This is a genomic window from Ruminococcus sp., assembly GCF_024691275.1.
Taxonomy (GTDB): domain Bacteria; phylum Bacillota; class Clostridia; order Oscillospirales; family Ruminococcaceae; genus Ruminococcus.
In genome coordinates this window covers 1-43,046 of the sequence record NZ_JAILNU010000077.1, presented here as the reverse complement: position 1 = coordinate 43,046, position 43,046 = coordinate 1, and the positions used below count along the sequence as shown (strand labels likewise).

Here is a 43,046-nt window from a genome sequence, read left to right as displayed (position 1 = left end):
CTAATCCTGTTCAATAACGCTTGCGTTATTACTTTGTGTTTTTTAAAGTCTTTTCTTGACTTTCCTCTTTATTCTCTAAAAAGGAATCTCAAGGGTCGTTACTTTTCTTATTCGCATTGTTCAATTTTCAAGATGCTGTATCACTCTCTCTCAGAGAGCTTAATTATTATATCACTTTCTCTTCGCTTTGTCAAGTACTTTTTCAAAATTTCTTTCGGAAATTTTTTCCTTCATACTCAACCGCTTTAGAGCAGCCTATATATTATATCACTTCCCTTTCGGTTTGTCAAGTACTTTTTCCATTTTCTTTTCAGAATTTTTTTCGTCGTATTGACTCTCCGTGTCGGTCAGTGTTTATATTATAGCACCCATTTTGCGATTTGTCAAATCAAACTTATATTACAATCCAGCAGTATTTTTGTGCGAAATAACGGACATTATTCTTATTTCTCTAAAAGAACGCTCAGCAGCAAGAATCATCAACAAAATATCATTTCATCTAATCGGATTTATGTTCAAATTTACTTTGTGTATTTTATTTATCATATCTTTCAGAGTTCTTCCAACGCATATTCAGTACATTTCCATATAAATTCTTTCCTCATGATGACAAAAATACCGCATTTATCACGGCAACATTTTTTACAGTTTAAATCCCCAAATTTTATTTCTTTTTGTATTGATTTTTTATTTCACTTGTGATATACTATTATATAGTTTTTAAGAGCAATTAAAAATACTCTGGGGGGAGGTAATTTGATTGCTGATATTTATTTATACATTGTTGACCATCGGCATTTTGCAGATGATCGTTAACATCTGGAAATATGTCGGCTTTTTACGCTCGTTGAGAGATGTTCTTTCAGCAGGCCGCGGCAGGATACGATTCTGGAAGAATATCGCCCTGGTGCTTCTCATGTTTTTCCTTATCGCATATCTTTTCATCACTTTTAAGATGAAGCCTGATCTTATGATCGCAGCCCTTCTTTTCAGCGGAAGCATTTTTGCTGCTATCATGATAACTATTATGTTCGTTCTTATGAACCGCACCAAGGCTCGTAGCATTGACATTGCCGAGCTCCTTATCGGCGTAATTGATGCCCGTGACCCTAACCTTAACGGTCACAGCCGTCATGTTCAGCATCTGACTATGCTTATCTATGAGCATTTGCCTTACCACGAAAAGCATGAGATCAATTTGATTAGTCTCGAATACGCCGCTCTTATGCATGATGTCGGCAAACTCGGTGTTCCTGAACGAATTCTGAACAAACCAGGAAGACTCGACTCAGATGAATGGGGCATCATGAAAAAGCACCCGCAGATCGGCGTTAATATCCTCGAACCTCTTAACTCTTTCAGCGATATCGTTCCATGGATATTATATCACCACGAAAGGATCGACGGCAGCGGCTACTATGGCCTGAAAGGCTCGAAGATTCCTCTTGCTTCGCGTATTATCGCTGTTGCCGACACTTACTCCGCTATCACAATGAAGCGCTCATACAGTGAAGCAGGCTCCCATGAAGAAGCTATTAGAATTATCCGCGATGTTTCCGGAACTCAGCTCGATAGTGAGATCGTTGATATTTTCTGCCATATTCCGGAGAAGCTCATCTTTGATTGTTACCCCGAACAAGTAAAATTCTGATAAGAAAAGCCACAGAGCAGTTTCGTTTTGCTCTATGGCTTTTTTTCTGTTACATAAAAAGACGTTCCAGCCGACTGCTGAAACGTCTTTTGTTTTTATCAATCTTTTTTAAGCAGATTCTTATATGTTTCTATATACAGATCAGCTGATGACGACCAGCTGTGATCGCACTCCATAGCGCGCTCCACAAGTTCTTCCCATTCGCTTCTGTTCTCGTAGTCCCTGCGCGCACGGTTAACAGCATCCAGCATATCATTTGCATTATACGTCTTGAATGTGAAGCCGTTTCCGTTTTCGCCGCCATTATCGCGGACAGAGTCTCGCAGTCCGCCTGTTTCACGCACTATAGGAACTGTTCCGTATCTCATTGCTATCATCTGAGCAAGTCCGCACGGTTCGCTCTGTGACGGCATGAGGAACATATCCGATCCTGCATATATCCTGTGTGAGAGCTCCGGCTCAAAGCCTACGGTAACCGATACTTTGTCAGGATATCTTCTTGCCATTTCAATGAAGAAATCCTCATATATCTTCTCACCGCTGCCCAACACAGCAAACTTTATCCCGCTGCGCACCATTTCCTCAAAAACGCACCTTATAAGATCAATGCCCTTATGTCTTACAAAACGTGTAACGATACCTATGATCGGTTCGTCACCCGCTGCAAGTCCCAGCTCCATAAGCAGAGCCTCCTTGCATTTCTCTTTTCCTGCGAGCTTCTTTGCAGAATAGTTCGCTGCAATGTACTTGTCCTTCTCGGGGTCATAGAGCTTTGTATCTATGCCATTCATGATGCCGCGAAGCTTATACTGCCTCGTGACGAGTATCCTGTCAAGTCCGTGAGCATACCACGGGTCGAGTATTTCCCACGCATAGCTCGGACTTACGGTCGTTATCATATCACAGCACTCTATAGCGCCCTTCATCATGTTTACGTGTCCGTCATAGTCGAGCAGTCCTGCATTATACATCGGAATGCCCATGATCTCATCGAGCACTTCCTTGCCGTACTTGCCCTGATACTCTATGTTGTGGATAGTGTAAACAGTCTTGATTCCGTCATATCCCTGCTGATACTTGTAGTATACGTTATAGTATACTGGTATCAGCGCAGTCTGCCAGTCGTTGCAGTTGATAATATCGGGCGTAAAATCAATATACTTGAGCATTTCGAGAACAGCCCTGTCAAAGAAAACAAATCTTTCACAGTCGTCATAGAAACCATACAGCCCGTCCCTTGAATAGTAATATTCATTATCAATGAAATAATAGGTTATGCCGTCCTTAATAGCCATAAAGATACCGCAGTACTGCTTGCGCCAAGAAACGTCAACAGTTATATTGGTCACAAAGGCCATTTTTTCGCGGAATTCAGGCTTTATTGACTTGTACAGCGGAATGACTACCCTACAGTCATGACGCTTTGACTTTATCGCTCTCGGGAGCGAACCTACTACATCTGCGAGTCCGCCTGAAGCTGCAAATGGTACAGCTTCGCTGGCAGCAAATAGTATTTTCATATTTTATCACCGCCGTCAGATCTTACCGCCTTTTGCTATATACAGCGGATATGTCTCGGAGCCTGTAAGCACCTTTTCATTGCTTATTTCTACATTCTTATCGGTAATGACAGAGGAAATGCTGCAGCCTTCGCCGACTTTGGTTCCCTGAAGCAGAACACAGTCCTTAACGACCGAATCCTTTCCGACCTTGACACCTCTGAACAGGATAGAATTTATGACTGTTCCCTCTACTATGCAGCCGTCAGCAATAAGTGAATCCTTTATATTCGACTCAAGTCCGTACTTGACAGGACCGTTGTCGCCTATCTTTGTAAGAACGGGCATATTCTTCGGGAACAATGCATTTTTCTTCTCAGGATCAAGGAGCATTCTGTTTGCATCATAAAAATCCTGGATACTGTCGATCCTTGTAAAGAAGCCGTCATGCCTGTAGCCCATTATCTTGAATTCTTCCTTCTTTCCCTGAAGTATCTCACGGGTGAAGCTGTACTGATTTCGGCTTGCGGCATCGGAAACTATCTTCTTCAGGAATTCCTTTGAAACGATGCACATTTCGAGCCAGATATTGCACTCGCCAGATATCTGCGGATCAACAAGAGCATCTCTCAGACGCTGATCGTCATCAAACTCCAGCACTGTAGTGCAGTTGTCCTTCTCACAGTTATACATTCCCTTGCTGTAAATGAGAGTAATATCAGCCTCTGTCTCCTTATGCTGCTTGAGCACAGGGTTGAAGTTAAGTGTGGTGACAACATCACAGTTTGACATTATAACGTATTTAGCGTTAGAATGTTCAACATAACTCCATATATTATTCAGAGCATCCAGTCTGCCGTTATAGATACCGCCTGTCTGGCTGTACGGCGGCAGGAGATGAAGTCCGCCCTTCTTACGTGAAAGATCCCAGTCACGGCCTGAGCCCAGGTGATCGAGGAGCGATCCGTAATTGGACTTTGTAATGACTCCTACCTCTGAAACGCCCGAATGGACAAAATTTGAAAGTGGGAAGTCGATAAGACGGTAACGACCGCCGAAAGGTATCGAACCCATAGTCCTCTGCTTTGTCAGCTCACTGACATAAGAGTCATGCATACTTGCAAAGACAAGACCTAAAACATTATAATTAACACTCATAGCAACATTCCTCCGTCAGATATTTTCGCCGATGATCTGTTTCGGCTCAACGACTTTATCTGCCGAAACAGTGACGTTATGTCCGACAACGGCAATGCCCCAGCTATCCCTGTCCTCGATCTGTTCGGGACTTGCGCCGATATGCGCACGGGACTCGATAACGCTGTCGCTTCCGACGATAGCATACTCAACTACAGCTCCCGACTTGATTACAGTTCCCGGCATGATGATACTGTAGTTTACGGTAGCGCCCGCCTCGATAGTAACACCTGAGAAAAGGATAGAGAAATCAACAGTTCCGTCGATAGTGCTTCCCTCCGAGATCATTGAGTTCTCGATGCAGGCATTGTCTCCAACATACTGCGGCGGCATATTGCTGTTGCGTGAATATATCTTCCAGTTAGGATCATAGAGATCGAGAGGAACACTCGGGCTGAGGAGGTCCATATTAGCCTCCCAGAGAGAATCAAGAGTTCCTACGTCTTTCCAGTAGCCTTCAAACTCATAAGCGAAAAGACGCTGCTTATCCCTAAGCATAGAGGTGATGATATCCTTGCCGAAGTCCTTTGACCAAGGCTCGCCCTTTGCGCGTTTCGCATTTGCGTCCTCCTCGTTTTCGATGAGATACTTCTTCAGCTTTGCCCAGCTGAAAACATATATGCCCATTGAAGCGAGAGTTGACTTCGGTACCTTTGGCTTCTCAACGAAGTCTACGACCTGCTTCTGTTCGTCGCAGATCATGATTCCGAAACGTGAAGCCTCTGCTTTCGGAACATCTATTACCGAGATAGTGCAGTCCGCATTGTTTGCAACGTGGAAATCCACCATCTTTGAGTAGTCCATCTTATAGATATGATCGCCGCCGAGAACCACCACATACTCAGGATCATAACGCTCGATAAAGCGCATATTCTGATAAATAGCATTTGCTGTACCCTCGTACCACGAAGCGCCCGCCTGAGTCTCATAAGGTGGGAGCACATGAACGCCGCCGTTCATCTTGTCCAGATCCCACGGCTGTCCGTTTCCTATGTACTCGTTGAGTACAAGGGGCTGATACTGGGTAAGAACGCCTACAGTATCAATGCCCGAATTGGTGCAGTTTGAAAGCGGGAAATCAATAAGTCTGTATTTTCCGCCATATGGTACCGCAGGCTTTGCGACATTTTTAGTCAATGCATATAATCTGCTTCCCTGACCGCCTGCAAGGAGCATTGCAACGACTCTTTTTTTAGTGTACATATTATTCCTCCTGGATCATTAATGCTTTATAGGATTATTTTTCTTTGGCAGAAGTCTCCTTCTTCGCCGAGGTCTTTGCCTTTCTGACAGAACTTCCCGATGCCTTTTCTGCTGATTTTTTTGTCTCTGAGGTATCAGTATCCGCAGCTGATCCGTCTGTCTTAGGCACAGCCGTTCTCTTTTTTACAGGTGAATACTTCAGATATATAACAGAGAGAGGGGCAAGTGTCATAGAAATACTGTTATCATGACCGTGCATAGGTACGCTTTCGGACTTGAAAGAGCTCTCGGTGATACCCGAACCGCCGTATTCAACAGCATCGGTGTTGAACACGAGCTTGTATCTGCCCTTCTGCGGAACGCCGATCCTGTAATCTCTGCGTTCAACAGGAACAAAGTTGCAGACTGTGATTATCTCATCGCCGTTATCGTCAATGCGGCGGAACGAGATGATACTCTGCTTGTAGTCATCGTTGGATATCCAGCTGAAGCCGTTCCACGAGTCGTCATTCTGCCAGAGCGGAGGATTCTCGATATAGAATCTGTTGAGCTTTTCCGAGAACTTCAGCAGCTTCTTATGAGCGTCGATATCCATTAAGTTCCAGTCCAGCTGAGACTTGTAGTCCCACTCCTTCATCTGACCGAATTCCTGTCCCATGAACAGGAGCTTCTTGCCCGGATGAGCCATCATATATGCGAGGAAAGCACGGTACGAAGCGAACTTCTGGTCGTACTCCCCGGGCATTTTATTTATCATAGAGCACTTTCCGTGAACTACCTCATCGTGTGAGATAGGCAGGATATAGTTCTCTGAGAAAGCATAGAAGAAAGAGAATGTGAGCTTATCGTGGTTGAATGCGCGATATATGGGATCGAGCGACATATAGCTCAGCATATCGTTCATCCAGCCCATATTCCATTTGAAGTTGAAGCCGAGACCGCCGATATCGGTCGGTTTTGTTACCAGAGGCCATGCAGTTGATTCCTCAGCTATCATAAGGGCATCCGGGTGCTTGAAGAAAACAGCTTCGTTGAGGTGCTTCAGGAATTCAACAGCTTCGAGGTTCTCGTTGCCGCCGTAGATATTGGCAGCCCACTCGCCCTCACTTCTGTCATAGTCAAGGTAGAGCATTGAAGCGACTGCATCAACTCTCAGACCGTCAACGTGGAACTCATCGAACCAGTAGTTTGCACTGGAGATAAGGAACGAGCATACCTCAGCCTTGCCGTAGTCAAATACTCTTGTGCCCCATGCTTTATGTTCCTTCTTGCGGTTGTCTGTATACTCATAGCAGCAGGTGCCGTCGAATTCATACAGACCTGCCTCGTCCTTCGGGAAATGTGCAGGTACCCAGTCAAGTATTACACCTATCCCCGCATCATGGAACATATCTATCATCTTTCTGAGATCATCGGGAGTTCCGTAGCGTGATGTAGGAGCAAAATAGCCTGTCACCTGATAACCCCATGAACCGTCATAAGGATATTCCGTAAGGGGCATGAACTCCACATGGGTGTATGACATCTTCTTTAAGTAAGGGATTATCTCCTTAGCAAAGGCAACATAATCGAAAAATACTTCCTCACCGTAGTTCTTCCACGAACTGAGATGTACCTCATAAACATTCACGGGATTTTTGAAAATATTATTCGAGCTTTTCTCCTTGAACCATTTGTCATCGCTCCATTTGTAATCGCTCTCATATATTTTTGAAGCAGTACCCGGACGTGTCTCGTAGTGATGTGCATACGGGTCAGCCTTCATAAGAAATTTTCCATCTTTGGTCTCGATGCAGTATTTATAAGCATCGAACTGTTTCAGACCCGATATCTCAGTCTCCCACACGCCGTCAGAAATCAGCGTCATGGGGTTCAGTGTTTTGTCCCAGTCGTTAAAATCGCCGACTACAGAAACACTTACAGCATTAGGAGCCCAAACTCTGAAAACGTAATTCTTGCCTCTCCCTTTTTTCTTGGAGTGTACGCCAAAAAATTTATATGCTTCATAGTTTTTTCCCTGATAAAAAAGGTACAGTGGAAAATCATTTGGATTGTTATTTTTATTAACAGACATAATTCAGCCTCCTTTGCTATAATACATTTTATCAGAATCAGCAGAATTATTCAAGCTTTTTTGAAAAACGCCGAGAAATTTCATACGTTATGCTAATATTGCCACTTCGATTTAGTGCAATTTGACAATTTAATTCTGAACTTTTCTCTCAAGCATTTGTCAAAATGCACAGCAAACGTCCTTATTTCGCCTGTATTATCTAACATTTGAGTTAATATTTTGTTCACAAACCTCTGCTATTCCCTATTTGTTGACTTTTACGCCTATCACCGTCACATCGTCAGCATGGATAGTCGGATTGAACACCTCCGCTTTGCTGCATATCTCACTCACGATATGTCTGATATCATCACCTCCCAGAAGCAGCTCCTTGATAAAGGGGTAGGCATTCTCCGATATGCCGTCGGAGAACATGATGACTATATCCCCTGCTTCAAACTCGCACACTCTCGTAAATATCTCCGAACGTTCATAAATGCCTATCGGGAAAGTTGGAGCAGTTATCTTCATCACACCGCCCCTGTGCCTGATAAGGGTCGCTGCAGCTCCTGATTTCACCACTGTGAGTACACACTCGTCAAGGTCGATGCGAAGTACATCAAGCGTTGCAAAGCTCTCCTCACTTGATTTCGTTATCATTATGGAATTTATGAGCTTTATGGCAGACTCAAAATTGACTCCGCTTGCTGTGAGCCTCTTGAAAAGTCCTACGACCATATGTGATTCCGCGGAAGCGTTCCTGCCTGTTCCCATACCGTCCGAAAGCACAACATAGCCTATGCCTGCACCGTCGGTGAATGCAGTGTGCGTGTCTCCGTTTGCCGATTCATTCTCTGCACATGAGGAAGCAGCATACACCTCCATGCTGTAGGCAGGCTTCTCGAACACACGTATCCTCACCTCGTTTCCCGAGCGTACAAACTCAGTGCAGTCCAGCTGCAAATGGAGCTCATCGGCGATAAGATCGCATATGCGTCTGCTGCTTTCGGGAGCATTATCCGCCGAAAAATACACCTCCGCAAGAAGACGGTCACGAGCGTTGTAATAAGCGATAACGGCAGTCGGCTCGAAACCGAACTTGCACAGCTTGGCACGTATGCTCCTGCTCACTGTCTCGGAGCAGCGCACATCAAGACGTTCACCTGCTGCACGGATAAGCTCCTCAGTGATCTTCATCTGCTCGTGAAGTAGGCTGCGGCTTTCCGAAAAGCGCATCTCCATTAACTTCGCAGCAGCTTTTTCATGTGAACTCCTGTTGAAAGCATCAAGCAGCTCGTCCTTGTGCAGACAGTCAGAAAGCTCAGATGGAAAGCTTTCCCTTGAAAATTCACACATCTCCGAAAGCTTTGAAAAGCCGCGGTAAGTATTGCCTCTGTCTGATTTCCAGCAGAAAGGACGACGGTAACACATAGAACATACAGCTTCGGAATTCTCAGCTATCTCACGGTCATTGTCACTGCCGTCCGCAAGTATGTCCGAAATGCGTTCGGATTCGCATCTCAGCTCCCTGAAGGTATCCGACAAAAAGCTCATACGTGTATTTATCACATCAGGAAAAACCGCCGCAGGCTCTGTACCCGTACTGATCCATTTGTCCGAAAAGCGCCCCGATACAGGAATAAATATTAGAGCTGCACATATAATGTTCATGATACTTTCAGCGCTGTTTACCGACAGTCCCGTAAATACAGTCATTACAAAGTATATCACAGTAAACAGCACTGCTGAGGTCTGCGGACGCTGTTTGTTGAAAAATCCCGCAAGCAAGCCTGCAACAGGCAGAAGAACTATTTCCGTGCCTGCCGATGAAGACGACAGAAATGCTCCGCCGACTGTCAGAGTACCGCATAGCACACCTCCCGTCTGACCATAGAAATACGAAGCGGTAAGAGTTGCCGCAGCTCCTGCGATGACCCCGAGATCCAGCGCGGGAAGCTTTACGGCACACAACGAAGCGATCGTCACGATATACACAACAGCACATGAGAAGCCGCCTTTCCCCGAAATATCTGCAACACGCTTCTTCCTCAGTCCGTACAGGACTATTGCAGCTGAATATGCAGCAAAGCCCGCGATACCGCCGTAAAAGAGGTAAAACAACAGTTTATAGGGCAACTCACCGATAACAGCCGAAACAGCTGCTCCTGACACAAAAACGCTTATGCCTGTGTTTATACCATTCAGTTTCGGCTCGCTTCGGGGTTCGAGGAACATTTTTATTATGACTATCAGCGCCAGTGCAGACAGCTTAACGATGTTTTTTCCGACTGTGCCGCTGATGATGCTATGTACGAAGCTGCCTGTAAAAACTGCAACAGCCGACGGCAGGCTGACCGCACCTGCTGCGGAGATATCCGCAAACGTGGACACTCCGCCGACCGATGTTCCCGAAAGCAGATAGCCTGCCACAGTACATACCGCAAAGCCCAGCACATCTCCTGCATATTTCCAGTTTTTTATTCTTTTTATATCGAACACGACATATCACCTCACAAAAAATTACAATCAATTATAGCACAGATATGCCGAGTGAAATGTCGCAGTCCGCCGTCACAATGAGCGATTTTTTGCAGAAAAAGAAAAAAGCTGCGCGTTTGCACAGCTTTTTGTTCATCTTCCGTCTGCCATATAAAGCAGAGCATTGCATATAGCTGCGGCAACATTGCTGCCGCCTTTCCGACCTCTTGCAACGATACACGGTATGCCGCTCCCGATTATCATTTCCTTCGACTGGACAACATTTACAAAGCCCACAGGCACACCTATGACCAGCTTCGGAACAAAGCTCCCTGCCTTGATATGCTCGCAAAGGCGTACAAGAGCAGTAGGCGCATTTCCCACAGCATATATGACAGGCTTGTCCAGTCCTGCCGCCTTATCCACGGAGGCTGCTGCCCGTGTCGTTTCCTTTTCGGCAGCCTCGGCTGCAACGTCGCTGTCAGCCATGTAGCATTCCACCGTACAGCCGTGCCGTGCAAGTGCTGCCTTGTTCACACCTGACTTTGCCATATTCGTATCGGTAACTATGACTGCACCGTCATGTATAGTTTCAAGAGCTGTTTTTACAGCTCCGTCGGAAAAGTACAGATTGTCGTAATAATCAAAATCCGCAGTCGTGTGAATAGCTCTCATGACGATAGGTCTTATATCCTCAGGGAGCTTCCTGTCTCCAAGTTCAGCCTCGATAAGCTCAAAGCTCCGCCTTTCTATATCCTTTGGCAGAACGTATTCAAGTTCCATTACAGTCCCTCCCTGACGATCTTGTAAAGCAGTTCCATATCAATACTTTTCCGCACACCGTCGGCAAGTATATCGAACTGGGATTCTTTGTATGCACTGCGGTCAATGATACCGCCGCGGTATTTCACGCCTTTTCGCTCATACAGCGTTTTCACTATGCGCTCAGAGACCTGCGGACTGTCAAATATTCCGTGGATATAGCAGCCGTAAACATTGCCGCTGTATTCGCCGCCGCAGTCCAGGAGCTGCTTTTCGCTGCTCTCTGTACTGCCTATGTGTATCTCATAGCCGCTGAACTCCGCACCGCTGAGACAGCTGAAAACTCCTCCGATATCGCTGAATCTTCCGCAGGTCTGCGTCTGAGTCTTTTCAGCTCCGAAAACAGTACGGCAGTCAAGAAGTCCCATACCGCTGATACTTCCGCCACACTCACTGCAAAGCGGATCGGATATGTTCTCTCCCAGCATCTGATAGCCGCCGCAGATGCCGAAGACAGGAGTATCCTTTGCTGCAAGGCGCTTTACAGCTGCTTCTATGCCGCTCTCCCGCAGCCATTTCATATCAGCGATAGTGCTCTTTGTACCGGGGATAATAACCATATCGGGTATGCCGAGATCTTCATACTTTGTGACATACCGCACAGAAACGTCCTCATACTGCGAAAACACATCAAAGTCCGTAAAATTCGATATCTTAGGCAGCCGTATAACTGCAATATCAATTATACCTGCATTGTTACCGTAAAGCTTTGCGGACAGGCTGTCCTCGTCCTCAATGTCACATTTCAGGAAGGGAACAACTCCGAGAACAGGCTTGCCGCCGCGCTTTTCAAGAATATCCTTTCCGCTTCCGAATAGCGAGATGTCTCCGCGGAATTTGTTCACCACAAGTCCCTTTACCATGTCAAGCTCATTCGGTTCGAACAGACTAAGCGTGCCGAGAAGCTGTGCAAAAACGCCGCCCCTGTCGATATCTCCCACCAGAAGTACAGGAGCTTTTGCCAGCTCTGCAATACCCATATTCACGATATCGTCCGATTTCAGGTTCAGCTCCACAGGACTTCCCGCCCCCTCGATAACGATGATATCGTGAGCCGCTGAAAGCTTTTCATATGAATCCATGATCCGAGGTACAAGCTCACGTTTACGCCTGAAGTACTCCGCCGCAGTCATATTGCCGACAACTCTGCCGTTGACTATGACCTGAGAGCCAACATCGGTGGTAGGCTTCAGGAGTATCGGATTCATGAGCACTGACGGCTCGACACCTGCCGCCTCAGCCTGCATCGCCTGAGCTCTGCCTATCTCGCAGCCGTCAGCGGTTATATAGGAGTTGAGAGCCATATTCTGGGACTTGAAGGGAGCACACGAATAGCCGTCCTGACTGAATATACGGCAAAGTGCTGCTGCAAAAAAGCTCTTTCCCGAATTAGACATCGTTCCCTGTATCATTATCGCTTTAGCCATTCATTATCCTCCTTACTGCGTTTATGAGCTGCTGATTTTCTTCATGTGTGCGGACTGCAATGCGGAAAAAGCTATCATCAAGACCGCTGTAATCCGCACAGCTGCGTACAAGTATGCCCTCATTCAAAAGGTACTCTCCCAGCTTAGAGTCGCCGCGAAACAGCAGATAATTGGCAGACGACGGGAACACTTCTAATCCGCATTCAGAAAGCTCCGACGAAAGGAACTCTCTCTCAGCCGAAACATATCTCACGTTTTTTACCACGTACTCATTCTCATCAAGTGCTGCGATACCTGCTGCCTGTGCAGGAGCAGAAACACTCCAGTACTGTCCCGAATAAGATATCAGGGAGGCAGTGTCAGAGCTGCCGCACACCGCATAGCCAAGCCTCAGACCTGCCATTGCAAAGAGCTTTGTGAATGAGCGCAGCACTATGACTTTAGGCGAAAGAATACCTGTCGCAGTGAGCTCACAGGCATTTTCAGTGAAGCCGATAAAGCTCTCATCGCACACAAGATAGGCACTGTATTTTTCGCAGGCATCAACGATCTTTTCCAGCATCTCTCTCCCGATAACAGTTCCCGTGGGATTGTTCGGCGATGCGATAAATACCATGTTGTTCCCCTCGATATCAGCGATAATGCTCTCCGTGACCGCAAAGCCGTTTGCCGCATCAAGGTGATGCTCACGCACCTCACACCCGTGTTCCGCAAGAGCTTTCCCGTATTCTGAAAAGGCAGGTGTGCAGACCAGTGCGCGGCGAGGTCTGAGAGCTCCAACAGCTCGGTAGATGAGGTCGTCCGCACCGTTTCCGCATACTATTTTTTCTGCACTGACCTCAAGCTTTTTGCTGAGCTTTCCGCGGAGCTCCCTGCTCTCATGGTCGGGATATCTCTCCCATACATCAGCCGAAGCAATAACAGCTCTGCGCACACTGTCAGGCATACCGAGAGGATTAAGATTTGCCGAAAAATCAAGCTTTATGTCATGCGCAAGATCATTTCCTCCGTGTTTTCCGTTCAGCATAATATACCTCCGACTATCACAGCCCTGACAAACAAAGCAGCCGCAAAAACAATGGCAGAACCTGCATACATGAGATTGTTTGCACGGCGGATATCCTCGTTTTCAATTGCGCGGACAGGATCACCGATGAACTCTTTTTTGTGAAGCTCACCGAAATAGTACGCATCACCTGCAAGCTGCACTCCGAGAGCACCTGCACAGGCTGCCTCGGTCTGTGCGGAATTCGGACTTGCGTGTTTTCTTCTGTCACGCTTCCATATGCGAAAAGCTCTCTTTCCGTTAAGTCCGACAGCAGGTGCAGCTGCTGTCATCGCAAGAGCTGTCAGACGCGAAGGGATATAATTCAGCACATCATCGAGCTTTGCCGCAAAACGACCTATATCCGCATATTTCTCATTTTTGTATCCTATCATGGAATCCATGGTATTGGCAGCTTTATAGAAGAATCCAAGTACCGCTCCTCCTACAGACATATACATGAGCGGAGCTGTCACGCCGTCGGAAGTATTCTCCGCAACTGTTTCCACAGCCGCTTTTATTATACCCGTTTCATCGAGCACATCAGTGTCCCTGCCGACTATCATTGATACTGCTTTTCTTGCCCCCTCTGTGTCACCGCGCTTCACAGCTCTGTACACCTTCATGCTCTCGTCCCTGAGACAACGCGCAGCCATAAGATAATAACACATTATCCCCTCGGCGACCGCTCCGAATATTACATTGATGCTGTAACATACAATGAGCAGCAAAAACGGTACTGCCGTTGATATCAGCAGCACTGTCAATGCAAGAAAAACTCCGCCTGAGCGGAGGTGACTTTTCATGCGTCTGCGCACTAAAGTTTCGAGCAATGATATCAACTTGCCGATTAGTCGTATCGGGTGCGGGAGCGAATAAGGATCTCCCAGCACACAGTCAATGGCAGCTCCCAGCAGCAGTGGCAGCGCCGCGATAAAGTAATTCATATTTTCTCCGTAACTGTAATTTTTTCTCCGTCAAATTCCGTTATATAACCGTGTCCGTTGGCGATATGCCAGTCATAATAGCTTTTGTGCGGCACGGCAAAGTGTTCGAGCACAGCCATGATAGTACCGCCGTGAACAACAAATGTTGCCGCCATTCCATCAGGCACTTCGCTGATACATTTCAGGAAGCTCCCGACACAGCGCTTCTTGAAATCGTCAGGGCTTTCACCGTTCGGAAAAGCGTCCTCGCCGCCGCTGTCGATCCAGCGCTGATAACGGCTGTCCATAGAAAGCTCGATATAGTTTCTGCCCTCAAAGTCTCCGAAATCGCACTCTCTCAGACCGTCACATACAACAGGTGTATGATTCGGGAATATCAGTTCAGCTGTCTGTATACAGCGTTTCATAGGACTTGTTATAAGGTATCCGCACGGCGGATAATCAATATTCACAAGTTCGGATATGCCGATGAAGGAGAGCGCTTCATCAGTTCGTCCGATATATCTCAGCTCGGAATTTCCCATAGTCTTGCCGTGCCTTATAAGATCAACCCTCATTCGGAGCGCCTTTCAGATACGTTGGTATACCGCAGATAACACGAATGACAGTATCGCTCTCTCTTGCAATTATGCAGCCGCAGCGTCCTGTTACTTCGCGTCTTGTACGGTCTGATTTTTCTATCGGAACGATGCCGCAGCCTGTCTCGTCCATGATTATTACCGCGTCCTTGTTCTGTTCGCAGAGCTTCTTGGTAAATTCCACAGGATCAACACCCTCTGCAAGAAGTCTTGCGATAAGGCGGTGATAGCTCTTTATCACATCAGCTGAGAAAGCCTCCTCAAAATCACAGGTCGAACCGTTTATCATATCAGCTCTGTCCATATCGAGCCAGTTGCAGGCAAAACGTATTTTTCCCTGATAAGCTCCTCCGATTATCATTTTCATCTCATAATACCTCCCTTAATTTCAAAGCGAACACAGCCGCCGCTGCGATCCACATCTCACACATTTGCAGGAACCAGCCTTCAAGATCACCTGTTATGCCGCCGAATTCCTTGTACGCTGTCCTTCTGTAGCAAAGCATTGTCAGCAAAGCCGCCGCAGAAGCTGCTGTACCCGCAGTAAAGCTGAAAAACATCATTATGCAGCAGCACACTGCCGCTGTAATTATCAGCACCCTCACCGTTGTTTTTTTATCCGCAGGTACCGAAAAACTTTGCAGCGTTCCCTCTTTTTTCGCAGCCCTGAACGTCACCGCGGCAAATCCGCTGAGAGCCCTTGACAGGACATATCCGCAGCCAATGACTACAGCCGACGAATAATCATTCAGCTCGCTCAGCAGAGCAGTATACACCACCGCATAAACCGCCAGCTTTATTGCCGCAAAAGCTCCTATGTGCGAATCACTGAGTATAGCAAGCTTTTTCTGTCTGTCTCCCCATGAAGCTCTTGCGTCACAGGTATCGCAGTAGCCGTCAAGATGTATACCTCCTGTGACGATAACCGTCATTGCAAACACTCCGGCCCCATACAGGAAACTGCCGATATCAAGTTTATCGCAGACAAAACACCAGACTACCGCAAGGGCTCCCATCACAGCTCCTATAAGGGGAAAGAAGCACATTGAATAGCGGCGGTTCTCATCGCGCCATTCAACTTTCGGTGTCGGTATCCGCGAATACATCTGAAACGCCGAAAATAACGAATTCAGCATATCAGACTTCCCTTTCTGACAACAGGTATACCGTAAACACACTCTACAACATTATCGGCAAATTCGGCTATCTTACAATTTATCTCGGACAGCTGACTTATATATGCCTTTGTATCAGCAGAATAGCTTATACCGTCACAGCCGACTTCATTGGTTACTATGACCAGCTCAGCAGTTCTCTCCGACAGCCGACGTATCCCTTCAACTATTTTTTCAGCGGGTTTATGCACGTTCGGCCCAATGAACATCTCATTTGCACAGAGATTTCCCATACACTCAATGAGCACAGCACAGCCTTCAGGCACATCTGCATTGCCGATGTCGCGCAGGCATTCAACTGTCACAAAATCCTTATCTCTGCGCATTTTGATGTGACGTGCGATTATCTCCTTCGCATCATCGCCCATTGGATTCATAGTTGCAACATAATATTTTTCACCTTCAAAGTTTTCCAGAACCTTTTCTGCATAGCTTGATTTTCCGCATTTAGCTCCGCCTGTAACGAGTGTAATCATATCAGTTCCACATACCTTTCTATACCTGCACCGTCAAAACGGTGAGCTCTGTTATAAAGTGCAGCCGCGCCGTCAAGAAGCGGCAGCAGCAATATACCACCTGTTCCTTCTCCGAGTCTCAGTCCGCCGTCAATGACAGCATTGAGCCCAAGACGTTCAAGCAGCATTCTGCCCGAGGGTTCGGCAGAAACGTGTCCTGCCAGCATATAATCCACCGAAGCAGGTGCGAACATTGATGCAAGGACTGCCGAAACAGCGGAGATAACCCCGTCTATCACCATAGTCACTCCGTAAACAGCTCCCCCGAGGAACAGCCCCGTCATGCCTGCTATCTCGTAGCTTCCAAGCTTTGAGATCAGCTCGGCAGGATCATCGGAAAAAGGCGAATTCACAGTGATCGCACGTTTTATTACCTCTGCCTTGTGCAGAAGTCCCTCCGATGAAAGTCCTGCGCCTTTTCCTGTAACTTTTTCGGGCGGAAGTCCAAGCAGTACCGAAGATAGTGCCGATGTGGGAGTTGTATTCCCTATGCCCATTTCGCCTGTAACTATGATCCTGACACCCTTTTCGGCAAGATCTCTGACCATATCCATGCCCACTGCAACTGCTCTGTATACATTTTCCACTGTCATTGCAGGTCCGACAGCGATATTATCCGAACCGTATGCCAGTTTTCTTGATATCACCCTGTCACATTCAAGATCAGCTGCAACTCCGATATCCACCGCATACACATTAGCTCTGAACGTATCCGCAAGAGCATTGATGTTTGATCTGCCACAGGCGATAGCCTCCGTGCAGACAGCTGTCACCGAGCTGTCCGTCTGAGTCACGCCCTCCGCAACAACGCCGTTATCCGCACACATAACGACAACAGCACGTTCTGAGATATCGGGAAACTCTGTCTTCTGAACAGCCGCTATCCTGTTCCAGAACGTTTCGAGCAAACCGAAGCTTCGCAGCGGCTTTGCAACGCTGTCCCAGTGTTCCTGAGCAAGCTGTGAATACTTTTTGTCGGTGGGTCTTATAAGTCGAATCCTATCCATTATTTTCTCCATATGCTGCACAGGCAGCTGCAAAACGCTCTGCCATGCTTATATCCGAATAAAAATACAAATGAGGAAAACCTGCATAAAGCGTTTTATGAGCATGAACGCATTTCCATTCGCGCCCGTCCGCTTTTCTTGCAATAAAACCATCGCCGCAGTCAGTGCTTTCCCAGTAGTGGAACTCATGAGCTTTCAGCTCATAGTTTTCAGCACACAAAAGGTTGTCCTTATTTGCTGTCATGGTAACATACCCGAAACGCTGAAGGCGCTCCGTTGAAAAAACCTTTCCGCTGACCGCTCCCACCAGCGGATACTCTCTGCCGCCGCTGTCCACGAGCATCTCATGCAGATACATGAACCCGCCGCACTCGGCAATAGTCGGGATATCCTGCATCAGAGCCTTCTTCACCGCATCGAGCATATCCCTGTTATCGGACAGCTCCTTTGCGTAAAGCTCAGGATAACCGCCGCTGAGAATGATCCCGCAGCAGCCGTCGGGAAGCTTTTTATCGCTTATAGGAGAGAAGTACTCTATATCGCAGCCAAGCTGTTCAAGCAGAGAGATATTATCGGAATATGTGAAGCAGAAAGCCCTGTCGTTCGCAACCGCTATCTTCGGCGGACGCTCACAGGACAGTCTTTTCACTTCTTTTGCCGTAAAATTCGGCAAAGCAGAATCACTGCAGCTTATGATATCATCAAGAAGGATATTTTCCTCAGCAAGTTTTCCGAGTTCTTCCAGCTTCTCCCTGATATCGCTTATCTCGGCTGCTGTGACAAGTCCTAACCTGCGGCTCTCGATGCACCACGGATTAGTCGGCAGACAGCCAAAATAGCGCACTCCGAACTGTTCGCATTTTTCCCTTGCCATTTCCACAAGACGCTTCGGGAGCCTGTTGAAAATGAATCCGATTATATTATTCGGGCGCTGATATTCGAGAAATCCCTTCATGAACGCGCCTATGGATTCGCCTGCGCCCTTGCAGTCAATAACAACTATCACAGGCGTATCTGTTGTCAATGATACAGAATGTGCCGAACCTCTGCCGCCGACAGCTCCGTCATAATAGCCCATAACGCCTTCAATGACGGATATTTCGGTATTTGATGAATTCTTTGCCAGCAGATACCTCAGAGTATCATCGTCACAGAAAAAGCTGTCCAGATTATAGGCTTCCGTCCCGATGACGGTTCTGTGAAACATGGGGTCGATATAATCGGGACCGCATTTGAACGCCGAAATGCTCATTCCGCGTTTTTTCAAAGCTGAAAGTAACGCGCATACAACGGTAGTTTTCCCGCAGCCGCTATGAGTCCCGCCGATGATTATTTTTTTCATTGCAGTTTCCTTTTAATGATATATACAGGATTTTCGGCAGACAGCATAGTGTGCTGCCCTATCTTTTTTGTCCTTGTTACGGCTATCTGTGAAATATCAGCTTCAAGTCCGAATTTGTCGAACAGAGCGATGCACTCAGAGAGCGTTTCAAGAGAAACTGCCGTGACGATGAGCCTCGCACTGCTGTTTTTCCCGATCGCAGCCGCGATGATTTCTTCGAGCATACCTCCCGAACCACCAATAAAAACACAGTCGGGCGCAGGCAGATCATTGACGAGTTCTTCTGCTTTTCCCTCCAGCACTCTTATATTGTCACAGCCGAATTTACGCTGATTCTGTCTGATAAGCCCAACAGCTTCGGGATTTTTTTCAACAGTACATACAATACCGTTTTCGCATCTGACTGCCATTTCCACAGATACCGAACCTGTACCGCCGCCTATATCCCAGCAGGTATCATTTTTTCCGATATCAAGTCCAACAGCAACAAGTGTCCTGATCTCTGATTTCGTCATAGGAACTTTTCCCCTGATGAATTCGTCATCTGATATTCCGCACGGCAAGGCTTTTTCGCAGTCCCTGTTCTCCGCAAGCATAACACACAGTCCGTCAGTCTCGAAGTCGATAAGCTCACAAGCCTTTCCTGTGATGATACGCTCGTTGTCATATCCGAGCCTTTCGCCGATATATACCACAACATCGTCCATACCGTACTCGCACAGTCTTCCGCATATATCCGAAGCCTTCAGATCGCCGCCGAGAAGGAAAAACGTCTTTTCATGCGCTTTTACGTGCCTTGCGATATTCCCGTCCTGACCGTGAAGACTTACAAAAAAGCAGTCCGACCACTCCTTTTTGAGCTTTGCACAGAGGTAAACAGGTGAAGAAATACCGCTGATAACTTCGGTATCGTGGTCGTCAAGGAGCTCCGCAAGTTTTTTTGCTCCGCTGAAAAATCCACAGTCTCCCGACATCAGGAGAGCTGCCATACCGAAGCTGTTTTCATTCAGATACCTGACGATCTCTGTGCTCCTGTACTCTGTCAGGAACGGCTTTCCCAGAGCCAAGAAGGGATCAAGCATACGCTTTGCACCAATAAGAACATCGGCAGAAGCTATTGCTTCTTCAGCTTCCCGTGTCAGCGTTTTAACTCCGTCTACGCCAATGCCGACAATGTATATCTTCACCTCATCACCTCCTCATTTTCAGTATGATATTTTTGATCTCGTCCATTGTATTTCCGACTTCTGAGGGTCTTGCAAGAACCAGCGCCTCAATGCCGCACTGTCTCGCAGCCTCTATTTTTTCAGGAAAACCTCCTGCTGTGCCGCTCTCCTTTGTAACGATGAGCTTCGCCCCGCTCATACGTATATGAGCGATATTCTGCTCGACCGAGAACGGACCTTTTTCCAGTATCATTTGATCTTCCGCAAAACCGTATTCCCTGCATTGACGGCGTATCTCAGCAGTGGGCAGGGCTCTGCACCAGATACGCTCGGCGTATCCGCGCACCTCTGTAAGCTTCGCAAATTCCTTGCTCCCGAGAGTACTGAGGACAGTCTCATTGCCGCTGTTAAGTCTTTCCACGAGCTCATGCATCGAGGGATAGACCGAACAGCCGGTCAGATCTTCGGAAGCCCTCAGAAGCCTGTGATACGGGATATCCGCAGCATTGCAGGCAGCTTTTATATTCTCAGTGACCTCAGTCGCATATGGGTGAGTTGCATCAATAACAGCTCGGCAGCCTATATCACGCATAAGCATTTTCATATGTTCGCTGTCAAGTCTGCCGACCATGATATGCAGCCTTTCACTGTTCGGAAGAAGTCCTCCGCCGTATTCGGTCGCCACGGATACAGCCGTTGGCACTCCGACTTCAACGCAGTATTCAGCCAGTTCCCTGCCCTCAGTAGTCCCTCCGAAGATGAGCAGCTCACACATTCCGATAGCCTCTCGGCGTTACCATTTTTCCGTTGATGACACGGGTCTCGGAGTTGCCTATAAATACTGTTGTAAACATATCCACCTGTGTATCACGAAGCTCCGAAAGCTCCATTATACGGCTTTCCTGACCGTCCCTGCCTATATTCTTCACTATGCCGCACACTGTTTTCGGTGAGCGGTATTCAAGCATGATATCACAGGCTTTTTGCAGATGATCCACTCTTTTTTTGGACGAGGGATTATACAGTGCGATAACAAAATCCCCCTCTGCAGCACAGCGAAGCCGCTTCACTATTTTTTCCATCGGAGTAAGCAGATCAGACAGGCTTATCACCGCGAAGTCATGAGTCATGGGAGAACCGAGCACAGCTCCGCCGCTTATTGCAGCAGTAACTCCAGCTACAACTTCCACTTCCACATTCGGGAACTTTTCCGACATCTCCATGGCAAGTCCTGCCATACCGTATATCTGACTGTCTCCGCTGCATACAAGAGCTATATTCTGTCCTTCTCCTGCAAGTCTCAGAGCAAGCTCCACACGTTCTGTCTCGTGCTTCATTCCTGTGGAAAAGCATTCCTTATCAGGGTAATACCGCTTGATCTGCTCGATATATACCGTATATCCGACGATTATATCACAATTCCGCAGAACTTCTTCTGCTTCGAGCGTAAGACCGTTTCTGCTTCCGCAGCCTATTCCAACAACATAGAGCTTCATAAGACCTTCCTTTCAAAATCAAGATACACAGGCATTTCCGCAGCCGCCACTGTCACACCGTCAAGTGCGTTTTTTCGTATTATCAGCTTTCCGCCGCTGCCCAGCACCGCACTGCGTTCACACACATTGTCCGCACCTGTGGTTTCGAGCACAAATCCCGACGGCTCAAAATCACCGCTGACGCTCATGAGCTCCTCGGCTGTAAACACAGTAAGCTCGCAGCCGTTTTTCTCACAGAACTCAAGGAGTCCCTTTTCGTCCTTTTTGATATCAATAGTACATATCTTAGATATCATTCTCATATCAAGCTGATACCTTCCGAGCACTTCTTCCGCTGCGTTCATGATAGCTTCACAGGAAGTTCCTTTTTTGCAGCCTATACCAAGGACTATATTTCTCGGAATGAGCCGCAGCGTGACATCAAAAGGCTGAGCATTCCTGTCAGTACCAATGTATATCCCCGTCCTGCATATGCCGAATTCAGTAAGCTCCTCGGGAAGTCCACTGTGACTGTAACTGCTGGAAAAACCTATCTTTTCATCGTCGAGAACAGCTGCCGCAATGTCCTTTGCAGCCTTCAGATCAGTGATTATCAAGTTATTTGCCACCGCAAAGCTGTCGGGCGAGAATTTTCCACCCGTATCGGTAGCGGTAGTTATTACCGCAGTCGCATCAATGCGTTCGGCTATTACCTCAGAGAGCCTGTTTGCTCCGCCGATATGTCCCGAAAGGACAGGTATAACGAACCTTCCGCAGTCGTCCATGACGATAACGGCAGGATCATCGGCTTTTGTTCCGATATACGGCGTTACTGCACGAACTGCGATCCCGCAGGCACATATGAATATAAATGCGTCGGAGCGCTCAAAAAGTCTTCCGACCATACTGCCAATATTCCAGAATACAGCTGCATCGTCATCGGTATGCTTGTGGAAGCAATAACGGCTGACTTTGTGCTCTCCGCCGAGCAGACCGCTGACCCTCTGTGAAAGCTGCCTGCCGTTTTCGGTAACGGAAAATACTGCGATATTCATACGTCCTCTGCCTTTCTGAATCCTGTCTCAAAATGCTTGTCGTAAAGCTTTGACAGCGCATAATCATCACCGAGGAAATCTCCTACGGTTATAAGTGCGGTTTTGGATATACTGTTTTTCCGAGCTTCTTCCGCAAGTTTGCCCACAGTGCAGCGAACTATCTTTTCATCGCTCCATGTAGCCTTATAAACTATAGCCGCAGGCGTATCCGCACTGTATCCGCCTGCAATAAGCTGCTTCGCAAGCTCATCGAGCATACCTGTACTAAGAAATATAACCATGGTTGCATGATGAGCTGCAAGGCTCTCGATACTCTCTCTTTCGGGAACAGGAGTGCGTCCAGCCATTCTGGTGAGTATCACTGTCTGAGACACATCGGGCAGTGTATATTCAGCTCTTAAAGCCGCAGCAGCTCCGCAGAATGAGCTTACTCCCGGAGTAACACTGTACTCTATCCCAAGTTCTTCGAGCCTGTCCATCTGCTCTCTGACAGCTCCGTATACACACGGATCGCCCGTATGCAGACGAACTGTAGTTTTCCCTGATACTTCGGCTTTTTTCATTATTTCAATGACTTCATCAAGATGCATGAGCGCACTGTTGTATATCTCACAATCAGACTTTGCATACGCAAGCAGCTCAGGATTTACCAGAGAGCCTGCATATATTATAACATCTGCTTCCTCTATGAGTCTTTTTCCCCTTAACGTTATCAGATCAGCTGCTCCACAGCCGGCACCTACAAATTCAACCATTTTCTTCCCCCCTGACAGCCTCGATAAGTTCATCAGCGAGGCTCGTCTTTATGATAAGTTCCCGTTTGTACGAAAAAGAAACAGCGGCTATCCTGACCTGTTCCTTTACTCTCGCACGGAGGTAGTATTCCATGCGCTTTTCGAGTACTTTCACCGTTTTTTCAAGATAGCCCGCTTCATCAAGTATATCCATCGCTGCGTCTGCTGTAGCACAGTCAGGCAGCCTTTTCAGTGTATCCGCATCTGCTCCAGCAAGAACTCCGCAGGTGACGAGTACGTCCATTCTGCCGTCAGCCCACGATGAATGGGTATTCATGATACCTGCGCCAAGTTTTACGAGTTTGCCGATGTGTCCGACGATAAGTATGGACTCAAATCCAAGTTCCAGTCCGATATCTATGGCATCGCCGATAAAATTACTGCAAGTGACACTGCGCTCAAGTGAGAACGGCAGCTCGTTCTGCACAAAGCTCTCACTGTAATTGCCGATAGTCAGCAGCATATTTCTCTGACCCTCAGCACGACGCATTTTCGCCTCGGTACGGATAGTTTCCACAAGAGCGGTATTGCTCATGGGTTCGACTATGCCGCTGGTGCCGATAATTGAGATACCGCCTTCTATGCCCATTCTCGGATTGTACGTCTTGTATGCCAGCTCCTCACCGCCGGGAACTGAGACAGTAACCTCAAAGCCGCCTGAATAGCCGTACTTTTCAGCAATTTCCATAACTGCCGATGTTATCATTTTTCGCGGCACAGAATTGATAGCAGCTTCTCCCACAGGCTGGTCAAGACCTGCCTTTGTAACTCTGCCGATGCCTTCGCCGCCAAGTATCCTAACGCCGCTGTCCGAAGTCCTTACAGCTGCGCATACCCTTATACCGTCAGTAACATCGGGATCGTCACCGCTGTCCTTGATAACTGCACATGAGGCAAAGTCACTGCCGACGATCTGCTCTGTTATATCCGGACGAAGCAGTATCCCTTTGGGAGTCATAAGCTCCACCGTATCTGTGCGCCGTCCCGTAAGGAGCATTTCCGCCGCTGCCTTTGCAGCTGCCGCAGCACATGAACCTGTAGTATAACCGCAGCGCATTTTCTGCGAGCCTTTGTAAATAAACTCATCAAGTTTCATGAGCTCACTCCCCGTCACTTATAATAAATACGGTGAAATAGCCTGTTTCATTGCTTACCTCACCGCAGCTGCGGTACAATCTTTCATCAGGTAGTCCGCAGTTCACTGCGACAGATGTATGCTCCACAAGTCCCTTTCTGCGAAGCAGTTCTATGAGTTCAACTGAATTCTTCCCTGCCTTCATGATGACCTTCGTTCCGCTAAGTTCCAGCATTTCTTCAAGTTCTTCGCAGTCATACGGAATGATATGCAGAGGCTTTCTGCCGAGACAAAGCGGTTTGCCGAGCAGAGCTGCCGCTGCGCTGAAGCTGGTAACTCCGGGGCATATCTCCACATCGAAGCCAAGTCTGCGAACGCGCTCCGCAATATAGCTGAACGTGGAATAGACCGAGATATCGCCGAGAGCAAGCATGGCAGCGTCATTGCTCCCAAGCTCTGCACAAAGCTGTTTTGCGGCTTTGTCATAGTTTGCGTTCAGAACATTTTCGTCGCGGCTCATGGGAAAATCAACATAAATGATACGCTTGACCGATAGGTCGCATACGCTCTCGGCAATGGAAAGTGCAAGTGTATTGCTGCCGCTTGTGCGCGGAACTGCAATCACGCTGCATTCTCTGATGATCTGTACCGCTTTCAGCGTCATTAGCTGAGGATCACCTGCTCCGACGCTTACTCCGTAAAGTTTTCCCATGTCAGTTTTTCCCGATCTCTGCCGCAAAAGCAACAAGCTGCTCCATATCGAGCTGTTCTATACGTGCTGTCTCAGGAAGCCCGATGCTGCCGAGAGCCGCATATACCTTATCCTTAGGTATGCCCATTATGGACGACAGAGCATTTGCGAGAGTCTTGCGGCGCTGCTCAAAACCTGCTTTCACCACTTTGAAGAAAAAGCGTTCGCTTTCCTCATCAAGGCGATGCTCTGAATTGAGGTCTATCCTTATTACTGCCGAGTCAACATTCGGGGCAGGCATGAAGCTGCCGCGTGAAACGTCAAAAAGCTTCTTTACGGTGCCAAAATAATTTACGCCCACTGTTATAGCTCCCGAATCTCTTGTGCCCACCTTTGCGCAAAGGCGCTGTGCTGCTTCCTTCTGAACCATTACCGTTATCGACTCGATCGGCAGTCTGCTTTCAAGGAGCATCATGATTATCGGTGATGTGATGTAATACGGAAGATTCGCACATACCGCTGTTTTCAGCCCTGAAAACTCCTCATCTATGAGCTTGTGGAGGTCGCATTTCATTACGTCCTCGTTGATGATCTTCACATTATCAAAATCTGCAAGTGTCTCCTCAAGTATGGGCAGAAGACGAGTGTCGATCTCTACTGCCGTGACCTTGTCTGCCCGCTTTGCAAGCTCAGCTGTGAGAACTCCAATGCCCGTTCCTATCTCAAGGACACCAAAGCCCTTGCAGGCATTGCCGTTTTCTGCTATTTTCGGGCATATATCAGGATTTATGATAAAGTTCTGTCCCAGTCCCTTCGAGAAACTGAAACCGTGACGTGACAATATCTCCTTGACTGTGCCGATGTTCGTTAAATTCATTCAGTACTCCTTAAACCTTGTGGCGCTGCTTTTCGGAAAACTCCTTCTGCTTTGCATCATTGAGCTTTTCCATACTATTCACCAGATAATCTGCCGAACGGTAGGCTCTCTGAAAATCCATGTCCTTGAAGCGGACTCTGAGGTCTACATACTCACCGTCAATGATAATATCCAGTTCACTTATCTGCCTGCCAACATACTTCTGACCCGCGTACTTTATGTACTCGTCGATCTCTTGTCTTTCCATTTCTCCGCCGATCACATTGATCTTCATATCCAGCCTCCCATTCTTATTTTATAACACTTAAATTTTCTGCAAAGGACGCATCTGCGATAACTTTTTCGTCGCCGCCTTTTCCGAGAAGTATGAGTTCCTTGCCGTTGGAGTATATCACTCCCTCGTCGCAAAGAGTATAATCAAGTACGCCCTTTTTAAGAACTGTCTCGCTTCCGTCGGGAGAGACCCTAACAAGCACTCTGCTGCGCGGGAAGATACCTGGGTTTTTGTCTCCCGAAGCGGCATTTTCCTTCTCGTTCTTCTCGGCTTCGAGAAGTCTTCCCTCGAAATACAGTTCCCTGCCTGACTTGTTCTTTGTTTTCACGTCGTCCCTGCGCTGATTTTTCCTGAGTGGTTCTCCGCCGAAAATGACACTGAACGCATTGAGGAAGCCTATTATCGCCTTTATAAGTCTCACGGGAAACAGCAGTACTGCTTTCCACACAGGCTCTCTCTTTTCCGTTTTTGGTCTGTATGGTCTGCGTATAAAATAATAGTTTCCGTCAGCGTCGTTCATCGGCTTTATGAGGTCATTATCCTTATCCGCAAAGAGCTCCTCTATCTTTCCCGCATCAAGATCAAGCGAGAGTATGGAGCTCGGCGACACACCTGAGCCGCCGTCTATAGCCACGCCGACGGTGGAACAAAGTATCCTGCCGTCAGATGCCGACCAGCATGGTGAAGACTCGATAGAAGCTCCGTCAGTCATCTCATCATAATTTCCTCGCTCGTCGAATATTGCAAGATGGCCGTCCATTATGGCTGCGATCCTGCCGTCCTTGAAGGAAATATCGCTTATCTGCCTGTTCATGCCCGTATAGATATGTCCCTCGGGAGCTTTTGGCGAATCGGTGTCTTTCCTGTATATCGCGCCCATTTCTCCAAGCTTTGCAGCATATATCATGCCGCTGTCAGCTGCGGATATACCATAAATACAGGCGCTGTCTGCGGCATCTGCATAGTGCTCGACAGCTCCCATGAACTCCGCACCCTTGCCGCTGTGTTTCCACTCCTTGTTCCTGTTTATCTCGTTGACGGTATCGGCATACTTCGCAGCCCTTTCGCACGGCAGCTCTGACACCTTTCCCTCATTGCACAGGAACATCTTTCCTTTTGATATGTATACTATCTTCATCAGTTTTTACGCTGCCCTTCTATTCTTTCACAGACTGCTTCCGCACACTTCATACCATCAACTGCCGCAGAAACTATGCCGCCTGCGTAGCCTGCTCCTTCTCCGCAGGGGAACAAGCCTTTCAGTGACAGCGACTGCATATCCTCACCGCGGTTTATGCGTACAGGAGAGCTGCTGCGGCTCTCTATGCCTGTAAGCAGTGTATCTCCGTCGTCAAAGCCCTTTATCTTCTTTCCCATTTCCTTTATGCCGAGTTTAAGTGACTCGCATACAAAATCAGGGAGATACTCCTCGGGAGCTGCAAACTTTACCGACGGACGATAGGACGGCTTGACTCTTCCGAGTTTATCGCTTACCCTGCCTTCCATGAAATCACGCAGCACCGCCGCAGGTGCGCGGTAATCGCAGCCGCCTGCCTTAAAGGCTTTCTCCTCAAGCTCACGCTGAAAGTACATACCTGCAAGTGGGTGATCGCTGCCGTAGTCCTCAGTCCCCACATTCACAAGGAGAGCACTGTTGGAGTTTTCGGCATCACGGGCAAAGCAGCTCATGCCATTGACAGCAAGCCTGCCCTCCTCCGAAGAAGCTGCCACAACATATCCTCCAGGACACATACAGAACGTGTACAGTGTACGTCCGTTAGGAAGGTGAACAGCAAGCTTATAATCTGCCGCTTTCAGTGCAGGGTGCCCTGCAAAATCGCCGTACATCGCCTTGTCTATGTCACTGCGGAGATGCTCCGCACGAACTCCCACCGAGAAATTCTTCTGCGAAAGGGCTATATTTTCTTTATAAAGCAGCTCAAAAACATCTCTTGCACTGTGACCTGATGCAAGGATAAGGCTGTTCGTATCTATTGTTTCGGTTTTTCCGCCATGCTCATATCTCACCGCAGTAAGGCTGCCGTTTTCAGCCTCAAATCCACAGAATTTTGAGTTGAAGCGAACTTCTCCACCCAGAGAGATGACGCGCTCACGGAGCGACTTTACAGCTCCGCGCAGCTTATCCGTGCCGATATGCGGCTTAGCGAGCCAGAGTATCTCGTCAGGTGCTCCGAACTCCACAAGGCGCTCGAATACCCAGCCTATACGTCTGTCCTTGATGCCTGTTGTAAGCTTTCCGTCGGAAAATGTACCTGCTCCGCCTTCGCCGAACTGTACATTGCACTCAGGATCAAGTCTGCCGCCGCTCTGGAATTCCTCCACTGCCTTGCAGCGTGAATCCACATCGCCGCCTCTTTCAAGGACTATGGGCTTCGCTCCTGCCATTGACAGCACAAGTGCCGCAAACATTCCTGCGGGTCCGAAGCCCACGATAACAGGTCGGTCAGCGGCTTCACCGAGCAAAGGGACTATATACTCCGTCTTTTCGAGCTTTACTGCATTCTTCAAGGTCTTCAGCAGCTTGTCCTCGCCCTTTGCTTCTATATCAAGAGAAATTAGAAAATGCACATCTGACTTTTTTCGTGCATCGACCGATCTCTTTCCGAGCTTTACGCTTTTGATCCTGTCACGGCTTATTTTCAGTTTTTTTTCACAAAGTCCTGTAAGGTCGGCAAGGTCCGTATCCAGCGAGACCTTTATACCTCCGACTCTTATCATGTAAGTCCTCCTCTCAGGGAGTCAGCACAACTTCTCCCTGCCTGTATTCCTGATGACCACGCCCATTGCAGGTTATATCCGCCGCAGTCGCCGTCAACATCAAGTATCTCACCGCAAAGGAATATGCCCTTTTCGCTCCTGAGCTGCAATCTTTCGTCAATACAGTCGCCGCTGATGCCGCCCGAAGTGACCTGCGCGTCCTTCCACGATGAGCTTCCGGTAACATCGAACTCCAGATTCTTCACCAGCTGTGCCAGCTGACGAAACTCATTTTCACGAATAGATGAAATAGGCTCATTAAGCGGCTTTCCCAGAGCTCTTTTGGTAAGATATGTTGCCAGATTACGCGGGAACATTCCTGTAAGGAGCTCCTCCAGAGTCTGCTTTCCGCGCTGATACTGTATCACACGAAGGTAGCCCAGAAGCTGATCCATGACCATATCCTCAGCAAGATCGAGTCTGAGTGTGAGCTTTCCCTCATAATGTGAAAACAAATGCGCCATATTGAACACACATATTCCCGAAAGTGAGTTTTCGGTGAACTGTATCTCCCCCACTTCCTCCTTGAGGAATCTGCCGCCGGAATATGCTGTTACCCTGCCCTTGGCACGAACGCCCTTGAGACCTTTCAGGAGCTCCGGACGCACTCTCAGCGGAGCTACCGCAGGACATATCTTTGTTGTATGACAGCCTTTGCTGCGCATGAGCCTGATAACGCTGCCGTCTGTTCCGAATTGCGGAGCCGCATAACCTCCTGCCGCTACTATTATCCTTTTGCAGGGGAATTTTTCCCCGGATACGGTAGATATCTTAAAGCAGTTGGGTGTACTCTCGATAAAATTCGCCTCAAAGCCGCAGCGTTCCACCACTCCCAGCTGCTGAGCTTTAAGTCTCAGCGCATTAAGTACAGTGGCTGCACTGTTGCTGCGCGGGTAGATCCTTCCCTTTGAATCTGCAATGCACAGTAAGCCCAGTCCGCCAAAGAATTCCTTTGCCGAAGGTGTTGAACCAATAATGCGCATTACATTTTTCACGCTTCCGTGATAATGGTCAGACGTAAGATTGATATTGCTCAGATTGCATCGTCCGTTGCCGGTCGCAAGTATCTTCTTGCCGACTCTGTCCAGCTTTTCAAGTATAACTACCTTTGCCTTCGGAAGGGCTGTTTTAGCTTCGACAGCTGCTGCAAGTCCTGATGCTCCGCCCCCTATTACAGCAATATCAGTTATGTTGTCCTTACTCATATTTTCACCCCTTTGGTTTTACTTCCATTATGACAACTTCAGGACGGTTGCAGAAACGAACAGGATACGGATAACTTCCGATACCTGATGTTACGAACATCTTTCCCCTGTCGTAGTCAAAAAGACCTTTGTCATATATTTCAAGCTCCGAATCCAGAAGCTTTGGAAGCCATGTACTTGTTTCGGAATGATATATCGGACCAAAAAATGGTAAACGAGCCATTTCTCCGTGAGTGTCTCCGCAAAGAGTCAGATCAGCTCCGAATGCGGAAAACTTATCATAGTTGGGTATATGTGCCAGAAGAATATTGTAGCAGCCGTCGACCAGCTGGAACTCAGAGTTCAGGTCGAAGGTATCGCTGTAGAAAACGTTGTCAATGCCCATGATATGGAGATCATTTCCTCTGACATTTATGACCTGATCCTTATAATTCATGACATTTACCCCTGCTTTTTCAAGCTCGGAAATGTATCTCTGATCGGTATCATGCTCGCCTGTTACCGCATATACAGGATAACCTGCGGAAATGATATCAGCGGCAAGCTCGATAGGCTTGCTCATGATCTCCCATTTGCTGTCGCTCGTATACATATCTCCCAGCATGAAAACTATGTCAGGGTGAGCCTCTCTGATCGCGTTCGATATGGTCTTATTGCTTATGCCATACCTTGTTGCATGAAGATCGCTGATTATCGCAAATTTCAGCGTCGACTTCACTTTAGCGGTTTTTATTTCAACATGAGTTTCTTTCAGAGCAAAGTTGTTGAACCACCACAATACAACTATAAGCAGCAGCCATAACAGAAACGACAGGTTATGCTCCTTTTTTGGTTTCTTTGGTTTTGCACCTTCCGGTGCTTTCTGATTATTCTCTGCCATCAGTTATTTTCCTTTACATGAACGTCGAGCTGTGGGAATGGTATCTCGATATCGTTCTCGTCAAATGCGGCTTTTACAGCCTCGGTCATATTGTACTTTTCAGTAAGGAAATCCCCATTGTTGACCCACACCAGAACATCTACCGTCACTGAACTGCTGTTATGCGAACTCATGCGCACTGTCGGTGCAGGGTCTTTCAATATGAGTTTTTCCTCTTTGATTATACCGAGTATCACATCTCTTGCCTTGTCAAAATCAGAGCTGTAGCTTATATCGAAGCTCATATCTATACGTCTTGTAGGAGTTTCGGTATAATTGATTATCTTTGCATCAGTGACCTTGCCGTTGGGGATAAATACCGTCTTGTTGTCAAAGGTCATCATCTTTGTATAGAATATACCTATGTCGCGGACAGTTCCCACAGAACCGTCTATCTCGATAGTATCGCCCGCTGTGAATGGTTTAGTGAAAAGTAAGATGAATCCGCCGCTCAGGTTTGACAGACAGTTTTGCAGTGCAAGGCTAATAGCAAGTCCTGCTGCGCCGAGTATGGTGATTATGGACGACATTGGCACATTAAGTACGGATAAAGCCATGACAACGACTGTAATGTACAGTATTATCTTTATAAGCGACACCAGAAAGCTTTTGGCTGAACCGTTGACATTGGATCTTGATACAGCCTTGCCGACTATTTTGGCTATCAGCTTTGATATGAGTATGCCTATTATAAGAATGACAAGCGCTACCACTATCATTGGCAGAGCCTTTTTAAGGTATCCCATAGCATCGGTGAACAGTCCCGAAGTCTTTGCCACCGACTCATGTATGGATTCCATCACCTCGTTGGTACCGGCTTCTGTAAGTTCCTCAAGCTTATATATATTTATCAAAGTATCATCTCCATAAAATATGGTAAGATCATGCCTTTTCAACTTACCATAGTACAAAATGTATACATAATTATTATAACAGATTTCACTAAAAACGTCAATATTTAATTCAGAATATGTAAAAAAACTGCACCGCAGCATCTGCCGCAGTGCAGTTATATGTTATTTTTTATCGGAACTGCCGCATATGGTCTGGAGTTCCTTGTTATTATACTCCTCAGGAGTAATAAAGGTCGGCACCATTTCGTGAAGAGCTCTTATGGCAACAGCTTCGTTATTAAGCTGTGCCGCATCACGGAGATTTTTCAGGTGTTCAGCAAAACACTCCTCCTCAATATCTATCTGCTTACCGATAAATATGAGCTTATTGGAGGTTTTTTGCAGTCCCTCCTCCATCATCAGGAGTTCCTCTTTTATCTTCTCACCCGGTCTGAGTCCCGTAAAGACAATAGGCACATCTTTATAAGGCACTTTTCCGTACATACGTATGAGGTTCTCTGCAAGAGTGACTATTTTGACAGGCTGTCCCATATCAAGTACGAAGATCTCGCCGCCCTTTGCTATAGCAGCTGCCTCCATAACGAGGCTTACCGCTTCAGGAATAGTCATGAAGTACCTTATAATGTCCTCATGAGTAACGGTAACAGGCTTTCCCTGCTCTATCTGCTTCTTGAAAAGCGGTATTACCGAACCGTTTGAGCCGAGCACGTTTCCGAAACGTGTGGTAACGAACTCGGTCCTGCCTTCATGCTGCTGTGAGAGGTACTGCACGATCATTTCGCAGCAGCGCTTTGATGCTCCCATAGCATTTGTGGGGTTGACTGCTTTATCTGTTGATATCATCACAAACTTCTCGACATCATGGAACTGTGCAAGTGATGCCACATTGAATGTACCGATGACGTTGTTCTTGATAGCTTCCATAGGAGAAACTTCCATAAGAGGTACGTGCTTATGAGCAGCTGCATGAAAGACGATCTGCGGCTTATACTTCTCGAATATCTGATTCATTCTGAAATAATCGCGCACAGACGCTATAAGGGTAACGAGGTCGAGCTCATCGCCGTAATCCATTATGAGCTCCTGCTGTATCTCATATGCGTTATTCTCATAAATATCGACTATTATGACTTTTTTAGGCTTGTACTTTGCTATCTGGCGAACCAGCTCCGAGCCTATAGAGCCGCCTCCGCCTGTGACCATACACACTTTGCCGCTTATAAACTCGCGGATATCCTTATTGTCAAACTTAATAGGATCGCGTCCGAGCAGCTCCTCGACCTTGATATCACGCACCTGACCGAGCAGCGTCGATGAATCATTAAGTATAAGATTTCCTATAAACGGCACTATCTTCAGCGGCAGCTTTGTATCATTGCAGATATCTATGAGCTGCTTTCTCTTTTCGCCTGTCAATGATGGGATAGCGAGTATCAGCTGTTCGATATCATATTCCTTTATGAATTTCGGGATCTCCTCAGGTGTTCCGACTATCTTTACGCCAAGGACATCAGTTCCGAGCTTTTCAGGTGCATTGTCGATAATACACAGCGGATTGAACTGTGCAGATATCTTATCACCCGTATAAGGTGATTTCTGCGCGTTGAAAATCTCTCTCAGCAGCATTTTGCAAGCTGATCCACCGCCTATTATCATGGTCCTTTTTGCACTTTCGCTGAATTTTACTTCTGCTTCCACAATAAACCTCCCAAGTTCCCGCATCTGTATGCAGGAAATATATCAATCTTCTGTAATATCCGAAATATATTTTTTTATCTCTGAAAAGCACTGTTCAGTTGTACCGCTGTTATCAAATCTGTGCGTTATTCCTGCTTCTTTCAGCTTTTCTTCGGAAAAATCAATACTGTCTGCGACAAAACGTCTGCAAAGCTCAAGATATTTAGGCTTTGACTGCCCCTTTTCACGTTCCACTGCACGTAAGAATCTTGTATCATCATCTACTTCAATATAAAGCGGCACGACTGTACCGTTTTCATAATAGCTTCGTACCTTAACATAAGATTCAAGTGTACCTATGCCTATACAATTGCCATCGCCGAGCAAAATACTGTCTGCGGCTGTAAAATACGTCCACTTGCCGTAAACAGTATCGTAGGTACGGTACTCAATGACTTTTCCCTGATCCTTCATACGCAGAAAACCCGCTTCGTCAACAAAATGGTACTCTTTCCCTTCATGCTCATTATCACGTATAGGACGTGTTGTATAAAGCACTGCGGGTATCAGTCCAAGCTCCTCAACGATACGTCTGTACAAGGTATCCTTACCCGACGAGCTCTTACCGATAAGATAAAATAAATGATTCATATCAAAGCTCCGCATATAAGTAATATTTCGCAGATTACTCCACTCCAAATTATTATATCACACCCAATTCAAGAAATCAAGTATTAAAATTCGATTGACACGCGCTTTTGCGTTGTTTCGGGATAAATAGTCTAAATTTACTAAATAAGCTGATAGCCTCCCGATTTTATGAGCAAATTGCCGTTTTAAAAGTACAATTTGTAAATTTTCTATTTTGCTGCTTTACATAAAAGTAAAAAAGTATTAAAGTATTAAATGGAAAATTTGAAAAAATGGAGGTCTTTTGCATGAGAAAAAAAGATAAACTCATATGCAGAGCACTTGCTGCTGCGGCATCTGCCGTCATTGCATCAGCTTCAGTTCTTCCCGCAGGAACTCAGCTTGCTACGATGAACGCCAATGCAGGACAGCAGCTCGGACAGACAGATTTTGAAGACGGTGTTGGTCTCCCGTGGCACATTGTAGAGTCAGCACCCGGAGAAATGAATTTCAGTATCGACAAGGGCTGTTATACCGTCGAGATAGTCAACCCGGGCGGAGCTTCTCGCGGCGGTGAGGATCGCTGGGACTGTCAGTTCAGGCACAGAGGTCTGAAGATCGTTTCGGGTCACAAGTACAAGGTATCATACGAGATCACTCCCTCCGAGAGCGGTAAGTATTACACTAAAATAGGCAACCTCGACGGAGATGTGGAGATATGGCATAATATGATGGCTGACAACGGCCCTGACTTCAACTCGACATGGGATTGTATCCAGATAGGCAAGGACGAGACCAAAAAAGTTGAAGTAACATTCACGGCAAACCAGTCCCTCGACGTGGCAGAATGGGCATTCCACCTCGGCGGCGACGGTCAGTACACCAACGGCGACTGCTTCCCCGCAGGAACCAGGATCAAATTCGACAATATGTCGCTTATCGACCTTACAAGCGACGACAACGACTTTAAAGCTCCCGACGAGTGGGAACGTGCAGGCATACTCACAAATCAGGTAGGCTACTTCACAAAAAGAGCTAAACGCGCTACCCTGCTCAGTGACTCCTCCAAGCCTGTAGCCTTTGAGGTCAAAGACGAATCAGGCAAGACTGTTTTCGAGGGCGAGAGCACTCCCTTCGGACTTGACAAGGACTCCGATGACGAGGTACACGTTATCGACTTCACAGAACTTGACAAGGAAGGCACCTTCCATATCGAAGCCGCGAACGGTTCGGAGAGCCGCGAATTCACCATCGGCGGTTCTTCAACATATTCAAGCCTTCTTTACGATTCCCTGAACTACTTCTACCAGAACCGCAGCGGGATCGAGATCGAAAGCGACTTTATCTCATCAGGTGATACAGATACCCTCGCCCGTGCCGCAGGTCACCCAAAGGATATGGCTGAGATAGAACAGACATGGGGCTATTCCGGAAGCAGCGGTTCTATCGACGTTACAGGCGGCTGGTACGATGCAGGAGATCACGGCAAGTACGTGGTAAACGGCGGCTTCTCACTCTGGCTCATGCAGAACCAGTACGAAACAGCTGTAAAGTACGGCTTTGAGAAGGCATATGCCGACGGTACGATGCTCATTCCCGAAAATAACAACGGTATCCCCGATCTTCTCGACGAAACACGCTGGGAAATGGAATGGATGCTGAAAATGATAGTCGATAAGGGCGAATACAAGGACATGGCTTATCATAAAGCCCATGACGAGAAATGGACAGCTCTCGGCATCGCTCCCGCCGACGACGATATGAAGCGTATCGTTAAGCCTCCGACGACAGCGGCTACTCTCAACCTTGCAGCCTGCGCTGCTCAGGCAGCACGACTCTGGAAGGATATCGACAGCGATTTCGCAGACGAGTGTCTTGAAGCTGCCGAAAATGCTTACGCTGCTGCTAAAAAGCACCCCGCAATGTTCGCACCTCTCGACGAATCTGTTGGCGGCGGAGCTTACGGCGATACAGATGTTGATGATGAATTCTGCTGGGCTGCCATCGAGCTTTTCATCACTACAGGAGATGAGGCCTACTACGACGAAGTAACTGAAAACAAGTTCTTCCTTGATGTACCTACCACCCTCGGCGGCGGTGAAAGCGTTGACACTGTGGGAAGCTTCGACTGGGGCAATACAAGCTCTCTTGCAACTCTCAGCGCAGCTCTCAACCCTGAAAAATTCGACAAGGGCGATGTTGAGATCGTCAGGGAAGCTATCATTGCTGCTTCTGACCGTTATCTCGATATAGAAGCCAATCAGGGCTACGGACTCCCTTACGGTCAGAGCACCCTCAGCTACAACGACAGCGATGAAGGCTATATATGGGGTTCAAACTCTTTCGTTACCGATAACTCTATCGTTATGGCTTACGCATACCTCCTCACAGAAGACGATCGTTACCTCGACGGCGCTCTTGGCGGTATGGACTACATACTCGGCAGAAATGCCATGGACTACTCTTATGTTACAGGATACGGTTCTCATGCTATAGAACACCCTCACCACCGCTTCTGGGCTAATCAGATCGACAACTCTTTCCCATGTGCTCCCGACGGAGTTATGTGCGGCGGCCCTAACTCAGGTATGCAGGATCCATGGGTACAGGGTTCGGGCTGGAAGAAAGGCGCGATCCCTCCGCAGAAATGCTATCTCGACAATATAGAGGCATGGTCGGTAAACGAATGTACCATAAACTGGAACGCTTCACTTGCATGGCTCGCTGCATTCACAGCACAGGAAAGCTCCGCCGAAGGTATCGAGATCTCTCACCACAGCAACGGCAAAAAGCCATCTGATGACGAGAAGGAAACTACCACAAAAAAATCAAAGAACAAGTCCGACAGCACTACTGTAAAGGCTGAAAAGGTCAAAAAAGACGACTCCGATAAGGACGAAAGCAGCTCAGACGGCACATTGAAGGTCGCTCTCATAGCAGCAGCTTCTGTTATCGGACTTATCTCCCTCGAACTCTTCATCTACAAAATGGCTAAGCTGAAAAAGAAGTGATAACCGAAAGTTCCCTGCCTAACCGCAGGGAACTTTTCACATTATTATCACATAAACAGATATTCTTGGGCTTGACTTTTTTCAACATTAGTAGTATAATATTATCATCTATCATAACAGGAGTGTGTTTATTTAATGAGTAAAGGAAATGGCTTTTTCAGTAACCTGAAAAAATCAACCAAGATAACCCTCGTTTCATGCGGCTGCTTTATCGCAATGACGGCGCTTATCTTATTTTTCTTCGTGATGTTCCCGATAACTCCTTCCGAAAAGATCATTTCGAGTATCGGTCGTGAGAGCATTTCCAAAAAGGAACCTAACGTGACCGCAACTTCTACCACGACCAATGTTACCACATCAGTCAAGACGACTACAGTAACTAAAAAAGCACCTACAACTACAACTCGTCCGAAAATTACCGAAGACGATCGTACTATAACTTCAGGTCCAGGCTTCTACAAGGGACAGAAAATTCCTTCTGGAGGCTATCCGAACGAAAATTATTATTACAGCCCCACAACTTCTACTATAGCTGACGGCAGCTATTCAGGCGGAGGTTACTCAGGCGGCGGCTCGACCGGCGGATACACCGGCGGTGGTACTACAGGCGGATATACAGGCGGCGGTTCTACAGGCGGCGGCACAACAGGCGGCGGTGAGACTGTTGCTCCTGTTGACAACGGCGGTTCTACAGGCGGCGAGACTGTTGCTCCTGTTGATAATGGCGGTTCTACAGGCGGCGGTGAGACTGTTGCTCCTGTTGACAACGGCGGTTCTACAGGCGGCGGTGAGACTGCTGCTCCTGTCAGCGGCGGCGGAGCTGCTTCAGAATAAAAATACATACAAAACAAAGGCTTCCGAAATTCGGAAGCCTTTTTATTATCATCAGAAAACTGCTTTTTTAATCATATCCATCTCTTCGCGTGAAATGCAGTTCGGGATATCCTCGTATTTCATTATGGAAATAAGCTCGTCGATCTCTGCCCAGCATACCTCTGACACCTCTGAGGACTGCAAGGTAAGATCCTCTATATTTATGTTCTCACGGCATATATAGACCGCCACGAGCTCATTATCGTGAATATCGCCCTTTGTGTATTCCGAGCGCTTCAAGCCTATGAATTCGAGCTGACTGCGGTCAATGTCCAGACCAAGCTCCTCACGAACTTCTTTCAGAGCAGTATGTCTGAACTCCTCCCCCTGAGAAACGTGACCTGCTGCCGATACGTCGTAGCAGTCAGGATTGATCTCCTTTTCATGCGCTCTCTTCTGAAGCAGCACGAATACTCCCATGTCGCGGCGCTTTATCATCCATATATGCACCGTAGGGTGAAGCTCTCCGTCACGATGAACAAGTGTACGCGGCTTACTTTCAGCTGTGATCCTTGCTTTGTCGTCTATGAGGTTCAGGAACTCATCAACTATAAATTCGACCCTGATATCCTTGTTTTCTTCGGCTGCTTCTGTGAAAACAGCCTTTATATCGTCAATAGTCTCATTGCTGATATCCTCATTGGAAATATATAATTTATATGATGCAGGCGAACCTTTTTCGGCAACAGCTCCTGCAAGCGTGAATCTATCTGTAACATCGGGGACATTAAGTTTTTTTGCGGTCTCAGCGTAAAGTCTTTCTTCTGTAGAAAGCTTGCTGAGAAAAATTTCAACATCTTCCATAGTTTTCTCCATATCTCTCATTTTTCCCTAAAACGTTTGCTTTTTTACGGCGCTATACATTATATACCTACAGCAGGTAAAAGTCAAGGGCTTTTACAAAATTCAGCAATAATTACAAACTTCTTATTTCTTGCTGTTTTCAACAGACAAAAACAGCGCCCATTTGAACATGGACGCTGAATAGCAAATATATGATCGTTTTATTATTTCTCCTTCATGCTGCCGCCGAAGCCCTTGACGATAGGATCGAGGAAGTAACGCATGATGGAGCGCTTTCCTACCTTGACTTCGACTGCTCCGGTAAGACCCGACATGACATTTATCTTCGGGTTGGAGTTCTCAACGTCAAGTTTCACAAGGTAAACGCTGCCCATTTTTTCTGTGTTGAAGGAGCTTGGACTTATGTACTTCACCTTGCCCTTGACCGTTCCGTACTTATTGTACGGGTATGCTTCGAGCTTTATCTCTGCGTCCATACCTGTCTTGATATCAGCAATATCCATGTTCTTGACATAGCATACCATTTCAACAGGAGTATCCGCAGGAACTATAGTCACTACCTGCTGTGCGGAGGTAACTGTTTCTCCCACATTGTTTACTGCGATATTGTTGATGTAGCCGTTTATCGGCGCTACTATCTTCTGATTTTCTATGGAAAGACGATACTTTTCCAGATCAGCACCTATCTGACTGAGTTTTCCGTTTATCTCGGAAAGATTTGAGTTCACCTGCTCACTGTAGGTTATCTGCGCCTTCAGCACATTTGTCTCAGCCTGTATGAACTCATTCTCCGTCTGTTTTACCACAAGCTTCTGAGCGTCGTATTCAGCCTGAGAGATATTCTCGTTGGTATTGTACTCCTCAAGCTTTATATTGGCGATATCTCTGTTGAGACCCGCATTCTCCTTTGCACTTTCCAAAGTGCTCAGATTATTGCGATAAGCCTTATCGTTGTCGATTATTGAGAGTATATACGGCTGAAGATTAACGTCGTATTTTGATATATCCACCTGAGTAAGATCCTCATTATTTCTTATCATGGTATATATCTTTTTCTGAGCTTCAAGGACCTCCTTCTGGTTGTTCAGGGTATCCGCGTCGATATCAAGGCTCTGAGTATCAAGCTCGATGAGGACATCTCCCGCCTTGACATAAGCACCTTCCTCCACGTTTATGGACTTGATAGTACCGCTTGCGTAGGAATTGAGCGAGCTGATATTGCCCACAGGCTGTATCGTACCGCTTGATGTTACAACTATATCCGTTTTTGACAGACAAGCCCATATTACAGCTGCTATAAGAAGTGTGAATATGCCGAGGATAATCACTGTTCCCGCTGCATGAGCAGGACGCTCGATTATTTCAAGCATGGAAGGCATAAAGTCATATTTCAGTTCCTTGTCATGCTTTCGGCTGTGCTTCAATGCATATTTCCTCTGCTCATTATCCATCGACCTCACCCCTTTGCTGCTGATTATAGAGATAAGCATAAAGACCGTTAAGTGCCATAAGCTTTTCATGGGTATCGTACTCAACAAGGTCACCCTTGTCTATGACCATTATCTTCTGCGCGTCCTTCAGTGTTGAAAGTCTGTGCGCGATGATTATAACGGTTCTGTTGCGGCATATCTCCTTCAGGTTGTTCTGGATAATGCTCTCGGACTCATAGTCCAGAGCGGAGGTAGCCTCGTCAAAAATGAGTATTCTTGGGTCATTGAGGATAGCTCTTGCGATGGCAACTCTCTGCTTCTGACCGCCTGAAAGTCCCATACCCTTTTCACCGATAACGGTATCGTAGCCGTTTGGAAGCTCTAAGATAAAGTCGTGAGCGCCTGCGATTTTAGCACACTTGATTATCTGCTCCATTGTTGCAGTCGGGCAGTGGATAGCGATATTCTCGGCAACTGTGCCGTTGAACATGAAGTTCTCCTGCAATACCACGCCTATCTGCTTTCTCAGCATAGCGGGGTTCACGAGAGATATGTCCATTCCGTCAACGGATATCTTACCTGCTTCGGGAATATAGAGTCGCTGTATCAGTTTGGAAATAGTGCTCTTGCCCGAGCCGCTTCGACCTACGACTCCGACCACTGTTCCCGGCTCTATCTCGAAGCTCATACCCTTGATGACCTCGCCGCCCTGTGGATTATAGCGGAAATGTACCTTGTCGAACATGATCTTTCCCTGTAATCTCGGGAGCGATGTAAGGTTCGTATTGAGCACAGGCTCGGGAGCTGTATTGAAGATATCTCCGATACGCTTTACGGAAAGTGAAGCCTGCTGGTATTCCTGCCAGAGCTGTACCAGTCTGAGGACAGGTCCGCTTACTCGTCCTGAGAGCATACGGAACGCAACGAGCTGTCCCACGGTAAAGTTACCGTCCATAACAGCCTTTGCTCCGAAGAAGAGTATGAGCAGATCGAACACCTTCTGTATAAACTGACCTGTTGTACCTGCTGTAGCCGATACCATTGAAGTCTTGTAGCTTGCCTTGACGTAATCTGCCTGCAAGTCTCCCCATTTCTTCTCGAACTTTGGCTCAAGAGCATATGACTTTACAGTCTGGACACCTGTTATTGATTCAACGAGGAAAGACTGGGTATTAGCTCCTGTCTCGAACTTCTCGTCAAGACGCTTCTTGAACAGAGGAGTTACAATAGCCGAAAGTATTGCGTAAACAGGTATCGAGCATATAACGATGACCGTGAGCATCTTGCTGTACATGAACAGCACCACGATGTACACGATAATGAATATCAGGTCTATCATTGAGCTCAGCGGCGTTCCCGTAAGGAAGTTTCTTATGCTGTCAAGCTCACGTACTCTCGCAACTGTTTCGCCGACACGTCTTGATTCGAAGTATTTCAGCGGCAGAGCGAACAGATGCTTGAACAGCTTGTAGCTGAGCATTACGTCGATACGGTTGGTGGTGTGGGTGAAAACGTAGTTTTTTGCCAGACCAAGGATAAGCTCGTATATGTAAACTATCGCAATACCTATGGTGAGTACATTAAGTGTGGATATACTTCGGTGTACGAGCACCTTGTCTACTACGACCTGTGTCATTACAGGAGTGAGGATACCCAATATCTGCACGGTAAATACCGCGATGAGCACCTGTATGAACTCCTTCTTAAACTTCAGTATCGTCGGAATGAACCACTTGAAGCTGAATATAGCTTCTCTGTCGAGTATTCCCTTTTTGTTTATGATAATAGCCGTGCCATCCCATAGTTTTATAAGCTCCTCACGGGTCACGACCTCAGGAGCGGTCTTGTCCGTATGGAGTATCATGAATTTTTCTTCCTGAGATTTAGCAACTATAAAGAACTCTCCGTCCTTGCCTCTTGCAATTATCGGTGAGATAACGTCCTTTAGCTTTCTAACCTTGAGGCTGCACAGCTTTGCTTTCATTTTCAAGGCTTTGGCAGATTGAATTATCTCTACCTCCCCAGTCTTGCGGTCAGGATCGAGAACTGCCAGATTTTCTGCTTGTTCCTTAGTTATCGGTATACCGTGGAACTTCATAACTATCATAAAACAGGACAGTCCGCTGTCTTGTTTCTTTGTCATATTCAAACCTCCGATTTACACAAAAAATGTGCAGCAGCATATGCCGCTGCACACATTTTTTGCGCAATAAACTTACTGCATAGATGAATTGATAAGAAGCTGGTCGAGTGCAGATGTATCTGCTGTGATATCGCCGATATTGATACCGTCGGATATCTGACTGTCATTGCTGAATGCTGACATATTCTCGGCAAGGATCATTGCCTGGATATTTGTCATATCTGCGATCTCGTCACTCTCATCGCCTACACTTGCACTTTCTGTTACGTCTGCGATTACTGTATTGTCATTTGTGAATTCTCCGCTGAATGCATCTTCTGAATACATATCGCTGAGATATTCTGTAAGAGTCTGTTCAACTGTTTCTGCCTCAGCC

General features: G+C 47.0%; 38 protein-coding genes. 3 read left to right on the top strand and 35 right to left on the bottom strand.

All coding sequences use genetic code 11. The features are described 5' to 3' along the window. Nucleotides 1–760 precede the first annotated feature (760 nt). Nucleotides 761–1,651, top strand: a complete 891-nt coding sequence (locus K6G33_RS09350; RefSeq protein ID WP_296778698.1) for an HD-GYP domain-containing protein — start codon at nt 761–763, stop codon at nt 1,649–1,651. A gap of 98 nt (nt 1,652–1,749) precedes the next feature. Here the strand turns inward: K6G33_RS09350 and glgA are convergent, their stop codons facing one another. The 31 genes from glgA to K6G33_RS09195 all read right to left on the bottom strand — a co-directional run bounded on the left by glgA (nt 1,750) and on the right by K6G33_RS09195 (nt 34,430). Beyond that, on the bottom strand, nt 1,750–3,171 hold the full coding sequence (glgA, locus tag K6G33_RS09345; RefSeq protein ID WP_296778696.1) for a glycogen synthase GlgA: 1,422 nt from the start codon (nt 3,169–3,171) through the stop codon (nt 1,750–1,752). Between the two features lie 15 nt (nt 3,172–3,186). Further along, nucleotides 3,187–4,308 carry a glucose-1-phosphate adenylyltransferase subunit GlgD gene (glgD, locus tag K6G33_RS09340; RefSeq protein ID WP_296778695.1) on the bottom strand — a complete coding sequence of 374 codons (1,122 nt, stop codon included), beginning with the start codon at nt 4,306–4,308 and terminating at the stop codon, nt 3,187–3,189. Nucleotides 4,309–4,323: 15 nt separating this feature from the next. Further along, nucleotides 4,324–5,550, bottom strand: a complete 1,227-nt coding sequence (locus K6G33_RS09335; RefSeq protein ID WP_296778693.1) for a glucose-1-phosphate adenylyltransferase — start codon at nt 5,548–5,550, stop codon at nt 4,324–4,326. A gap of 34 nt (nt 5,551–5,584) precedes the next feature. Beyond that, nucleotides 5,585–7,624 carry a 1,4-alpha-glucan branching protein GlgB gene (glgB, locus tag K6G33_RS09330; protein ID WP_296778691.1) on the bottom strand — a complete coding sequence of 680 codons (2,040 nt, stop codon included), beginning with the start codon at nt 7,622–7,624 and terminating at the stop codon, nt 5,585–5,587. Nucleotides 7,625–7,867: 243 nt separating this feature from the next. Beyond that, complete coding sequence (locus tag K6G33_RS09325) at nt 7,868–10,102, bottom strand: SpoIIE family protein phosphatase (protein WP_296778688.1); 2,235 nt, start codon at nt 10,100–10,102, stop codon at nt 7,868–7,870. Between the two features lie 132 nt (nt 10,103–10,234). Then, nucleotides 10,235–10,864, bottom strand: coding sequence for a precorrin-8X methylmutase (locus tag K6G33_RS09320; protein ID WP_296778686.1), 630 nt, complete (start codon nt 10,862–10,864; stop codon nt 10,235–10,237). Beyond that, the gene (locus tag K6G33_RS09315; RefSeq protein ID WP_296778685.1) at nt 10,864–12,330 is read right to left on the bottom strand and encodes a cobyric acid synthase; all 1,467 of its coding nucleotides are present in this window, start codon (nt 12,328–12,330) and stop codon (nt 10,864–10,866) included. The genes K6G33_RS09320 and K6G33_RS09315 overlap by 1 nt, the downstream gene beginning before the upstream one ends. Beyond that, nucleotides 12,323–13,357, bottom strand: coding sequence for an aminotransferase class I/II-fold pyridoxal phosphate-dependent enzyme (locus tag K6G33_RS09310; RefSeq protein WP_296778682.1), 1,035 nt, complete (start codon nt 13,355–13,357; stop codon nt 12,323–12,325). The genes K6G33_RS09315 and K6G33_RS09310 overlap by 8 nt, the downstream gene beginning before the upstream one ends. Then, on the bottom strand, nt 13,351–14,322 hold the full coding sequence (cbiB, locus tag K6G33_RS09305) for an adenosylcobinamide-phosphate synthase CbiB (protein WP_296778679.1): 972 nt from the start codon (nt 14,320–14,322) through the stop codon (nt 13,351–13,353). The genes K6G33_RS09310 and cbiB overlap by 7 nt, the downstream gene beginning before the upstream one ends. After that, on the bottom strand, nt 14,319–14,879 hold the full coding sequence (locus tag K6G33_RS09300; RefSeq protein ID WP_296778677.1) for a histidine phosphatase family protein: 561 nt from the start codon (nt 14,877–14,879) through the stop codon (nt 14,319–14,321). The genes cbiB and K6G33_RS09300 overlap by 4 nt, the downstream gene beginning before the upstream one ends. Beyond that, nucleotides 14,869–15,267 (bottom strand): bifunctional adenosylcobinamide kinase/adenosylcobinamide-phosphate guanylyltransferase, encoded by a 399-nt coding sequence (locus K6G33_RS09295; RefSeq protein ID WP_296778675.1) that lies wholly within the window; start codon nt 15,265–15,267, stop codon nt 14,869–14,871. The genes K6G33_RS09300 and K6G33_RS09295 overlap by 11 nt, the downstream gene beginning before the upstream one ends. A gap of 1 nt (nt 15,268) precedes the next feature. After that, complete coding sequence (locus tag K6G33_RS09290) at nt 15,269–16,036, bottom strand: adenosylcobinamide-GDP ribazoletransferase (RefSeq protein WP_296778674.1); 768 nt, start codon at nt 16,034–16,036, stop codon at nt 15,269–15,271. Further along, the gene (locus tag K6G33_RS09285) at nt 16,030–16,551 is read right to left on the bottom strand and encodes a bifunctional adenosylcobinamide kinase/adenosylcobinamide-phosphate guanylyltransferase (RefSeq protein WP_296778672.1); all 522 of its coding nucleotides are present in this window, start codon (nt 16,549–16,551) and stop codon (nt 16,030–16,032) included. Before K6G33_RS09285 ends, K6G33_RS09290 begins: the two co-directional genes overlap by 7 nt. Beyond that, nucleotides 16,548–17,597 (bottom strand): nicotinate-nucleotide--dimethylbenzimidazole phosphoribosyltransferase, encoded by a 1,050-nt coding sequence (cobT, locus tag K6G33_RS09280; protein ID WP_296778671.1) that lies wholly within the window; start codon nt 17,595–17,597, stop codon nt 16,548–16,550. Before cobT ends, K6G33_RS09285 begins: the two co-directional genes overlap by 4 nt. Continuing rightward, on the bottom strand, nt 17,590–18,939 hold the full coding sequence (locus K6G33_RS09275; protein ID WP_296778668.1) for a cobyrinate a,c-diamide synthase: 1,350 nt from the start codon (nt 18,937–18,939) through the stop codon (nt 17,590–17,592). Before K6G33_RS09275 ends, cobT begins: the two co-directional genes overlap by 8 nt. Then, a complete protein-coding gene (gene cbiE, locus K6G33_RS09270) occupies nt 18,936–20,126 on the bottom strand; it encodes a precorrin-6y C5,15-methyltransferase (decarboxylating) subunit CbiE (RefSeq protein ID WP_296778667.1) in 1,191 nt (396 codons plus the stop codon). Before cbiE ends, K6G33_RS09275 begins: the two co-directional genes overlap by 4 nt. Nucleotides 20,127–20,130: 4 nt before the next feature. Further along, complete coding sequence (gene cobK, locus K6G33_RS09265; RefSeq protein WP_173449607.1) at nt 20,131–20,880, bottom strand: precorrin-6A reductase; 750 nt, start codon at nt 20,878–20,880, stop codon at nt 20,131–20,133. Continuing rightward, nucleotides 20,873–21,601 carry a precorrin-3B C(17)-methyltransferase gene (gene cobJ, locus K6G33_RS09260; RefSeq protein ID WP_296778663.1) on the bottom strand — a complete coding sequence of 243 codons (729 nt, stop codon included), beginning with the start codon at nt 21,599–21,601 and terminating at the stop codon, nt 20,873–20,875. Before cobJ ends, cobK begins: the two co-directional genes overlap by 8 nt. Beyond that, nucleotides 21,598–22,635, bottom strand: coding sequence for a cobalt-precorrin 5A hydrolase (locus K6G33_RS09255; protein ID WP_296778660.1), 1,038 nt, complete (start codon nt 22,633–22,635; stop codon nt 21,598–21,600). Before K6G33_RS09255 ends, cobJ begins: the two co-directional genes overlap by 4 nt. Continuing rightward, entirely contained in the window at nt 22,632–23,390 is a 759-nt protein-coding gene (cobM, locus tag K6G33_RS09250) for a precorrin-4 C(11)-methyltransferase (protein ID WP_296778657.1), read from the bottom strand. Before cobM ends, K6G33_RS09255 begins: the two co-directional genes overlap by 4 nt. Next, entirely contained in the window at nt 23,383–24,525 is a 1,143-nt protein-coding gene (gene cbiD, locus K6G33_RS09245; protein ID WP_296778654.1) for a cobalt-precorrin-5B (C(1))-methyltransferase CbiD, read from the bottom strand. Before cbiD ends, cobM begins: the two co-directional genes overlap by 8 nt. Before the next feature lie 4 nt (nt 24,526–24,529). Beyond that, the gene (cobI, locus tag K6G33_RS09240) at nt 24,530–25,216 is read right to left on the bottom strand and encodes a precorrin-2 C(20)-methyltransferase (RefSeq protein ID WP_296778652.1); all 687 of its coding nucleotides are present in this window, start codon (nt 25,214–25,216) and stop codon (nt 24,530–24,532) included. 1 nt (nt 25,217) lies between these two features. After that, nucleotides 25,218–26,072: a 16S rRNA (adenine(1518)-N(6)/adenine(1519)-N(6))-dimethyltransferase RsmA gene (gene rsmA, locus K6G33_RS09235; protein WP_296778649.1), complete on the bottom strand. Its 855-nt coding sequence runs from the start codon at nt 26,070–26,072 to the stop codon at nt 25,218–25,220. Nucleotides 26,073–26,082: 10 nt separating this feature from the next. Then, nucleotides 26,083–26,346, bottom strand: coding sequence for a hypothetical protein (locus tag K6G33_RS09230; RefSeq protein ID WP_296778647.1), 264 nt, complete (start codon nt 26,344–26,346; stop codon nt 26,083–26,085). Between the two features lie 16 nt (nt 26,347–26,362). Beyond that, complete coding sequence (locus tag K6G33_RS09225) at nt 26,363–27,484, bottom strand: hypothetical protein (protein WP_296778645.1); 1,122 nt, start codon at nt 27,482–27,484, stop codon at nt 26,363–26,365. After that, a complete protein-coding gene (locus tag K6G33_RS09220; protein WP_296778643.1) occupies nt 27,484–29,085 on the bottom strand; it encodes an NAD(P)/FAD-dependent oxidoreductase in 1,602 nt (533 codons plus the stop codon). Before K6G33_RS09220 ends, K6G33_RS09225 begins: the two co-directional genes overlap by 1 nt. Continuing rightward, entirely contained in the window at nt 29,082–30,329 is a 1,248-nt protein-coding gene (locus K6G33_RS09215; protein ID WP_296778640.1) for an aminoacetone oxidase family FAD-binding enzyme, read from the bottom strand. The genes K6G33_RS09220 and K6G33_RS09215 overlap by 4 nt, the downstream gene beginning before the upstream one ends. Nucleotides 30,330–30,333: 4 nt before the next feature. Beyond that, nucleotides 30,334–31,209: a metallophosphoesterase gene (locus tag K6G33_RS09210; RefSeq protein ID WP_296778638.1), complete on the bottom strand. Its 876-nt coding sequence runs from the start codon at nt 31,207–31,209 to the stop codon at nt 30,334–30,336. Continuing rightward, nucleotides 31,209–32,102: a mechanosensitive ion channel domain-containing protein gene (locus K6G33_RS09205; protein WP_296778635.1), complete on the bottom strand. Its 894-nt coding sequence runs from the start codon at nt 32,100–32,102 to the stop codon at nt 31,209–31,211. The genes K6G33_RS09210 and K6G33_RS09205 overlap by 1 nt, the downstream gene beginning before the upstream one ends. A gap of 162 nt (nt 32,103–32,264) precedes the next feature. Beyond that, a complete protein-coding gene (locus K6G33_RS09200) occupies nt 32,265–33,800 on the bottom strand; it encodes a nucleoside-diphosphate sugar epimerase/dehydratase (protein ID WP_296778632.1) in 1,536 nt (511 codons plus the stop codon). 42 nt (nt 33,801–33,842) lie between these two features. Further along, nucleotides 33,843–34,430 carry a GTPase gene (locus K6G33_RS09195; protein ID WP_296778629.1) on the bottom strand — a complete coding sequence of 196 codons (588 nt, stop codon included), beginning with the start codon at nt 34,428–34,430 and terminating at the stop codon, nt 33,843–33,845. A 287-nt stretch (nt 34,431–34,717) separates the two neighbouring features. On the opposite strand from K6G33_RS09195, the gene K6G33_RS09190 reads away from it, so the two are divergent. Together K6G33_RS09190 and K6G33_RS09185 are read left to right on the top strand one after the other, a co-directional pair. Then, entirely contained in the window at nt 34,718–37,420 is a 2,703-nt protein-coding gene (locus K6G33_RS09190; RefSeq protein ID WP_296778626.1) for a glycoside hydrolase family 9 protein, read from the top strand. A gap of 135 nt (nt 37,421–37,555) precedes the next feature. Further along, on the top strand, nt 37,556–38,254 hold the full coding sequence (locus tag K6G33_RS09185; RefSeq protein WP_296778623.1) for a hypothetical protein: 699 nt from the start codon (nt 37,556–37,558) through the stop codon (nt 38,252–38,254). A gap of 51 nt (nt 38,255–38,305) precedes the next feature. Here the strand turns inward: K6G33_RS09185 and K6G33_RS09180 are convergent, their stop codons facing one another. From K6G33_RS09180 to K6G33_RS09165, 4 genes are all read right to left on the bottom strand, one after another. Beyond that, a complete protein-coding gene (locus K6G33_RS09180) occupies nt 38,306–39,097 on the bottom strand; it encodes an NUDIX domain-containing protein (RefSeq protein ID WP_296778621.1) in 792 nt (263 codons plus the stop codon). Nucleotides 39,098–39,300: 203 nt separating this feature from the next. Then, nucleotides 39,301–40,548, bottom strand: coding sequence for an HlyD family efflux transporter periplasmic adaptor subunit (locus tag K6G33_RS09175; protein ID WP_296778619.1), 1,248 nt, complete (start codon nt 40,546–40,548; stop codon nt 39,301–39,303). Next, entirely contained in the window at nt 40,541–42,670 is a 2,130-nt protein-coding gene (locus K6G33_RS09170; protein WP_296778616.1) for a type I secretion system permease/ATPase, read from the bottom strand. The genes K6G33_RS09175 and K6G33_RS09170 overlap by 8 nt, the downstream gene beginning before the upstream one ends. Before the next feature lie 72 nt (nt 42,671–42,742). Next, nucleotides 42,743–43,046 (bottom strand): hypothetical protein (locus K6G33_RS09165; RefSeq protein WP_296778615.1); only part of this gene is annotated, 304 nt, incomplete at its 5' end.

Coding starts and splice junctions, on each gene's coding strand:
- K6G33_RS09215 (WP_296778640.1), bottom strand. CDS start 30,329: ATGAGTAAGGACAACATAACTGATATTGCTGTAATAGGGGGCGGAGCA.
- K6G33_RS09255 (WP_296778660.1), bottom strand. CDS start 22,635: ATGAATATCGCAGTATTTTCCGTTACCGAAAACGGCAGGCAGCTTTCA.
- cobI (WP_296778652.1), bottom strand. CDS start 25,216: ATGGGAAAACTTTACGGAGTAAGCGTCGGAGCAGGTGATCCTCAGCTA.
- cobJ (WP_296778663.1), bottom strand. CDS start 21,601: ATGAAGCTCTATGTTGTTGGAATAGGCTGCGGAAGCAGAAACGGTCTT.
- K6G33_RS09175 (WP_296778619.1), bottom strand. CDS start 40,548: ATGGATAATGAGCAGAGGAAATATGCATTGAAGCACAGCCGAAAGCAT.
- cbiD (WP_296778654.1), bottom strand. CDS start 24,525: ATGAAACTTGATGAGTTTATTTACAAAGGCTCGCAGAAAATGCGCTGC.
- K6G33_RS09195 (WP_296778629.1), bottom strand. CDS start 34,430: ATGAATCATTTATTTTATCTTATCGGTAAGAGCTCGTCGGGTAAGGAT.
- K6G33_RS09230 (WP_296778647.1), bottom strand. CDS start 26,346: ATGAAGATCAATGTGATCGGCGGAGAAATGGAAAGACAAGAGATCGAC.
- rsmA (WP_296778649.1), bottom strand. CDS start 26,072: ATGAATTTAACGAACATCGGCACAGTCAAGGAGATATTGTCACGTCAC.
- cbiB (WP_296778679.1), bottom strand. CDS start 14,322: ATGAATTACTTTATCGCGGCGCTGCCACTGCTGCTGGGAGCTGCCATT.
- glgA (WP_296778696.1), bottom strand. CDS start 3,171: ATGAAAATACTATTTGCTGCCAGCGAAGCTGTACCATTTGCAGCTTCA.
- K6G33_RS09275 (WP_296778668.1), bottom strand. CDS start 18,939: ATGAAAAAAATAATCATCGGCGGGACTCATAGCGGCTGCGGGAAAACT.
- K6G33_RS09225 (WP_296778645.1), bottom strand. CDS start 27,484: ATGAAGATAGTATACATATCAAAAGGAAAGATGTTCCTGTGCAATGAG.
- K6G33_RS09190 (WP_296778626.1), top strand. CDS start 34,718: ATGAGAAAAAAAGATAAACTCATATGCAGAGCACTTGCTGCTGCGGCA.
- K6G33_RS09300 (WP_296778677.1), bottom strand. CDS start 14,879: ATGAGGGTTGATCTTATAAGGCACGGCAAGACTATGGGAAATTCCGAG.
- K6G33_RS09295 (WP_296778675.1), bottom strand. CDS start 15,267: ATGAAAATGATAATCGGAGGAGCTTATCAGGGAAAAATACGTTTTGCC.
- K6G33_RS09285 (WP_296778672.1), bottom strand. CDS start 16,551: ATGATTACACTCGTTACAGGCGGAGCTAAATGCGGAAAATCAAGCTAT.
- K6G33_RS09290 (WP_296778674.1), bottom strand. CDS start 16,036: ATGCTGAATTCGTTATTTTCGGCGTTTCAGATGTATTCGCGGATACCG.
- cobM (WP_296778657.1), bottom strand. CDS start 23,390: ATGGTTGAATTTGTAGGTGCCGGCTGTGGAGCAGCTGATCTGATAACG.
- K6G33_RS09170 (WP_296778616.1), bottom strand. CDS start 42,670: ATGACAAAGAAACAAGACAGCGGACTGTCCTGTTTTATGATAGTTATG.
- cobK (WP_173449607.1), bottom strand. CDS start 20,880: ATGTGTGAGCTGCTCATCTTCGGAGGGACTACTGAGGGCAGGGAACTG.
- K6G33_RS09220 (WP_296778643.1), bottom strand. CDS start 29,085: ATGATAAGAGTCGGAGGTATAAAGGTCTCGCTGGATACGGACCTTGCC.
- K6G33_RS09335 (WP_296778693.1), bottom strand. CDS start 5,550: ATGTACACTAAAAAAAGAGTCGTTGCAATGCTCCTTGCAGGCGGTCAG.
- K6G33_RS09310 (WP_296778682.1), bottom strand. CDS start 13,357: ATGCTGAACGGAAAACACGGAGGAAATGATCTTGCGCATGACATAAAG.
- glgB (WP_296778691.1), bottom strand. CDS start 7,624: ATGTCTGTTAATAAAAATAACAATCCAAATGATTTTCCACTGTACCTT.
- K6G33_RS09185 (WP_296778623.1), top strand. CDS start 37,556: ATGAGTAAAGGAAATGGCTTTTTCAGTAACCTGAAAAAATCAACCAAG.
- cobT (WP_296778671.1), bottom strand. CDS start 17,597: ATGGATAGGATTCGACTTATAAGACCCACCGACAAAAAGTATTCACAG.
- K6G33_RS09210 (WP_296778638.1), bottom strand. CDS start 31,209: ATGGCAGAGAATAATCAGAAAGCACCGGAAGGTGCAAAACCAAAGAAA.
- K6G33_RS09180 (WP_296778621.1), bottom strand. CDS start 39,097: ATGGAAGATGTTGAAATTTTTCTCAGCAAGCTTTCTACAGAAGAAAGA.
- glgD (WP_296778695.1), bottom strand. CDS start 4,308: ATGAGTGTTAATTATAATGTTTTAGGTCTTGTCTTTGCAAGTATGCAT.
- K6G33_RS09320 (WP_296778686.1), bottom strand. CDS start 10,864: ATGGAACTTGAATACGTTCTGCCAAAGGATATAGAAAGGCGGAGCTTT.
- K6G33_RS09315 (WP_296778685.1), bottom strand. CDS start 12,330: ATGGCTAAAGCGATAATGATACAGGGAACGATGTCTAATTCGGGAAAG.